The sequence below is a fragment of the Vibrio sinensis genome, from assembly GCF_003605645.1.
Lineage (GTDB): Bacteria > Pseudomonadota > Gammaproteobacteria > Enterobacterales > Vibrionaceae > Vibrio > Vibrio sinensis.
In genome coordinates, this window is record NZ_QVMU01000015.1 from 1 (window position 1) to 57,671 (window position 57,671).

48 protein-coding genes and 1 pseudogene (1 of these 49 running past the window's edge) are annotated in these 57,671 nt (G+C 42.1%); 33 read left to right on the forward strand and 16 right to left on the reverse strand.

The features are described from left to right. Positions 1 to 275: 275 nt before the first annotated feature. The 3 genes from DZ860_RS14880 to DZ860_RS14890 all read right to left on the reverse strand — a co-directional run bounded on the left by DZ860_RS14880 (position 276) and on the right by DZ860_RS14890 (position 3,448). Positions 276 to 821 (reverse strand): hypothetical protein, encoded by a 546-nt coding sequence (locus tag DZ860_RS14880; protein ID WP_120032643.1) that lies wholly within the window; start codon positions 819 to 821, stop codon positions 276 to 278. Between the two features lie 178 nt (positions 822 to 999). Continuing rightward, the gene (locus DZ860_RS14885; RefSeq protein WP_120032645.1) at positions 1,000 to 1,497 is read right to left on the reverse strand and encodes a response regulator; all 498 of its coding nucleotides are present in this window, start codon (positions 1,495 to 1,497) and stop codon (positions 1,000 to 1,002) included. A gap of 4 nt (positions 1,498 to 1,501) precedes the next feature. Continuing rightward, positions 1,502 to 3,448, reverse strand: coding sequence for an ATP-binding protein (locus DZ860_RS14890; RefSeq protein ID WP_120032647.1), 1,947 nt, complete (start codon positions 3,446 to 3,448; stop codon positions 1,502 to 1,504). A 177-nt stretch (positions 3,449 to 3,625) separates the two neighbouring features. Between DZ860_RS14890 and DZ860_RS14895 the strand changes: the two genes are divergently transcribed. Together DZ860_RS14895 and serC are read left to right on the forward strand one after the other, a co-directional pair. Next, a complete protein-coding gene (locus DZ860_RS14895) occupies positions 3,626 to 4,885 on the forward strand; it encodes a DUF945 family protein (RefSeq protein WP_243641867.1) in 1,260 nt (419 codons plus the stop codon). Between the two features lie 174 nt (positions 4,886 to 5,059). Continuing rightward, positions 5,060 to 6,142, forward strand: a complete 1,083-nt coding sequence (serC, locus tag DZ860_RS14900; RefSeq protein WP_120032650.1) for a 3-phosphoserine/phosphohydroxythreonine transaminase — start codon at positions 5,060 to 5,062, stop codon at positions 6,140 to 6,142. Positions 6,143 to 6,314: 172 nt separating this feature from the next. Here serC and DZ860_RS14905 read toward each other — a convergent pair whose 3' ends face one another. Beyond that, entirely contained in the window at positions 6,315 to 8,726 is a 2,412-nt protein-coding gene (locus DZ860_RS14905; RefSeq protein WP_120032652.1) for a YgiQ family radical SAM protein, read from the reverse strand. Between the two features lie 204 nt (positions 8,727 to 8,930). Between DZ860_RS14905 and DZ860_RS14910 the strand changes: the two genes are divergently transcribed. Then, the gene (locus tag DZ860_RS14910; protein WP_120032654.1) at positions 8,931 to 9,611 is read left to right on the forward strand and encodes an HI_1241 family integral membrane domain; all 681 of its coding nucleotides are present in this window, start codon (positions 8,931 to 8,933) and stop codon (positions 9,609 to 9,611) included. A gap of 239 nt (positions 9,612 to 9,850) precedes the next feature. After that, a complete protein-coding gene (locus tag DZ860_RS14915; RefSeq protein ID WP_120032656.1) occupies positions 9,851 to 10,051 on the forward strand; it encodes a DUF4250 domain-containing protein in 201 nt (66 codons plus the stop codon). Positions 10,052 to 10,156: 105 nt separating this feature from the next. Here the strand turns inward: DZ860_RS14915 and metR are convergent, their stop codons facing one another. Then, positions 10,157 to 11,068: an HTH-type transcriptional regulator MetR gene (gene metR, locus DZ860_RS14920; RefSeq protein WP_120032658.1), complete on the reverse strand. Its 912-nt coding sequence runs from the start codon at positions 11,066 to 11,068 to the stop codon at positions 10,157 to 10,159. Positions 11,069 to 11,498: 430 nt separating this feature from the next. Between metR and metE the strand changes: the two genes are divergently transcribed. Next, entirely contained in the window at positions 11,499 to 13,790 is a 2,292-nt protein-coding gene (gene metE / locus DZ860_RS14925; RefSeq protein WP_120032660.1) for a 5-methyltetrahydropteroyltriglutamate--homocysteine S-methyltransferase, read from the forward strand. A 161-nt stretch (positions 13,791 to 13,951) separates the two neighbouring features. Here metE and DZ860_RS14930 read toward each other — a convergent pair whose 3' ends face one another. Beyond that, on the reverse strand, positions 13,952 to 14,638 hold the full coding sequence (locus DZ860_RS14930; protein ID WP_120032662.1) for a DNA-3-methyladenine glycosylase I: 687 nt from the start codon (positions 14,636 to 14,638) through the stop codon (positions 13,952 to 13,954). A gap of 421 nt (positions 14,639 to 15,059) precedes the next feature. On the opposite strand from DZ860_RS14930, the gene DZ860_RS14935 reads away from it, so the two are divergent. Beyond that, positions 15,060 to 15,515, forward strand: coding sequence for a hypothetical protein (locus DZ860_RS14935; RefSeq protein ID WP_120032664.1), 456 nt, complete (start codon positions 15,060 to 15,062; stop codon positions 15,513 to 15,515). Between the two features lie 417 nt (positions 15,516 to 15,932). Here the strand turns inward: DZ860_RS14935 and DZ860_RS14940 are convergent, their stop codons facing one another. The 3 genes from DZ860_RS14940 to DZ860_RS14950 form a co-directional block, all read right to left on the reverse strand. After that, complete coding sequence (locus tag DZ860_RS14940) at positions 15,933 to 17,261, reverse strand: hypothetical protein (RefSeq protein WP_120032666.1); 1,329 nt, start codon at positions 17,259 to 17,261, stop codon at positions 15,933 to 15,935. Beyond that, positions 17,258 to 18,361, reverse strand: coding sequence for a hypothetical protein (locus DZ860_RS14945; RefSeq protein ID WP_120032668.1), 1,104 nt, complete (start codon positions 18,359 to 18,361; stop codon positions 17,258 to 17,260). The genes DZ860_RS14940 and DZ860_RS14945 overlap by 4 nt, the downstream gene beginning before the upstream one ends. Before the next feature lie 532 nt (positions 18,362 to 18,893). Continuing rightward, positions 18,894 to 19,775, reverse strand: coding sequence for a LysR family transcriptional regulator (locus tag DZ860_RS14950; protein ID WP_120032670.1), 882 nt, complete (start codon positions 19,773 to 19,775; stop codon positions 18,894 to 18,896). Positions 19,776 to 19,960: 185 nt separating this feature from the next. On the opposite strand from DZ860_RS14950, the gene DZ860_RS14955 reads away from it, so the two are divergent. The 3 genes from DZ860_RS14955 (at position 19,961) to DZ860_RS14965 (ending at position 24,078) form a co-directional block, all read left to right on the forward strand. Beyond that, a complete protein-coding gene (locus DZ860_RS14955; RefSeq protein WP_120032673.1) occupies positions 19,961 to 21,169 on the forward strand; it encodes an adenosylhomocysteinase in 1,209 nt (402 codons plus the stop codon). A gap of 66 nt (positions 21,170 to 21,235) precedes the next feature. Next, the gene (locus tag DZ860_RS14960) at positions 21,236 to 22,501 is read left to right on the forward strand and encodes a NupC/NupG family nucleoside CNT transporter (RefSeq protein ID WP_120032676.1); all 1,266 of its coding nucleotides are present in this window, start codon (positions 21,236 to 21,238) and stop codon (positions 22,499 to 22,501) included. Positions 22,502 to 22,857: 356 nt separating this feature from the next. Next, entirely contained in the window at positions 22,858 to 24,078 is a 1,221-nt protein-coding gene (locus tag DZ860_RS14965; protein ID WP_120032678.1) for an SGNH/GDSL hydrolase family protein, read from the forward strand. Positions 24,079 to 24,256: 178 nt separating this feature from the next. Here the strand turns inward: DZ860_RS14965 and DZ860_RS14970 are convergent, their stop codons facing one another. Both DZ860_RS14970 and DZ860_RS14975 read right to left on the reverse strand, forming a co-directional pair. After that, positions 24,257 to 24,757 carry a YdbT family protein gene (locus DZ860_RS14970; RefSeq protein WP_120032681.1) on the reverse strand — a complete coding sequence of 167 codons (501 nt, stop codon included), beginning with the start codon at positions 24,755 to 24,757 and terminating at the stop codon, positions 24,257 to 24,259. A gap of 150 nt (positions 24,758 to 24,907) precedes the next feature. Next, on the reverse strand, positions 24,908 to 25,768 hold the full coding sequence (locus tag DZ860_RS14975; protein ID WP_120032684.1) for a LysR family transcriptional regulator: 861 nt from the start codon (positions 25,766 to 25,768) through the stop codon (positions 24,908 to 24,910). 205 nt (positions 25,769 to 25,973) lie between these two features. Between DZ860_RS14975 and DZ860_RS14980 the strand changes: the two genes are divergently transcribed. From DZ860_RS14980 to DZ860_RS14990, 3 genes are all read left to right on the forward strand, one after another. Next, positions 25,974 to 26,483, forward strand: coding sequence for a YgjV family protein (locus DZ860_RS14980; RefSeq protein ID WP_120032687.1), 510 nt, complete (start codon positions 25,974 to 25,976; stop codon positions 26,481 to 26,483). Between the two features lie 79 nt (positions 26,484 to 26,562). Further along, a complete protein-coding gene (locus DZ860_RS14985) occupies positions 26,563 to 27,612 on the forward strand; it encodes a TRAP transporter substrate-binding protein (protein WP_120032690.1) in 1,050 nt (349 codons plus the stop codon). 224 nt (positions 27,613 to 27,836) lie between these two features. Continuing rightward, positions 27,837 to 29,843: an alpha-glucosidase gene (locus DZ860_RS14990; RefSeq protein ID WP_120032693.1), complete on the forward strand. Its 2,007-nt coding sequence runs from the start codon at positions 27,837 to 27,839 to the stop codon at positions 29,841 to 29,843. Between the two features lie 897 nt (positions 29,844 to 30,740). Here the strand turns inward: DZ860_RS14990 and DZ860_RS14995 are convergent. Then, positions 30,741 to 31,481, reverse strand: coding sequence for a sulfite exporter TauE/SafE family protein (locus tag DZ860_RS14995; RefSeq protein WP_120032696.1), 741 nt, complete (start codon positions 31,479 to 31,481; stop codon positions 30,741 to 30,743). A gap of 272 nt (positions 31,482 to 31,753) precedes the next feature. On the opposite strand from DZ860_RS14995, the gene hpfG reads away from it, so the two are divergent. The 3 genes from hpfG (at position 31,754) to DZ860_RS15010 (ending at position 36,532) form a co-directional block, all read left to right on the forward strand. Then, entirely contained in the window at positions 31,754 to 34,285 is a 2,532-nt protein-coding gene (gene hpfG / locus DZ860_RS15000; protein WP_120032699.1) for a (2S)-3-sulfopropanediol dehydratase, read from the forward strand. Positions 34,286 to 34,427: 142 nt separating this feature from the next. Then, on the forward strand, positions 34,428 to 35,414 hold the full coding sequence (hpfH, locus tag DZ860_RS15005) for a (2S)-3-sulfopropanediol dehydratase activating enzyme (protein WP_120032702.1): 987 nt from the start codon (positions 34,428 to 34,430) through the stop codon (positions 35,412 to 35,414). 53 nt (positions 35,415 to 35,467) lie between these two features. Next, positions 35,468 to 36,532, forward strand: a complete 1,065-nt coding sequence (locus tag DZ860_RS15010; RefSeq protein WP_120032705.1) for an aldose epimerase family protein — start codon at positions 35,468 to 35,470, stop codon at positions 36,530 to 36,532. Between the two features lie 169 nt (positions 36,533 to 36,701). Here DZ860_RS15010 and DZ860_RS15015 read toward each other — a convergent pair whose 3' ends face one another. Both DZ860_RS15015 and DZ860_RS15020 read right to left on the reverse strand, forming a co-directional pair. Then, positions 36,702 to 37,460 carry a DeoR/GlpR family DNA-binding transcription regulator gene (locus DZ860_RS15015; RefSeq protein ID WP_120032708.1) on the reverse strand — a complete coding sequence of 253 codons (759 nt, stop codon included), beginning with the start codon at positions 37,458 to 37,460 and terminating at the stop codon, positions 36,702 to 36,704. 18 nt (positions 37,461 to 37,478) lie between these two features. Then, positions 37,479 to 38,366 (reverse strand): PfkB family carbohydrate kinase, encoded by an 888-nt coding sequence (locus DZ860_RS15020; protein ID WP_120032711.1) that lies wholly within the window; start codon positions 38,364 to 38,366, stop codon positions 37,479 to 37,481. Between the two features lie 209 nt (positions 38,367 to 38,575). Between DZ860_RS15020 and yihU the strand changes: the two genes are divergently transcribed. The 7 genes from yihU to DZ860_RS15055 all read left to right on the forward strand — a co-directional run bounded on the left by yihU (position 38,576) and on the right by DZ860_RS15055 (position 45,634). Then, a complete protein-coding gene (gene yihU, locus DZ860_RS15025) occupies positions 38,576 to 39,469 on the forward strand; it encodes a sulfolactaldehyde 3-reductase (protein ID WP_120032714.1) in 894 nt (297 codons plus the stop codon). Between the two features lie 529 nt (positions 39,470 to 39,998). Then, the gene (locus tag DZ860_RS15030; RefSeq protein ID WP_120032717.1) at positions 39,999 to 40,859 is read left to right on the forward strand and encodes a class II fructose-bisphosphate aldolase; all 861 of its coding nucleotides are present in this window, start codon (positions 39,999 to 40,001) and stop codon (positions 40,857 to 40,859) included. Between the two features lie 90 nt (positions 40,860 to 40,949). Beyond that, positions 40,950 to 41,570, forward strand: a complete 621-nt coding sequence (locus DZ860_RS15035) for a TRAP transporter small permease (RefSeq protein WP_120032720.1) — start codon at positions 40,950 to 40,952, stop codon at positions 41,568 to 41,570. A gap of 14 nt (positions 41,571 to 41,584) precedes the next feature. Continuing rightward, the gene (locus tag DZ860_RS15040; protein WP_120032723.1) at positions 41,585 to 42,874 is read left to right on the forward strand and encodes a TRAP transporter large permease; all 1,290 of its coding nucleotides are present in this window, start codon (positions 41,585 to 41,587) and stop codon (positions 42,872 to 42,874) included. Positions 42,875 to 42,938: 64 nt separating this feature from the next. After that, positions 42,939 to 43,985, forward strand: a complete 1,047-nt coding sequence (locus tag DZ860_RS15045; protein ID WP_120032725.1) for a TRAP transporter substrate-binding protein — start codon at positions 42,939 to 42,941, stop codon at positions 43,983 to 43,985. A gap of 56 nt (positions 43,986 to 44,041) precedes the next feature. Then, positions 44,042 to 44,308 (forward strand): PTS sugar transporter subunit IIB, encoded by a 267-nt coding sequence (locus DZ860_RS15050; RefSeq protein ID WP_120032728.1) that lies wholly within the window; start codon positions 44,042 to 44,044, stop codon positions 44,306 to 44,308. 75 nt (positions 44,309 to 44,383) lie between these two features. Continuing rightward, positions 44,384 to 45,634, forward strand: a complete 1,251-nt coding sequence (locus DZ860_RS15055; RefSeq protein ID WP_120032731.1) for an AGE family epimerase/isomerase — start codon at positions 44,384 to 44,386, stop codon at positions 45,632 to 45,634. A gap of 182 nt (positions 45,635 to 45,816) precedes the next feature. On the opposite strand, the gene DZ860_RS15060 is transcribed toward DZ860_RS15055, so the two are convergent. Next, a complete protein-coding gene (locus DZ860_RS15060; RefSeq protein WP_120032734.1) occupies positions 45,817 to 46,215 on the reverse strand; it encodes a YkgJ family cysteine cluster protein in 399 nt (132 codons plus the stop codon). A gap of 289 nt (positions 46,216 to 46,504) precedes the next feature. On the opposite strand from DZ860_RS15060, the pseudogene DZ860_RS24630 reads away from it, so the two are divergent. The 4 genes and pseudogenes from DZ860_RS24630 to DZ860_RS15075 all read left to right on the forward strand — a co-directional run. Then, positions 46,505 to 47,041: pseudogene (locus DZ860_RS24630) on the forward strand (GNAT family N-acetyltransferase); the annotation flags it as partial. A gap of 24 nt (positions 47,042 to 47,065) precedes the next feature. Next, positions 47,066 to 47,434, forward strand: a complete 369-nt coding sequence (locus DZ860_RS24635; protein ID WP_439333145.1) for a VOC family protein — start codon at positions 47,066 to 47,068, stop codon at positions 47,432 to 47,434. A 96-nt stretch (positions 47,435 to 47,530) separates the two neighbouring features. Then, positions 47,531 to 47,956, forward strand: a complete 426-nt coding sequence (locus tag DZ860_RS15070; RefSeq protein WP_120032740.1) for a VOC family protein — start codon at positions 47,531 to 47,533, stop codon at positions 47,954 to 47,956. Between the two features lie 112 nt (positions 47,957 to 48,068). Continuing rightward, positions 48,069 to 48,230 (forward strand): hypothetical protein, encoded by a 162-nt coding sequence (locus DZ860_RS15075; RefSeq protein WP_120032743.1) that lies wholly within the window; start codon positions 48,069 to 48,071, stop codon positions 48,228 to 48,230. Positions 48,231 to 48,348: 118 nt separating this feature from the next. Here DZ860_RS15075 and DZ860_RS15080 read toward each other — a convergent pair whose 3' ends face one another. After that, positions 48,349 to 48,747 (reverse strand): hypothetical protein, encoded by a 399-nt coding sequence (locus DZ860_RS15080; protein WP_120032746.1) that lies wholly within the window; start codon positions 48,745 to 48,747, stop codon positions 48,349 to 48,351. A 212-nt stretch (positions 48,748 to 48,959) separates the two neighbouring features. Between DZ860_RS15080 and DZ860_RS15085 the strand changes: the two genes are divergently transcribed. From DZ860_RS15085 to DZ860_RS15115, 7 genes are all read left to right on the forward strand, one after another. Further along, positions 48,960 to 49,445, forward strand: a complete 486-nt coding sequence (locus DZ860_RS15085; protein WP_120032749.1) for a GNAT family N-acetyltransferase — start codon at positions 48,960 to 48,962, stop codon at positions 49,443 to 49,445. Between the two features lie 233 nt (positions 49,446 to 49,678). Continuing rightward, positions 49,679 to 51,394 carry a sensor histidine kinase gene (locus DZ860_RS15090; RefSeq protein ID WP_120032752.1) on the forward strand — a complete coding sequence of 572 codons (1,716 nt, stop codon included), beginning with the start codon at positions 49,679 to 49,681 and terminating at the stop codon, positions 51,392 to 51,394. Then, complete coding sequence (locus DZ860_RS15095; protein WP_165862907.1) at positions 51,378 to 52,766, forward strand: sigma-54-dependent transcriptional regulator; 1,389 nt, start codon at positions 51,378 to 51,380, stop codon at positions 52,764 to 52,766. The genes DZ860_RS15090 and DZ860_RS15095 overlap by 17 nt, the downstream gene beginning before the upstream one ends. Then, positions 52,763 to 53,992: an ABC transporter substrate-binding protein gene (locus DZ860_RS15100; protein ID WP_120032754.1), complete on the forward strand. Its 1,230-nt coding sequence runs from the start codon at positions 52,763 to 52,765 to the stop codon at positions 53,990 to 53,992. Before DZ860_RS15095 ends, DZ860_RS15100 begins: the two co-directional genes overlap by 4 nt. A 377-nt stretch (positions 53,993 to 54,369) precedes the next feature. Continuing rightward, positions 54,370 to 55,740 carry a solute carrier family 23 protein gene (locus DZ860_RS15105; RefSeq protein ID WP_120032757.1) on the forward strand — a complete coding sequence of 457 codons (1,371 nt, stop codon included), beginning with the start codon at positions 54,370 to 54,372 and terminating at the stop codon, positions 55,738 to 55,740. Positions 55,741 to 55,797: 57 nt separating this feature from the next. Further along, complete coding sequence (locus tag DZ860_RS15110; protein WP_120032760.1) at positions 55,798 to 57,423, forward strand: acyl-CoA synthetase; 1,626 nt, start codon at positions 55,798 to 55,800, stop codon at positions 57,421 to 57,423. 182 nt (positions 57,424 to 57,605) lie between these two features. Beyond that, positions 57,606 to 57,671: the 5' end (the start) of a sugar O-acetyltransferase gene (locus DZ860_RS15115; protein WP_120032763.1), read on the forward strand. 543 nt of this gene lie beyond the right edge of the window; only the first 66 of its 609 coding nucleotides appear in the window; the start codon lies at positions 57,606 to 57,608; its stop codon lies beyond the right edge, outside the window.

The following is a 57,671-nucleotide window of genomic DNA, read 5'->3' on the forward strand; positions in this document are numbered from 1 at the left end:
AGAGTTGAGGGACAATGGCAAACGGCTAATACTTCCTAAAAAGAGAAAAAGAAAGCCTTACCCCAGAGCTGTGCTAAAAAAAGCGCAAAAATACCCCTCACGCTCTAGAGATAAAAATGCCACTCGCTCTTAAGCGAGTGGCATTAAGGTTTGACCTCGGCTTTTTTTATATAGGTGACCCGTTTTTTATACGAGAGTCCCGCTTCAATAAAGTCGAGACTGACCATGTTCCATTCCTCTTTATGCTTGGAGCATGAAGAGGTGAACATAAGTACTTAGAACATAAAACGAGTAGTGAACATAACTTGGTCACCATAGAATTCGTTGATGCGTGCTTCAGCACCTAGAGAGAATAACTCTGTTGAGTGGAAGCGAGCGTACGCTGTGCCAATCCAATCATCATTATCTTCAATTGATACGTAGCCGACTTTGCCGCCCACTTCAAGTTGTGGACCTAACCATTGACGAACACCAACATTTAGCTCAACGCCGGTATCTGCACTACCTGGGCCTGCGTCAGCAACACGGAATAGGATCTCACCGGTTAAATCTGCCCAGTTGTTGATTGGTGCGTGGAAACCTAAACCTGCAGCTGCATCAAAATCACTTTCGAATTCTGAATCGATACGAGCAATGGCGTGCGCGTTTGGATGAATAGATTTGCTAAGGCCTAAACCGTAGGTGTTTGGGCTGACAGCAATGCGAGCTTCAAAATAGTCATAATTGAAGTTACTCATGATATTTGAGCTATTTGGATCCATTTGTGCAAGTGCTTGGCCAGATGTAAGTACCAGCGCAGTAGCTAAAAGAGTTTTACGCATAAGAACGATGAACCTTATCTTGTTAATTTCTTTGGTCTTAAGCGACGAGCGCGCCATGACGTTTAATCTGACATAATAATGCATTAAGGCTTAGTGTCACCAGACCCAATGTCATTGTTTTGTCGTTATTAGTTATAATAAGGCAATACATATGCCACTATTTTGGAGCTTTGCTGGATTATTCGCCAAATGTGTCACGTTTTTTAGATAAAGCTTGTAACATCTGATTGGTATCTAACACGGCAACCCAAGGAAGCAAGTCAGCTTCATTCGCAATCATGTATTGGGTTAACTGATCGGTCACCGCACTGACAAGCTCATCTCTTTGCCAAGGTTTCGCAATATAAAAATCTAGACTAGCGTTATTCAATGCTTCGACCGTATCTTCTAATCCCGCTTGTCCTGTGAGTAACAGTTTGCGGGCGCTAGTCGTGTCAGGATCTTGACTCAATTCAATGAGGAAGCTAGTCCCGGTCTGTTCTGGCATAATATGGTCACAAAGGATAAGCGCCAGTTTTACGTCGTCTTGCTGGCATTGCTGGATTATTTCTTTGGCTTCACGTACCGATTGCGCCGCTTCGACGATGAAATGTTCCTCAAAAGAATCTAAGTCTTGAATGACGCTATCTAGAACTTCTCGCTCATCATCAACACATAAAATTAAATACTTTTCCATGATATTATTCCTCGTTATTGGCGTTAGAATGCGGGGCGATTGGTAACCATACCGACATGTTTGTGTATTGATCTACTATGGATTCAACATCAATATGCCCACCGTGCTGGTGGATAATTTGTTGGCATACAGATAGGCCAATACCCAGACCGAAATTGCCTTCTTTCTTTGTGGTAAAATTAAGGGCGAATATCTGTTTTATGAGTTCAGGTGGAATGCCGCTGCCATTATCTTTAAATGAAATTACAGCCCATTGTCCCTGCTTGTTTGTTTTCAATTGAGAAGTAATGCTCAGACAACCTTTGTCTGGAAATGCATCGATGGCGTTAGAAATGAGGTTGGTCCACACTTGCTGTAATGCGATAGGCAAGCAGCGAACGTCAGGTAAACTTGAATACTCTTTTTTCACTTGATGCCGTTTAAGACGGTTCTCAAAGATAACCAAGGTATCTTCGATACCCTCATGTAAATCCACAAAGTGAAACGTTTCGTCATCAGGACGAGCATAGCCTTTCAGGCTTTTCACCATATCAGCGATACGTTGCGCGCAAACATTAATTGATCGTAAAGTGGCACCAGCGACATGGTAATGTTCTAGTGCGTCCAATTCTTCTAAAGCCTGAGTCGACTTGGTAGTGGCGTGGTGCAACCACTCACGATTGTTTTCAAGACCCAACTTAACCATTTTCTTTGCGATACGACGATGGCCGACCACCTCTTCGACTTGCTTCGCTTTTTGTCGTTCATCTGCTGTAGAGCAGGGGCGTGATGTGAGCGCAAGGTGTAAAATATCATGCCCATTTTTTGCTGTTTTATCATCATGGGGTAGGGTAATTTGGTCTATTTTTTCGATAAGAGTGTCTGTCCCTCTTAAAATGGCTGCAATAGGGTTATTGAGTTCGTGCGCAACTCCCGCAACGAGTTGGCCGAGCATGGCCATCTTTTCTCGTTCAATCAATTGATGGTGTGCAGACTCGAGTGATTCAAGGGTTTTTTGCAGCTCTAGCTTGGTCGTTATGCTGCGTTGTAGACGACGGTTAAAGTGACGCAGCAGTAGATTAGTAAATAGAGGTAACAGAGCTGAATTAGATTGCATCACTTTAGCGAAAATTTCGTGATCGAGTTTTATCACTTCGGTTTTGGTTAATGTGATACCCGTTGAAAACGAGGGTTCACCCGTAACAAACGACATACCGCCGACAATGTTACCTTTACTATGGCGCACTACTTCACGCTGCATGCCCAATTCATCTTTTTTATACAGAGCGATCTCACCCTCGGTGATAAACCATAAAAATTGATTATCTTCACCCTCAACGGTGAGTAGGTGCTCTGGCGAATAGGTACGAAAGGCATGATGCTCAGATTGTTCGGCAAAAAATTGGTTGAGCGCATCAATGACTTTTTCCGTCAATTCAGAATCAGAAAGTCGATGATGTTCGGTAATAAAGGCTGCCTGATAGCGCAGCATTCGCTGATCAATATGTGCACGAAGTAGACGTTTTTGTTCCAGTACTTGGCTGTAATTTAGGAGATTTTCTGGGTCGTTTTCAATGACGAATGTCGTGAGTTCTTTTTGAGCCGTCGTATAGACAAGGTCTTTTTGTAGAGGCTTAGTTAGGCAATGGTCTAAGCGGCCCTCGTTGACGGTGGTTAAAATCGCCTGAATATCTTGAGCGCAACTAATTAGAATCTTCCGAGTGCTTTGCGTGTGGGGGGATTTGTCTAATTGGATCAGAAAGTCAGCACCATTGAAATGCGCATGATGACTTGCAATAACAAGCGCGACAGCTTGATTGGTTTCGGTACATGACATGAGTGTTGCATGAGCATCTTCAATATCATTGAGGCTATAAATATCAAACTTACTCGAGAATCGTGCCAATTCATCACGCAACTGTTGCGCGCTGATCGGATTATTATCTAAACATAGAACGGCATAGGGATTCACGAGAGAGCAACGCCTTTAAGTGTTTGGTTTAACGGTTACTTTAGCAGCCCTGTTACGGGGGTGCTGAGAGCTGGATAATAGAAATCTTCATGATTATTGGAATAAAGCCAATACTCTGATTTATCTCAATGTTTTTTGGTGTAGACTAAACAGACTCTACGGAAAAGAATGAAGATCATGCAACAGCTTAAAAAATATGCTGCCATTGGTGGCGCCATTTCTCTTGTTTTGTGCTGGCCTCTTGCGGTTGGTCAAATTGGTAAAAACGTTATTGAGGATAGTGTTAAGCATCTCAATACAGACTCTGTAACAGCAGAAATCGTTCAATACGATCGTGGTTACTTGTCCTCGACTGCGCAGACTCGTTACACAGTCACTGACGCGACCCTTATTGCACAATTAACCGCAGATGGTTTACCAACTGAAATCATTGTTAATAGTGAGATTAGCCACGGTTTGTTTAGCTTAACGGCAGATTCGACACTGCAAGATTTGCCAGAAATCCCATTGTCGCTGCATACCTACACTCAGCTAAATGGTAATACCGACTACCTCATCAATTTAGACACATGGAATCAAGTGAGTGAAGGTGAAAATGGCGCGATGCTATCAGTAACCCCATCAACGCTGTCTGGCCATGTGACCGTGCTAGGTGAAATGACTTATGAGCTTAATGTGCCATCACTGGAAGTGGACTTTAATAGTGGCGAAAAACTATTGCTGTCCAAACTAACGGGTGAGGGACAAGGTAAAAAAGTTCAAGGTTTTTGGATTGGTGAACAGACGGTCAAACTGGCTGATATGACGGTACTTGATGCTGTTCAAACACCATTATTTGCCGTGAAAGGTTCTCAGTACGAGTTTAATGCTCAGTTAGATGAAGCAAAGCAACGCGTGACGACACAACACGTGGTGAAATCTGAGAATCTGTTGTTTGAACAACAAAAATACTCTCAGTTAGAAGTGGATTTCTCATTCGGTGATTTAGACGTGAATGCCTTTGAGCAACTCATGGATATTTATCAAAATGATCCGATGATTACAGCTGAAGATGCAGATAAAATTATCCCTCATGTTGAAACCCTATTTTCACGTGGCTTTTTCTTATCGATGAATCAATTGGCGCTGAACGTAGGTGACGGTCAATTTGAGTCACAATGGAAATTAGAAGTGCCAGAGGGAACACAAGGAATTGTGCAAGACCCATTCAAATTGATGAAAGTGCTTAAAGGTAACTTTGCAGCGTTTCTATCCAATAGCTTAGTAGAGAGCAATCCTTTTATTAAGCAAAATGTCGATGAGGGCGTCATCATGGAAGCCATTAAGCAAAACGACAAAGGCTACCAGTTTAATGCAGAGTTAGTTGATGGTAATTTGCAGTTTGAAAACGGTCAGAAAATCCCGTTAATGAATATGTTACTACCAATGATGATGTAAGCCTTAGCTTGTTATACCTGTCATACTTGAAGTTACAGCTGTGTTGGGTATATAACAGCCAATATCATCAATGAATAAAGTAAGAGAGATCATTTGATCTCTTTTGCTTCTTTTTACCCAGTGAAAAAAGTGGTATTAATCTCTTTTATTTGAAGTATGAGCAAGGAAGGAAAAATGGATAGCGTTTATAACTTTAGCGCGGGCCCAGCGGCTCTCCCTAAAGCGGTCATGGAACAGGCCCAAGCCGAATTCATCAATTGGAATAATTTAGGCACCTCGGTGATGGAAATTAGCCATCGCAGTAAGGAATTCATTCAAGTTGCTTCTGAAGCTGAGCAAGATCTACGTGATTTGCTGAATATTCCAAATAACTACAAAGTGTTGTTCTGCCAAGGTGGCGCGCGTGCTCAATTTGCTGCTGTCCCACTAAACCTGCTTGGTGGTGCCAAGAAAGCGACGTACATTGATGCGGGTTTCTGGGCTGAAAGCGCAATCGATGAAGCTCAAAAATATTGTGAAGTGGATGTTTTTGAAGCGAAAGTGGAAAAAGATGGAAAGTTGGCAGTAAAACCAGCGGCTGAATGGGAAATTGATGCTGATTCTGCATATGTCCATTTTTGTCCAAATGAAACTATTGATGGCTTAGAAATCAGTGAGCTACCAATCACTGATAAACCTATCGTCGCAGATATGTCATCGAATATTCTTTCTCGTAAAATCGATGTGTCGCAGTACGGCGTGATTTATGCTGGTGCGCAAAAGAACATTGGTCCAGCGGGTATCTGTATTGCTATCGTTCGTGATGATTTGTTGGATCTAGCCCATAATTTACTCCCGAGTTTTTTAAGCTACAAAGTACTGGCTGAAAAAGACTCGATGTTTAATACACCACCAACATTTGCTTGGTACTTGTCAGGTTTAGTCTTTAAGTGGCTAAAAGCGCAGGGTGGTGTAGAAGCAATGGAGCTGCGTAATATTGAAAAAGCCGCGACATTGTATGCATTTATCGATCAGTCTGATTTTTACCGTAATGGTGTTCATGCAGACAACCGTTCACGTATGAATGTGCCATTTCAATTAGCGAAACCAGAATTGGATGCAGAGTTCTTAGCACAAGCTGAAAAGCAGGGCTTAGTTGCACTAAAAGGTCATCGTGCTGCGGGTGGTATGCGAGCATCGATTTACAATGCAATGACTCTTGAGGGAGTGGTTGCCTTGGTTGACTTTATGCGTGATTTTGAAGCCAATAACGCATAAGTATTAACACATCAGCATTAATGCATAAATAATACTTCACGATATCGTGGCAATGGCTTAGCTCAAATGGGTTAAGCCATTGGAATTAAAAAGGCAGAGTAATGATTACTCTGCCTTTTTTATCACTTTATACCACTATCTCGGCACTGTACCCGTCGTGGTTACAGCGTCTTTAACGATGCTTCGGTTTACGTTGGCCAGCAGGCTTGCCATTACCTGTTGCGTTACCACCTCGTTTATTGCCAGTGGCATGGCCGTTACCCGCAGCTTTATCATCAGAACGTTTGTTGCCTTGCGCTTTTGGCGCGCTGGAATTTGGACGATTCCCCGAGTGGTTTGGCTTGTTGTCACCTTGGCGCGTTGAACTGCCCGATGGTTTTGCGCCTGGGCGAGTTGGTTTGCCACGTTGTCCGTTGCGCTCACCACCATTACTACGCTCGTTTGAACGTTCATCATTGCCTTGACCTTGTTTACCAAAGCCTGGCTGATTCTTGGTGTGTTTTGTCGCGAAACGTTGTGAACCATGGCGGCCAGATTTACGGCGTTGAGCAGGTGTTAGAACGTCGTTATCTGATTCAGGTACCAAGCAATTTGGTTTGTCACCAATCAGGTGCTTTTTGCCCATTGAAATCAAAGCTTCGCGGATCATAGGCCAGTTATCTGGATCGTGGTAACGCAATAATGCTTTGTGCAGTCTACGTTGACGCTCACCTTTCGCTACTGGCACTTCTTCGCGTTTTTTGTATTTTACACGTTTTAGTGGGTTGGTTTCTGAGTAGTACATTGATGTCGCATTACACATCGGAGATGGGTAAAAGTTCTGTACTTGGTCTGTCTCAAAATTATTCTTTTTAAGCCACAACGCCAAATTCACCATATCTGCATCTTCAGTGCCCGGGTGAGCCGAAATGAAATAAGGGATCAAGTATTGTTTCTTACCGGCTTCTTGGCTGTATTTCTCAAACATTTCTTTGAAGCGATCATACGTGCCCATACCCGGCTTCATCATGAGATCCAACGGACCTTTTTCAGTGTGCTCTGGGGCAATCTTAAGGTAACCACCAACGTGGTGTGTCACCAACTCTCGCACATATTCTGGCGACTCAATGGCTAAGTCGTAGCGAACACCTGAGGCGATCATGACTTTTTTAATGCCTTTGACTTGGCGCGCTTCACGGTAAAGATCAATCGTGTGCTTATGATCTGTATTCAGTTTGTTACAGATACCAGGGAATACACAGGATGGACGGCGGCAGTTTGCTTCTGCTTTAGGATCGCTACAACCGAGGCGATACATGTTCGCTGTTGGACCACCTAAGTCAGAAATAGTACCGGTAAATCCAGGAACTTTGTCACGAATTTCTTCAAGTTCGTTGATGATCGATTCTTTTGAACGGTTTTGAATGATGCGGCCTTCGTGCTCGGTAATCGAGCAGAAAGAACAACCACCAAAACAGCCACGCATGATGTTGACTGATGTTTTAATCATGTCATACGCAGGAATTTTCGCTTTGCCATACATAGGGTGGGGTACACGAGCGAACGTTAGTCCGAACACGTAGTCCATTTCTTCTGTAGACAGTGGAATCGGAGCTTGGTTTACCCAAAGTTCGCGATCGCCATGGCGTTGGATCAGTGCACGTCCCGAATATGGGTTGGTTTCAAGGTGCATGACGCGGCTAGCGTGAGCATATAGGATTCGGTCGTTATTCAGTTTCTCGAAAGGCGGTAAGCGAACTGCGGTGGTTTCAGCATCATGACGAGACGGACGAATCGTAATTGGCTTCGCTTCTGGTTCTTCTTTATTGGTTTCACATTGTTCTTCTACCGCGTATGGGTTGATTGGAACAAATGCTTCTTTGCGCGGTTTCTCGATACGAGAAGAGTCAATAATCGTGTAGCCCTCAGGCTCCGCTGGCAAATTGATTGCCGTGCCACGAATATTGGTTAGCGTAGAAATATCTTCACCATCAGCAAGACGGTGCGCCACTTCAACAAGTGCACGCTCAGCATTACCGAATAACAAAATATCAGCTTTAGCATCGAAAAGAACCGAGCGGCGAACTTTGTCTGACCAGTAATCGTAGTGAGCCAGACGACGCAAACTCGCTTCAATACCACCTAATACAATAGGGACACCTTTGTACGCTTCACGGCAGCGTTGTGAGTAGACTAGCGTTGCGCGGTCAGGACGTTTACCACCCTCATTATTTGGCGTGTAAGCATCATCATGACGAAGTTTTTTATCCGCTGTATAACGGTTGATCATCGAGTCCATGTTGCCGGCAGTAATACCAAAAAATAAGTTTGGTTTACCTAGCGTCATAAACGCGTCTTTATTATTCCAATCTGGCTGAGCAATAATACCCACGCGAAACCCTTGTGCTTCAAGTAAGCGACCAATAATCGCCATACCAAAACTTGGGTGATCGACGTAAGCATCGCCGGTTACGATGATAATGTCACAGCTATCCCATCCTAGTGCTTTCATTTCTTTACGACTAGTTGGCAGGAAACGTGAGGTGCCGAAGCATTCCGCCCAATATTTTTTGTGCTCGTGAATAGGAGTGATGTTGCTGTACATATTTTGCTCTCAGTGCCAGGGAGCGCGAATTATAGCGATTTGGATCTTATCTCGCTACTTTAGTTTGGCTTTAAGCGCCATAGTGGGTGCAATGATTCGTGATGTTTGCACCTAATTATCGGTGATAATGCAGTTACGCTAGTTCGATGATCGGCCTTTTGTTATGATGTTCGCCTTTATTTTAGCTAAGACGTTATCATCACAATGGTTCAGCAATTGTTAACCGTGTTCGCCCCAATGCTATTGGGCGCGCAACTTATTTTGACTCTAATTTTAGTGAAAGGGGACATCTGTCCTGGGCAGCGTGGACGTATTCATAAACTGCTTCCATCCATTGGAGTACTTTGGCTCGCGGTGGCTTCCCTCAAAATTGAAGCGTTTATGGTCGTGTTTGCCATTTTCTATTTTTATTCTCAAGTTCAGACCGGTAAAACGCGTGATAAAGGCCCAATGTGGATCATGTACCTTGCTGATGGCTTGGCATTATCTTATGTCACGATTTTGATGGGTGAGCAAAACTCGATAGTGGCAGGCGTAAACGTCTTTGTTCAGACTATCTTGTTGGGTGCGATATTTAGCCATCTTCTGCTTAAAATTGCCCGTAGCCGCCTGCAAGCGTTTCATCGCTTATTACCATCGGTTGGTGTTATCTCTGGGATCTTGATGAGCCTGTGTGTATTGTTCAAAGTGTATGGTTTAACGCCAGAGTTAGCAGAACAAGCGCTTCAAGGGATTGTATTGTCTTTCGTATTATTAATTGTGGGTATTATTGTTTGGTGTTGGCACCTGTTTACTCATAAAGAAGTCGCGAAAGGGCAGTTGGTACTGGCCTTGTTAACCCTGCTCGCTTCAACGGCATTAAGTCAAAGTTTGTTTGCGCTTTAGTTTGTTAATTCTTTGGCCTGGTGACACTTTAGCTTGAGTTTCCATCTGCTCCACTTGCAATGAAGTATTGATCTGTAGTTTTGATCTGTAGTTTTGATCTGGAGCGTTGATGTGGAGTACGAATACGATAGTTAACGTGCTAATAAGGAACGAATAAAGATTCTTTAGAACTGCATCACTTCAGCTTTCGGTGATTTTGACTACGCTTGTAGTAAGGGATCACAGAGAAAGGTGTCGTTATGGATTTAAGCAATGTAAGTGGCTTAGATAGCATTATCTTACTGGGTATTGTGAATGAAAAGCTGCGTTTAGAGTGTGACAGTTTTGAAGAATTGGTGAGTACTTATGAGCTGGATGTTGAGGGCGTTGTGGGTAAGCTGGATATGTTGGGCTATCAATACGATCCACTGACTAATCAATTTAAGGCATACCCGCGTTAATACTACGTTCTGATTCTTTACTTGAACAAGAATACTAAGAGAAAAGGAGGCTAAGCCTCCTTTTTTTGATCACGTTTTTGATCAAAGTAGTGTTGACCATGACAGCTAGGCCAGTTTGATCCCCTCTAAATGACTCTTACACTGCTGTTTGGCCGTGGTAAAGAAAGCTTGCAAATAATGTTTGTCTTTGTCGGCGCTCCGAGTCGCAGCAAACAAACGTCGCCATAAACCATCGCCAAGTGGAATACTGGCGATCAACCCCTGTCGAGAAAATTCACTGATTGCCCAATTAGGCAGCGCAGCAACACCTAAACCAGCAGACACCATTTGTACCAGCATTAACGTATTATCAGACTGCTTCCATTGAGCCGGTTCTACTCCCGCAGGTTGGAGAAAATGTTTGACCACATCTAAACGTTGTTTTTGTACCGGATAGGAGAGCATGGTTTGATCGTTAAGATCTTGGGGAGTTACGAATGACTTAGTCGCTAATGGATGATTGATCGCTGTGATCAAACGCATTTCAAAATCAAACAGAGGCTCATAATGTATTTCTGAACGGGGCTGTATGTCGGAGGTGATTACTAAATCTAACTCACCACTCGCCAATGCAGGTAGTGGTTCAAAACCGAATCCTGATGAAAAGTCGAGTGTCACACTTGGCCATGTAATTTGATATTCTTTGAGCGCCGGCATTAACCATTGAAAACATGAATGACATTCAATCGCCATGTGCAAACGACCATTAACATCTTCTTTGAGACTCGCCAGTTCATTCGCGGCTTTAGCAATGCGTGGTAATACCTCATCAGCGAGACGAAGCAAAATCTCTCCCTCTGAGGTGAATTTGACAGGACGAGTTTTACGCAAGAACAACTGACCACCTAAACGAGCCTCCAAATCTTTGATTTGATGAGATAGGGCAGATTGAGTTAAATGTAATGCTGTTGCGGTTGCCGTGAGTGACCCAGTATCACGTAACGACGTCAACGTTTTTAAGTGTTTGAGCTCGACCATGAAATCCTTTCACCTTGCTTCTTCCTTGTATGAATAGTTCTAACCTACCTTGTTATCTTGATTATGTAAACGTCTAGACGTCTAAATCGCTTTGCTGTGACTGTCCGTATTCTGCTCATTCTGCTCATTCTGCTCTCTTTTCGTTTTTCATCACTTTACTCTAATCATTCAGTGCGTTATTCACTTGGTRCCTTATTGGTTCGGTGCTTTGTTTATTTCGTGCCTTGTTTGTTAAAGGTTTCGTTCATTCAAAATAGATGAACATGAATTTATCTAATAAACCAATTGAAGAATTGGAGATTGTTCGCTGGTGGCTTTAACGAGATAGTTTAGCCATCCAGACTGCTTAAGCGTATCGGCTTAGCTTGAACGTATCGATTTAGGTAGCTCTGAACGGAATCAACGAATAATAAACAATAAGGTAAGGCTCATGACAACAACGACTCATATACTTGGCTATCCACGCATCGGTGAAAAACGAGAACTCAAATTCGCGTTAGAGAAATATTGGCGTGGTGAGATTGAACAGGCTGAGCTGAAAACGGTAGGCGCGACACTACGTGAGAAAAACTGGTGCACTCAAGCTGATGCGGGCCTTAGCTTTGTCACTGCGGGTGATTTTGCATGGTATGACCATGTTTTGACTACCACTTTACTACTGGGACATGTGCCAAAGCGTCACGCGAATGGCTTTCCGGATCTTGATACACTATTTCGTGTTGGACGAGGACAGTCACAAGCAAACTGTGGATGCAGCGGCAGTGCAGCATCAGATATGACCAAGTGGTTCAACACCAACTATCACTACATTGTGCCGGAGTTCAGTAAAGACGATAGTTTTGAGGTGAGTTGGCCCCAGTTATTTGAAGAAGTGAACGAAGCTGTTAAAGCAGGTCACAAGGTAAAGCCAGTATTATTGGGGCCTCTTAGTTACCTTTACCTAGGTAAAGAATTAGATGAAGGGTTTGATCGCTTAACCTTACTTCCTCGCTTATTAACGGCTTATCAGGCCATTTTAGCTAAACTCGCAAAGCAAGGCGTTGAGTGGGTTCAAATTGATGAGCCCATTCTTGCCCTGGAGTTAGATAAAAAGTGGTTGGATTCATTTAAGCTTGCTTACCAAATGCTTCGTAGTGATGTCAAAGTATTGCTGACAACCTATTTTGACTCAGTAGAAGATAGCCTAGATCGCATTGTGGATTTGAGTGTTGATGGTTTGCATATCGATCTCTCTGCCGCGCCAGAACAGTTAGATAAAGTCGTCGCTAAATTACCTGAAAACTGGGTACTTTCAGTGGGTGTCGTGAATGGGCGTAACGTTTGGCGAGCTGATCTAAGTAAACAATTGGCCCTGCTTCAACCTTTGAAAGAGAGACTCGGTGATAAATTATGGATTGGAAGCTCATGTTCATTACTGCATAGTCCAGTGGACCTTGAATTGGAACCATCACTGAGCGGGGAGGTCACCAGTTGGTTTGCCTTTGCCAAACAGAAAGTGACAGAAGTTGCGTTGCTAGGGAAAGCGCTCGATGGTGACCAAGCGGCAATTCTAGCTTGTGATACTTATAGCGCCCCAATTCAAGCACGTAGAACCGCCACTCATGTTAATAAACCGCAGGTGCAACAACGCCTTAATGGTGTAACCAAAGCATTAGCAGAGCGCAGTGCACCTTACAAAGAACGTGCCGCTCACCAAGCGGAAGTATTGGGGTTGCCTTTGTTTCCAACGACGACGATCGGTTCGTTTCCACAGACTAGTGAGATCCGTGTTCAACGTGGCGCATTTCGCCGCGGAACCTTATCTGAAAGTGAATACGAGACGGCCTTAAAAGGTCACATTGCGGATGCTGTCAAACGTCAAGAAGCGTTGGATCTTGATGTTCTGGTGCACGGTGAAGCGGAACGTAATGACATGGTGGAATATTTCGCAGAAAACCTAGCTGGGTTCCAAACGACGCAATTTGGTTGGGTGCAAAGCTACGGCTCCCGTTGTGTGAAGCCAGCTATTGTTGTTGCGGATATCGAGCGTGAGAAACCAATGACGGTTGAATGGTCGACCTATGCACAATCGCTAACCAGTAAGCAAATGAAAGGGATGCTGACGGGGCCAGTGACAATCTTATGTTGGACGTTCCCTCGTGAAGATATCACAAAAAAACAGATTGCTGACCAATTAGCGCTGGCGTTGCGTGATGAAGTATCGGATCTGCAGGATGCAGGAATTAACATTATACAAATTGATGAGCCCGCGATTCGAGAGGGGCTACCGTTGAAAAAGCGTGATCACAAAGCGTACCTTGAGTGGGCTGTGGATGCGTTTAAGATTTCAGCAGCAAGCGCAAAACCAGAAACTCAAATCCATACTCATATGTGTTATTCCGAATTCAATGAAATTATTGATTCAGTGGCGGCATTGGATGCAGATGTTATCACTATCGAGACTTCTCGTTCAAACATGGAGCTTCTTAAAGCGTTTGAAGAATTTAATTACCCGAATGAAATTGGCCCTGGCGTTTATGATATCCATTCACCTAACATTCCAACGCAAGAGTGGATTGAGGGGCTATTGAATAAAGCCGCAGAGAAGATCCCGGCAGAGCGTTTGTGGGTAAACCCTGACTGTGGCTTAAAAACCCGTAACTGGGCAGAAACCGAAGTTTCATTAGCCAACATGGTTGCCGCAGCCAAGAGATTACGTAAAGCGCACCAAACTCAAGATTAGAGTTAGCTTAATCACATCTCATGAACTTGTTACAGCCAGCCTAGATTAGGTTGGCTGTTTTATTTATGTAGAGCAGAGCAAGTGTTATTTGTAATTATGACTATCTGTGATTATGGTTATCTGTGATTATAGCTATCTGTAACTAAAGTTATTAGCGATTGTTATAGGCGATTATCTCCGCAACTGAACGCGATGATCTGGCTAATGTGGGTTAGGCTACGGCCACTTTGTTGTTGCCAAGTAGTAAAAGCGGCATTGATAGCAGTGAGTGCTCGCTTAGACGTTTTTCCGCCCTCAAATACATCACAGTTTCTAAGGTATGCTTCAACATCACTGGAAAGAATAAACGTATCTACCCCCATTTGACGTAACGCGTAAGCACCGGTATTACCACCCAGTCGCGAACCGTGTTTTTTCAGATAGAGCCATAAATCAGTGATTTTCCCCTCGGGCCAATCAGCAATCATAGTTGAAAAAGAACCATATTCGAGCGAGGCCTGATGGATCATTCTTGCATTGGCAGGAATCGACATAACTTTGGTTAGATGGCGGATAATGCGTTGATCAGTCGCCTTTTGTTCCCAATGTTCATCGGAGAGCATCAATAAGGGTTCAATTTTAAAGCCGAAAAAGACCTCTTCGAAGTTTGGCCATTTATTTCTAACTACGCTCCATGAAATGCCACATTGAAAGACTTTCTGAGAAAATGCCGACAACCATCGATCGTCGGCGATAGACAATAGTTCACTTCGGGTGAGTGGTGTGGAGAGTAGAGACTCGAGTTGTTCATCACCACCTTTACGCTCCGCAGCTCTCGCGTAAATAGCATCAAATTTTTCAAGGGTCATAATGCACTTAGATCGTTAGGGATAGGGGAAGCATCATCATAACACTTTTGTTATGGCACCTTGAACACTGCTCCTTGAATACAGTCCCTTGAATATAGTTCCTTGAATACAGTCCCTTGAATATAGGGACTTTGCTATTTTGAGCCACCGTTCCTTCAATTTTTGGTCATTTCATCGCGCATCGCTGAAGTCATAAAATCGAGCCAACAAATGCCAACAAAACGCAGATATAAGACAGAGGGCATTTTTCAGATGAAATCCTCCATACCTCGTGAGGCATCACCACCCGCACCTATTAGTTTATGTATGCTATTTGGTGTTTCAGTTGCTGCTTAACTGGGCGTTGAGTGTGATCGCAACTAGACCCACAACAACGATTACAACCGTAACGACTATAACCAAGACATAGAGGAGCCAGTAAATGGATGATTGGCCACAACCACGCAAAATTGTGCGAAAAGGTAACTTTCCTTATAAATTCAAAATAGAAACGGATTATGAATATCAAACTCATTGGCGCTTGGAAAAGGCGTTCGTTTCCCAATGGTTGGACATTTCAACCGATGGATTGATTACCGTGAAAGCGGGCGAGCATGGCTATCGCTGGGATGGCTGTACACCTAAAGTGAGCGTACTTAACTTATGGATTTTAGGCGTGCCTGATGGCCACATAAATTATCGAACAATGAAGCCATATACTTACTATGCATCTTTAGTACACGACGCGCTATACCAATACCTTGATACCGTTCCTGTCTCTAAAGCTGACATCGATTTGTTGTTTTTGGAAATGTTAGGTGATTTTAAATTAAAAAAAATCTATTACTTTTTCGTGTGCAAATGCGGTGGAAGAAACGTGGTGCAAACAGGGACTTGATTCGTGGTGAGTGGATAAAGAGATGAGGTTCATCATCTCTTTATTGGACTGGGTTGAGGATGGCTTTTGGTTAGAATCGCTTGGTGATCACAAAATAGTTTACTTGGCTTTGTAAATCGTTTTTGGACAGAAATGAGTCAATGAGATTGCTAATTTAGTGACTCATGAATTATCTCAGTATAGAAAATCTGACAGGCAAAAAGGCAAGACACGAACCCATAATCTGCGATATTCCTGATTAATATAATGAGTCAAGAAATCTCTATAGAGCTAGTACAATGGGATTTACATCAACTTTGTAAGTGAGGGAAGAAAGAGGAAACTTCAAATACTCGACTTTATCTTAGTAAATCCGAGTATTTCTTCTAAAAATACAGCTTAAACTATATGCAATAAAACTGGTATGTTGGTAAAGGTTTAACTTGTTAAATGGAAATACCACAATATAGCAGAAAGCGCTATCAAAATTAATAGTGACATATAAAGATAACTTTTACTTTCAGAAACTTTCAATGACTCACTAAGGGACTTGGAATTGAAAAAATCTGATATTTCATCTTCACTCAGAAAAACACGATTTCTCTTTTTTATCTCTTCAAGTTGATACTTGTATATCTCTATATTTTTATTCATTTCACCGTTTGCGATCCAAATACTTAAAAATGCGGCCACTAGAAAAACACTGGAAAGTACAGTTAGTTCCAAAGTAAGTATATTTACAACTTTCCCCTTATCAATCGCAGTGAATACTATAATTGAAAAAAAGTAAGAGAGGATAACGAAAATAGATTGCTTGATAGTAGACCTACTCGCTGAAACTGAATCATTTATTCTGTTACATAAATCCAGTGTGGAATCACTTGTTCGATTTCGAACCTCTATATACTGTTCAAAATCTTCTTTTATATAAACTTGATAAATGGAATCCAAGACCCTAATTATATTTGTATCGAAGATCTTAATTACATTTCGACTTTGAGATATCACTTGATTGATAACACCAATACGAGCTGATAGCCTCTCATCATTGTATGCCCATTGAAAAACTTGATAAACAGATTGACCGCACTCTTTTGAAAAATCTATCCCGTAATATTTCAGATCGATTTGATGGCCACCATCGAACTCGAACAGTTTATCTTCTAAATTACATGATCGAGATATGAGGCATAAGCACAGTACAGTTCTCATTTCTAACAAGTGGTAAAAGAAATGTGATGAGTCAACAAACAACTCTAACAAGAACTCCAGATAACAGACATTCATCCGAACACCTGTTAAAATAGTGTCCTTTTTATGTCGCGCCACAAAACTAGCCATTACGTGTTCTTGGTACGAGCTTAAGTCTATATTTACACTACCAATAAGAACCGAATCAAAATCCTCTCTTATTGTTTTTAGCCAAAATTTAAGCTGAGAGTCCAATCCTAGAACAGATATAGATGAAATAAACGTTGCAGGATCAATAACTCTCAGCGTACGGTCACTTTTCTTCTCACATTTGAGCTCTATTGTAACTTTACTCTTATCCTCAATATTCTCGAGCCTTATATCAAGCTCTTCATAATCAGAGAACTCAAAACTCGCTACATATTGATTGTTTTCTTCAATTTTACAATTTAGGCTTTTAGCATGCTCACCTATATCATCAATAAAGGCACATACAAGCGCCTCAACATCGATGTCATTACTTAAATCGATGGTCCTGTAGTAATACTCTTCAGTATCGCGATTTCTGATTCTCATTTTGGAGCGATTTTCCGTTCTTTAAACCCATCAAGACCAATATCGGTTCTGACTAAAAGGTAGCTTTTTCCTTCCAATTCGGTCTTAAATACCTTATCTCTTATGTTTCCATTAGACTGTAATGTCATTCCATCATCTAACTGTACAATATTTTTTATATCTTTCTTTATGATCTTAAGCTCTATGTTAAATTGTCCATCGAATTTATTTTTGCTCTTAAGTTCACAGAGCTTGTCTGCAATTTTATTTACATCTACTATTTCTGCATTAAATGATTTAATACTGTCATTCAGAAACTCATCAAAGTCGAAGTTTGTATTAGTCGTAAAATAGGAGTTCAAGCACTCAATAAGCCCATACATATCTTCTTTTGAATCAGAGCAAGAGGTCGTAATTACCTGCCTAATTGATGTGTAAGCTTTCTTAGTATTTATGTCGTCTTTTTGAAGTGGTTCAGAATCTAAAAATTTTTCGTACCAAAAATTAGCGATATTTCCATTTTTATCGGATAGCCTAATCTCTTCTTCACGTACACCATCTTCGTTGATAAAGACAACACAAGATTTTAGAATACCTTTCTCTTCTGGAAGTCCTTTTTCCTTCTCATAAGTTGTTCTAGAGTAGTACGTTTCTAAATCAAGCTTAGACATAATGATAACATCTCTATCATTAATATTTGCCCGAGCGATAACGAATGTACCTTCTTTGATATCAAAAGATGGTTTTTTTTCCGCTACAGTTAAGGCATCAGCAATCTTTTGTGAAAATACGGGCCAGTTTTCAGGTGATTCAACAACTTTATCCATATATAAAGCTACTTTGCTTCCCTCAATAAATTTGTATCCTCGAGAAGACTTGCTGCCGTAGGTATGACGACATAGCCTCACAAGAAATGTACTTAAATCAGGCTTATCCTTTAAATCAGCATCACTTTCTTTATACGAACCGTCTTCATTTAAATCAAATAAATGAATCTCTTGAATCATTTCTGCAAACTTTTTATTTTCTAAAGCATCTTTTTGCTCTTCACTTAGCTCTTCATCGTCTTGCTTCACTTCTTCGATCAACTTACTTTCAAGTTCCATTGTTGCGTCTGTCATCTAAAAAACCACCATCAACTATATGTTGCTATTGTATTTTAAGATGACTGTCGTACAACAGGTTTATATTAAACTTGCGACTTAATGCCCTCAGTTAGCTCTCACTTTTTGCCTCTCAGTAGCTCTAGTATTGTGAAATTCGAGTATGCAAATCAGGAAAAAGATCAATGCCGACTCATTTTGGGGCAGAAGTTAGCTAGGTATAATTGTTACTACAATGTGATCATCAAGCGATTCTGTCGAACTTTCAGATTAAGCCGAACGACTTCTCCTAACTTCCCCTTCAAGGAGTTGTAAGGTCAATTTGCTACAGCACTAGGGGAGGGGCTCGATATCGAACGCTGAAAGTGCAGCGATAATTTTATGTCTTAGATTAACAACACTGACTGAAGGAAGAGGAGGTGTTGATTGTCGTATTAGTAAGGACAGACACCATAAAGTAAGCAATATTTAAGGTGCCTGTCCATTGAGTTTATGAGTTCGTTACACTATTTTCCCTACTTCATATACATCCCTCATGTGGCTAGCTGAGTTATTGCAATAGATGGTCAATGAATGTTCTTACTTTATGTGATGCAACAACTGCACTAGGGTAAACAACGTATAGTTCGGTAGACCAAGTGTAATCGCATAACAGACTGACTAGTTCTTCTCTCTCAATATAATCATCAACAAGGAAATCAAGAGCACAAGATACTCCAACTCCATTCTTAGCCATCTCGACTAACATTGCCTCAGAATCCGAACGAATGGTTGAATTTAGTTCAACAAATTCATGGGGTTTATCTACGTAATTAAAGCGCCATTTATCTTTCGTTAAGCAGCTGCGGTAATTCATACAACGATGCACTTTTAAATCCGATGGGATTATTGGTATTCCATTTTCCTTAAGATAACGGGGTGATGCGATAACCTTAGTGCCTATGTCTTTAATCTTTCTACAACGAAAGCTGCTATCTGGTATTGCTCCAATATGAAAGGCTAAATCGATACCATTAGACACCAAATCATCAAGCGTATAGCCATAAATAATTTCAAGCTCAACGGTGGGATATGTCTGAGCAAATGAAGCGATCTTTTGCACAAGATTTAAATCATGTTCAAGAACAATTGGGAATCGAATCTTGAGCGATCCACTTAGTGTTTCATTTCGTTGGTCAATGACATCGTGTGCTTCTTTGATGTCATCTAGAATCTTTGAATATCGCTCATAGAGATATTTCCCTTGCTCAGTTAACGAAAGGGTTCTCGTCGTGCGTTGAATAAGCGTGCATTGCAATTCATTCTCTAATTGACGTATTTGCTTACTCACTACTGACTTAGATAACACTAGCTCGTCCGCCGCTTGTGAAAACGAGTTATTCTTAACCACCGTATAGAATGTGGTGACTAAATTTAGATTCAAATTTTTCATCGGTATGCCTCAAGTCATTCGGCCTATTCTAACGAATCCCTACTAAAAAAATTGAGACGTTCCCTTTAAATACATCACGTTATAGTTTCCATACGAGAACAATCTTTCCACATAGCTTTGTTTTTCTACGTCTGAATTTCGCTCATTCTATGTCCACGCCAATCTTTCACTATCGGATATAAAAAATGACTGACATTACCAATGACATAGCAGATTTAAGTCTTGCTCCAGAAGGCACTAAACGAATCGATTGGGCTCGAGCTCACATGCCAATTATGCGCAGCCTTATTAAGCGTCTAGAAAATGAGCAACCATTCAAAGGTTTAACTATCGGCATCTGCCTTCACGTTGAAGCAAAAACAGGTGTTTGGATGGAGGCTCTGACCAAAGGTGGCGCAAAAGTTGTCCTAACAGGCTCGCCTGGTTCTACCCAAGATGAAACCGCAGCGGCTCTAGTGAAAGACTACGGTGTTCACGTATTCTCACACCGTAATGAAACGTTTGAAGATCACCTTCGTTACTGTGAAAACGTTTTAAGCTTTAACCCAGACATCATTGCGGATAACGGTGCAGATCTACACGAACTGGTATTTACCCATCCTGAGTTTGAACACTTACAAGCAAAACTAATCGGTGCGACTGAAGAGACCACAACGGGTGCTAATCGCCTACGTGAAGATTTCAAATCTGACAAATGGGCAACACTGATCATCAACGATACCATGTCTAAGCGCATCATCGAAAACCGTTTCGGTGTGGGTTCCTCTGTTGTCGACGGTATCATGCGCGCTACAAACGTAATGCTCCACGGTAAAAAAGTAGTGGTAATTGGTTACGGTTATTGTGGTTCTGGTACAGCTCAACGTTTACGTGGCATGGGGGCTCACGTAACGGTTGTTGAAAATAACTCATTAACAAAACTAGAAGCTCACATGGAGGGTTTTTACACATCAACACTGGAAGAGGCGCTGCCTGATACAGATATGGTTGTGACTATCACAGGGCGCGATGATGTCCTACGCAAACAGCATTTTGAGCTAATGCGTGATAAAACCATTATCGCCAATGCAGGTCATTTCCAACGTGAGATCAACTTGCCCGATCTTAACGAAATGAGTGAGAGCATAAACCGTATTCGCCCACATGTTACAGCTTACAAGATTGCAGGTGAAGCTAAAGAATTGTTTGTTCTGTCTGATGCAAACTTAGTGAACCTATCCGCAGGTGATGGTAATCCAATCGAGATCATGGATTTAGGTTTAGCGCTTCAAACTCTAAGTCTTGAACGAATTGCTCTTAACGCTAAATCACTCACTAAAATACCTCAGCCTGTGCCATACGAAATTGAAATGATGGTTGCTGAACTCGCTTGTAAGCATTGGATTAACCACTAATTCAACACTTAACGGCAAGCAAACAATGGCTTGCCGTTATATTTGTAAGAGAACAAGGAATTTTCTATGCAAACCCTCTTTAGCCTACTTGGTATGGTTGTGCTACTTGGCATCGCTTATGCCCTTTCGATGAACCGTAAATCTATAAAACTAAGAACGGTTATCGGTGCTTTTGCCCTTCAATTTCTAATCGGTGCATTCGTACTATTTGTGCCTATAGGTAAAGACCTACTTCAATACGTCTCGAACGGTATAAATACGGTTCTAGGTTTCTCTGCTGATGGCATTAATTTTCTATTTGGAGGCCTCGCGAGCGACAAGATGTTTGAAATGTTTGGCGGTGGCGGTTTCGTCTTTGCGATTCGCGTATTACCCGTCATCGTATTCTTCTCAGCTCTAGTGTCTGTCTTATATTATCTTGGCATAATGCAGATCTTCATCCGCATTCTTGGTGGTGGGCTTCAAAAGCTACTAGGTACGAGCAAATACGAGTCGATGTCAGCAACAGCAAACATCTTTGTCGGCCAAACTGAAGCGCCTCTTGTTATAGCTCCTTACATCAACAAGCTTAGCCGTTCCGAATTGTTCGCTGTTATGTGTGGTGGTCTTGCATCTATCGCAGGAACTGTACTCGGTGGCTTTGCGGCGATCGGTGTTAACATGGAATACTTAATTGCTGCATCTTTTATGGCGGCGCCAGGTGGTTTACTGTTCGCGAAAATCCTATTGCCAGAATCAGAGAGTGAAGAAGTCCTAAGGGCTAACCGCGACAGTAATGGAATCAAAGAAGCAGTGCAACTTAACAAGCCTAGTAACATTATTGATGCCGCAGCAGAAGGGGCATCGAATGGGGTTGCTCTAGCAATCAATGTTGGTGGTATGCTTTTGGCATTTATTGCTCTAATCGCGCTTCTAAATGGCCTACTAGGTATGGTGGGGGGCTTTGCTGACATACCTGATCTTTCGTTAGAACTAATTCTTGGCTACCTGTTCTCCCCCCTTGCAATGATCATTGGTATCCCATTTGACGAGGCGTTTAGTGCCGCGACATTTATCGGCCAGAAGTTAGTTCTAAATGAATTCGTCGCTTACGTGAATTTTACTGAATTTCTAGCAGATAACCCATTATCAGAACGCACAACGGCCATCATAACCTTTTCTCTGTGTGGCTTTGCTAACTTCTCTGCTGCGGCAATGCTTTTGGGAGGTTTGGGCAGTATGGCTAAAGAGCGCCGCTCTGAAATTTCAAGTCTGTGCCTATACGCAATCCTTGCAGGCACGTTATCTAATCTAATGAGTGCGACCATTGCTGGCCTATTTTTATCATTTTAAGTAAAAGAGAAAGGCTTCGACAGGCTCAAGAAGCCTTTCTCTCTTTTAAACAAAGAAGAACTAGAGGAAAACTAACTGCAACTGATAAAAGGTTGGTAACTCTTGTCCATAATGTTCAGCAAGGTAAAGCTCAGGTCTGAACCCACTAACCCAGCAAGAGCAAACCGCAATAATCAAGGTGGGTGGTTAATCGCTCCGAATAAGTGAGGGAATAATGACAACCACCTTGTAAAATGAAATTCATTGTTTTTCATAAAAATAACGTCATCTATATCAGAGATATTGAAAATTAGTGCACAAAAATAGTTTGAATTAAAAATCATCCTTCAATTTGTAAAATAATGTAGGCGAGAAATATGAAACTGACTAAATGTACAAACATGTCATCTTTAATTTTATTAATTGTATCATTTGGTGCAATAGCAATCGAAGATGAAACTAATTGGGTGGGAACATGGACAGCAAGTGCTCAACCTGTATGGGAAAAGGATTTTCCTATTGCGACTGGAATTCCTGATACTTTCGAAAATCAAACTGTTCGTCAAATTTCTAAAGTAAGTATTGGTGGTTCATTGGCACAAATTGAATTGTCAAACGAATACGGGGAATTACCTCTTATTATCGGTAAAGCAAGTATTGCATTGACTGATAAAGGAATGAGTATTGATTCTGAAACATTAAAAGCGTTAACGTTCAACGGTCGAGACAAAATAACAATACCTGCTGGCGGTGTAGTTTTGTCGGATCCTGTTTCTATTGAAATCCCAGCCTTATCAGAGGTTTCTGTAAGTGTTTATTTACCAAAAGAAACTAAAGTCTCAACAATGCATTGGGGATTTTGGAAAGACAGCATTTTTGTTGCCAATAATGACCAAACAACAAATGCAAGCTTAATTGAATCAACTGATTTACGCACAAGATTTTTATTAACTGAAATTATGGTCAATGCACCAAAAGAAACTTCAGCAATCGTAGCTTTCGGTGATTCATTGACTGCCGGCGACAATGTTCAACGTTGGACAGATGTTCTTGCTTCTCGGCTTCAAGATGCTGGAATGAACATAGCGGTTCAAAACCAAGGTATTTCTGGTGGTCGACTATTGAACTCAAGAATGGGTGACAATGCCATAGCCCGTTTTAAAAGTGACGTACTAAGTCAAGATGATGTAGAGTCAGTATTAATATTTATGGGTATCAATGATATAGGTTGGAATGGTAGTCCATTAGCCAAAGATGAATCCCCTGTTGATCATAACGATATCATCAATGCTTACAAACAATTGATTTCAAGATCTAAAGCGAATGGTTTGAAAGTTTACGGTATTACGTTAACACCATTCGAGGGGGTAGTAGATGGTTTCTACACAGAAGAAAAAGAACAAATCAGGCAAAAAGTGAATGCGTTCATTCGTTCAGGTGCTTTTGATGCAGTAATTGATTTTGACAAAGTTTTACAGGATCAAAATAACCCTAAAGCTTTGAAATCTGAGTACAATGTTGGTGACAATATACACCTTACTGATTCTGGTCACGCTGCAATAGCAAATTCAATTGATTTGTTTCTATTCAAAAAATGAAAATATCCTTAAATAGAAAATAGGATCGAAATCAGAATATAGATTACTTTTCTGCCCCGATAATTTTGTTAAGCCCTGAAACCATTAATGACCTTAATAAAGACAGATACCATAAAGTAATCAATATTTAAGGTGTCTGTCCTTTGAATTTATTTAAATTTACTAAATTTTAAATTGATTAATTTGACTCTAATTTAGCTGCTGCGTGCTGATCGACAATGAACGTGATCACTTCATCATTTAAGCAAGATTTACTGACATACTGGCGCTGTTTACCCATATGAAAGATCAAACCTAGATCGCTTTGTTCAATTTGGTCGATTTCATTCCAAACGATGTTACGGGTGTTTTTACCGCTTTTGTAACTCACACCATTAGAGTCAACCTGAAATACCACTTTACTACCAGAGTTCATGCTGGTTGTTTGGCGCCATATCCACCAGGTTCTCTTAAAATAAACACTGAATGCCTCAACAACACTCAAAACAATAAAAAACCACCCAACGTAACCGCTAGGCAATAGCTCAAATTCTAATAAAACTACACCAAAAATAAGAAAAATTATGCCTTTAAAATAGGCTTTAGGAAAAGTAGCCGGACGGCTCGTTTGATCATAACACTCTGTAAAAAAGGTCTTATCGAGGGTGTATTCTGTGGTGAAAGCAAAATCTTTAGACATAGGAAGCTACTTTAAGGTTTTGTGTGAATGAGTGTCTCATGCTGCAATCTCGCAACTCGAGTATTGTATCGCTGATCGATGTATTTCTTTAGCTATTTTAGTGATGCTTAAAGCGTCTGTCCTTTCAATTCTGTTCACCATTTTACCTATTCAGCTCTCAACTTTCTGGATAAATGATTGGCGTACAGGGTCGGCAATATCGGCATTCCATAATAAACCTACAGACCATTCAGCATGCTCACCAGTTAAAGGGATGAAGCGGATTTGAGGTTGGCTGATACGTGCCACACTTGCTGGAATAATGGTGTAACCCAAACGAGCTGATACCAATGCTAATGCAGTGACAATGTCATTCGCTTCTTCGATGACAGCAGGGCGCTGCTTTGCTTCCCAAAGGTAATTTGTGATGTGCTTATTCAGAGTTGGGTTTTTACTGCGGCTCAAACCAAGATAGTTGTACTGGCTTAATGAACCCCACAAATTATCAAAGTTAATTTTTTCGTCTTCGTGTATGGCAATAGCTAGTCGATCAGAAAAGAGCGGAATCGCGGTTAATGGTGGATCGACGGGAAGTCGGTCAAAACCTAATTGGAGGCTCCCCAAAAGCAGTTCCTCAACCAATTGATGAGAGGGATAGTCGTTTAATGTAACGTGTACATTAGGGAATTCTTGTTTAAATTTGGCAATGTAATTAGGCGCTTCATGAAACGAAGATATGCCAAAACCAATATTTAAATGACCGGATGTCCCCTCAGCTACAAACTTCGCTAACCTTTGGAATGATTCAAACCCTTTTAACACCCGTTTTGCTTCTGGGAGCAAAACGTTTCCCATTGGTGTTAATTCGGCGCCATGTCGCCCTCGATCAAAAAGGGAAACATTCAGGTGCTCTTCTAGACGTTGTATCTTTTTTGTCAGCGCGGATTGTGTGATGTAAAGGTGCTCTGAGGCAACGCGAAAGTTCTTATCATCGGCGAGCTGGCAAAAAGTGCGAAGTAAATCTATATCCATTCTATTTTGGAATCGAAAACTGAATTTTATTCATTATAACTAATCGAACATGTGTTTTATAGTCAATCGCATGTAAGAAATGTGACATATTATTACATTTTGTGAATTGCTGAGCTTTAAAAATAAACACAGGGACTGAACGTTTTACTAAACAAAATGGGCAGTCAAACGATGGATTTTCGTCTTACAGTGAAGTAATGAATTAATGAATGAGACTCTAGTTCAAGCATTGGGATTTGTAGCACTAGGTTTAAACCTATGCGCTTCTTCGACCACCAATGACAATCGTATGCGAGCGATTATCTGCCTTTCTTGCTTGGTGTTTGCTATTCACTATTCATTATTAGGGGCTCTTGTTGCAGGACTGAATTTATTTGTGAATTCTTTCCGCGCCTTGGTCTCAGTTAAATATAAAGGACGCCACGTCTTTTTCCTGTTCCTTATTGTTCAAATCGGCATGAGTATTTATTTCTATTCAGAGCCGCGAGATTTGCTTCCTGCTATTGCATCAATAATTAGCTGTTATGCCTTATTTATTGCACAGGGAATGCGCATGCGGTTCGCATTTCTAGTTTGTACGCTGACCTGGATGGTGAACGCGGTGCTAGTCGGTTCTTATGGCGGTTTAATCAATGACCTATTTAACGCAACTATGTTGAGCATCACTATATTCAGGTTGAAAAAACAACAAAAATTACAAGTTCAAACAAGTTAACACCCTATTAGTATCCACGGCTCTTTACTTTTATAACGCTAACAAAAGAGTCTGACCCAATAATGTAAAAGGAAACATCATGAAGAAGACACTACTGGGCCTTGCAACAGCCTCTCTTTTCGCGGCTGGCGCTGCAAACGCTGCTGATTACAAGCTAACGATTCCACATGTGACAACAACAGATAGCTACAACCATCAGTCGCTACTAGTATTGAAAAACTACGTTGAGTCCCGTTCTAACGGTCAGATCCAAGTGGATATCTACCCATCAGGCCAATTGTGTGCAAACGCGAAAGAGTGTATTGCCGGGGTACAAGCGGGTATGTTCGACTACTTCCAAACGACTATTCCTGAGTTAGGCAGTTTTTGGCAACCAGTCGGTGCATTCGACCTACCATACCAGTTACCAAATGACCGCGTAGCCGAGTGTGTTTATGATAATGAGCAATTGATTGCCGACGTTCGTAGCGAACTTATCAAGCGCGCACCTAACGTTCGTCTAATGGCGGTATCTAACTCTGGTGGTTGGCGCAACATCGCGACAACGAAAAAAGAAGTGAAAGTACCGGCAGATGTAGAGGGTCTAAAACTTCGTACTGTTCCTGCAAAAACTCAGCAAGATCTTGTTAAAGCACTTGGCGGCGCTCCAACCCCAATCGCATGGCCTGAAGTATATACAGCGCTTTCTACAGGCATGGTTGACGGTACCAAAAACGGTATTGTTGACATCATCATGAACAAATTCCACGAAAGTATCGGCTATATGATTCTTGATGGTCACGGTTACATGGGCGGAGCTTGGGTATTCAATGACGCTAAATTCAAATCTTTCCCGGTTGAATTGAAACAGGTTGTCATCGACGGTATTGCGGCGCAAAACCAATACCTACGTTCATATCCAAAACACCGCGAATACATGGCTTACGAAGAGTTTAAAAAGTCAGGTGGTGTTGTCTACAGTCCAACAGCCGAAGAGAAAGCAGCATTTGTGGCAGCTTCAGTTCCTGTTAAAGCGGCATTCTTAGAATCAACTGGAGCAGAAGGTCAGAAATGGCTTGAGCGTTTTGAAAACGAAATCAAAACCTGTGAAGCGAAAATCCAAGCTGATTACAACATCCAGTTTAACTAATGCAGTAATACCCGTCCCACTTGATATTTTAGTGGCGTCGACCAGAGTCGAGAAATCTCGTGCCGCCGTAGAACGAGGTTAGAGATTTCCCACTGGTTGCTTGCTTAGCCGCACAGTCAGGTAACTTGGGTAGATACACATAGTTTGGAATCTATTTAAAGCAAACTAGGCGCACAGAACCTAATGTGCGCCTTTATTTTATCTTAATTTTGGAAGCTGTCCGAATGAAACTTGCCCAAACCACCACAGGCTTTACGATTAGCCATAAAAACAGAACAGTATTTGAACACTCACAAGTAAGCCCTGCGTTGTACTTAGGTATTGGCCAAGGCACTTTTGATATGTATCGCGGTAACTTCGATATTAACGATTATGTTTCTGAGCGTTTGCCACTTAAAGCATTCACGATCACTGAAAATGCAGATGATATTCTGGTAACGTTTTCGCTTGATGGCGAAGCGGTGCTCGAAGCGCGCATGTTTGAAACGGCTGAGACGCGCTTAAAAGTTGAACTTAAAGCTCTTGATGAAAAATATAACCGTTTCTGGATTCGTGTTGCAGCAACTGAGTCAGAAGCGGTCTACGGTTGTGGTGAGCAACTGAGCTACTTAAATTTACGCGGCAAAAACTTCCCACTTTGGAGTTCTGAGCCTGGTGTCGGTCGTAATAAAAATACTTACACAACTTGGCAGGCAGATCTTCATGACAAAGCTGGTGGTGATTACTACACAACTAACTACCCACAGCCAACATTCGTCTCTGACAAAAAGTACTTCTGCCATCTAGAGACTCGTGCTTACGCAGATTTCGACTTTACTCATGCGCAGTACCACGAACTACAATGTTGGAACATTCCAGAATACCTACTGTTAGATGCAGAAGAGTCTTTCCCTGCACTAATGACAAACATCACCGATGTGTTTGGTCGTCAACCTGCATTGCCTGATTGGGTATATAACGGCGTGATTTTAGGTATTCAAGGTGGTACTGACATTACGATTGAAAAAGTAACCGCCGCAAAAGAAGCAGGTATTGAGGTTGCGGGCGCATGGTGTCAAGACTGGCAAGGCATCAAGATGACTTCTTTTGGTAAGCGTCTGCAATGGGATTGGCAGTGGAATGCTGACCTTTACCCTGGTCTTGATACCAAGATTCATGAGTTAAAAGAGCAAGGTATTCGTTTCCTCGGTTACATCAACCCATACGTTCTTGAAGACTTCCCTCTATATAACGAAGCGTTTGAAAAAGGCTACCTAGCGACAAAAGAAGATGGTTCAAAATACGTTGTTGATTTTGGCGAATTCGATTGTGGTGTCGTTGACTTCACTAACCCTGAAGCGTGCGAATGGTACAAGGGCGTTATTCAGAAAAACATGATAGATTTTGGTCTTGATGGCTGGATGGGTGACTTTGGTGAATATTTACCAACAGACTGTACGCTACACAATGGTGTCAGTGCTGAAATTGAGCACAATAAATGGCCTTACCGTTGGGCAAAAGTTCAACATGAAGCGATTGAAGAAGCGGGTAAAACCGATGATATTCTATTCTTCATGCGCGCTGGTGGTACGGGTATTCAAGGCTACTGTCATGCACTTTGGGCTGGCGACCAATCAGTCATTTGGGAAAAAGATGATGGTTTAGCATCTGTTATTCCTGCTGCGCTATCAGCTGGTCTAATGGGTAACGGCATTAGCCATAGTGATATCGGTGGTTATACCACACTTCATGGTAATACTCGCTCTAAAGAGCTATTCCAACGTTGGGCAGAAATGGCGGCGTTTACGCCAATTATGCGCAGCCATGAGGGTAACCGTCCGGGTGATAACCACCAGTTCGATACTGATGCTGAAACTATGGCTCACCTAGCGTGTATGACTAAGATCTACAAACACCTTAAGCCGTACATCAAGGCTGCAGTAGAAGATAACGCAACGTTAGGTATGCCAGTTCAACGTCCACTGTTCATGCATTATGAGCAGGACACTGAATCATACCAAATTCAATATCAATACTTATTCGGTCGCGATCTATTGGTAGCGCCAGTGTACAACCAAGGTGAAACGGTTAAAGAACTTTACTTGCCAGAAGATGAGTGGGTTCATGTATGGACCGGCGAAACCTTTACTGGCGGTTGGATCAAAGTGGATGCACCAATCGGTCAACCACCTGTATTTTTCCGCAAACAATCTCAAGATGCTGAATTACTAGCAGGGATTAGCCAATTCTAGTTAATGTTGGTTAGGATATTTAACTAATCAAAACTAAGGTTAAAACGATAAAGCGGCTTTCTTTGAAAGTCGCTTTTTTATTCCTGTAGCCACAATGAAAACACCTATCTTCCACCTCTTCTTAGAAATCCAATTCTTAACAATAAAATATTGATGGCTTCAGATATTGAAGCAGGGACAGGCATATCAGAGATTCTATTTTTACCAACAAACTATGGCTCACCTGGCAAATTTTGTAGGGACAGACACTTATAGAGAGACTATTTCAGGACAGTGTTGTAGGGACAGACACTTATCGAGATGGTTTAACCAAGTTGCGTGACCAAGCTTCGCTTATCAAGTTGTCATCCTAAATTAAGGCGGACGAAGCACTAACGGTTATAAATCTGTTCTGTCTAAAATTAAACCACAACACTAATTCTCAAGTGATGATGTGAAAGGGGAGAGGTGTACCGCTAAGTAGCACCTGAGTATGGTTGCGCCTGAGCATGATGCTTTAATCCTCAGTTGTTTATTAAACAATATGGTATGAAACAGTCGGCGAAAATAACGGTGAAGTTGTAAGGATAGGAGTGATTGTTTGTGATGCTGGTTCGTGATCAACTAACCCAATAAATAAGCAGTTTAGCAACTAAGCTTCAAAGTGATTATGTAACTAGGCTGCTTTTAAGTAATTAATTAGCTGAGTAACAGAGTCCAAAGCACAGCGTCGGATTAGAAATAATAGAACATCGGGGTTACAGAGCGCGACTCAATGGCGTGTCATTTGGCGTGGAATATAAATGCTACCACTTTTATATTTGATACTGATATGGATACGTCTAGAGGTATCTTGAGGAATAAAAAACGGCAGCTTGCGCTACCGTTTGTCAATAATTCACCGCGTTGTTGTTTTGTTTAAAAACTTACATTTTTGAACACTAGCATACAGCCCATAACCAACAAGAAAGTGTGGACGATTTTATGGTAATCGATTTTGTATTTCTGTAGGAAATGATAACCGATCATGCCGCCAGCTAGACCAATCGCAAAGGCAGGTAGAGCCGAAATAACATGTGAAACCACTTCTTCCGTAATCAAGCCTTCATTCCAGAAGCTTACGTTGGCACCAATCATTTGTAGCATAAAGAAGAAAGCGAGGGTCGATTTAGTTTGGTCCGCTGTCCAAGGCTGCATAGAAGTGTAAGCAATAACCGGTGGACCAGACTCACCCACGCTGGCACCAAGTACGCCAGATGTAAAGCCAGTGCCAAGTGTTAATGGTATGGATGCCTTTTTAAACAATGGCTTAGTTGATCTGAGTGAATGGAGGCTAGAAAGAATCAGCACCCCACCCATTGTTAGTAATATGTATTGTGATGGCATGCTTGCGAGTAATTTAGCACCAACAAAAGAAGCTGGAACAGAACCTACGAAAAGGATTAAACCTGTTTGGCGCTCGATTGAATGTCGCATTTTCCACACGATCGGTAATGTCACTAACCAGCCAAAAATGCCGGCAATAGGCACTGCAATCTGGGCACCTACAATAAGTGAAAGTAACGGAACTGAAACTAATGCAGACCCAAATCCTGTCAGGCCTTGTGTAAAGCCGGCCAAGGCAATGATCATCGAAATGAGTATTATCGTGGTATCCATATTTCCTGTTTTATTGAGCTGAGTGAATGTAGCATCACTATAGAATTATTATAATTAATTACCACCACGCGTGTCACATTTTGTTGTTTTATGTTTATTTGCTTTCGCTTTGTGACCATCCTCCCAGTAGGTTTTTACCCTTTTCGTATAATAAATTTCACAGTTTTGGCGCTGCCATGTGGTCAAAATGCCAATGTTTGAATTTTTCCGTTAACCGACGTGAATAGGATCGAATATTGGCATTTTGATTATTTATTTTTATGAGGTTAGCTATGGAAAACTTCCAAGCAGACAAAGAAAACTTGTTTGAGTTAAAAACAAGTGCACACACTGATGCGATAGGCACAGAAGCGGTAGATAAGGTTTATGGGCTTGGCTACGAAGTCGGTCATGCAGATTGGTCTCCGTTTCCAAGAGTTAATCGTCTACGCCAAACTTTTTTGGACCGGTCTTATGATATTGATGTGGAAAGATTACGTCTTGTTACTGAGGCTTACCGCAATAACGATGCCATGCCACGCATATTGCAATGTGCGACTGCGTTTGAAAGCATTCTGCTAAACAGTACCCTGCATATCTATGATGAAGATTTAATTGTTGGGGAAATAGCGGCGCCAGCGAAAGCATCACCCATTTACCCTGAGTTTTCAGTTGACTGGATTATTGATGAAATTTTAAATGCACCGTTTGAAGAGCGCTCTAACGACCAGTTTTATATTCGTAATGAGCAAGATCGCGCTGAAATTTTAGAATTGTGTGCGTATTGGAAAGGAAAAAGCGCTAACGAATTCATTACCGCCCATTTAGATGAAGACCAAAAGAAAGGGTCTCACATGGGGGAGAAAGTATTCCAAACCAATAACTATCACTTTGCTGGTATTGGTCATTTCGCAATGGACTTTAACAAGCTAATGACGCTTGGTTATAGCGGCGTGTTGTTACAAGCAAAAGGAGCGTTTTCTAAGTTATCGAAACAAGATCCCGATTACAGTGAAAAGCGTGATTACTATAAAGCGACCATCATCACATTAGAAGCGGCAATAAAATATATCACTCGCTATGCGTTACTTGCAGAAGATATGGCGTTTTCAGAGACAGATGAAAAGCGCAAGCAAGAACTACAAGCGATTTCAGCAAACTGTTACCAAATTGCAGGTGGTGTTCCTCAAACATTTTGGCAAACCGCGCAGTTGTTTAACTTCGCTGTGACCATGACGCAAATCGAGGGTAATGGTCACTCGATTTCTTACGGACGTATGGACCAATGGATGTTGCCATTCTACCAAAAAGACGTGCGTGAAAATGGTGTGCCTAAAGAGTTTGTATTAGAGATTCTTGAAGTGTTGTACGTCAAGATGAATAACCCAACCAAGCTTAAAGATAAAGGTACAGTGAAAGTACGTAATGGTCGTGGATTTGGTGGTGAAAGTCTCACGATTGGTGGTGTTGATACTGATGGTAATGACGCAACTAACGACTTGACTATGTTGATGCTTGAAGCATCAGCACATACGCGCATGATGAACCCTTGGGTGTGTGTCCGTTTACACGAAAATACGCCGATTGAGCTTAAACTTAAAACCATCGAATGTATTCGAGCAGGTTACGGTCACCCTAAATTATTTAACGATGGCCCTGCGATTAAGGCAATGTTGAGCAAAGGTGTCACACAGGAAGAAGCCCGTGATTATGCGGTTGTCGGCTGTGTTGAACCGACCATTCCAGGCAAAGAGCATGGCTGGCTCGATGCGGGTTATGTTAATACCGTAAAAATGATGGAAATGGTGATCAACGGTGGTCGAATTCTATCGGGGCCAAATGCGGGAATGCAGCTTGGGCCAGATACGGGCAGCCTAGAGACCTACCAGTCGTTTGAAGAAGTGTTGGAAAGTGTTGATAAGCAGTTTGCTTATTGGTGTGATCAATTATGCAGTTGTTTAAACGTGACTGACAAAATGCACCGTATGATCAAACCAACGCCGTACATTTCAGCTTTCTTTGAAGGGTGTATCGAATCAGGTAAAGACATGACTTATGGCGGCGCGAAATATAACGGCACAGCACCTCAAGCCGCGGGTATCGCAAGTTGTGCAGATTCACTAGCGAGTATCAAAAAGTTAGTCTTTGATGATAAGAAATACACAGGTAAAGAACTGTTAGATGCCGTTAAAAATAACTGGGAAGAGAACCACAAGTTATACGCGTTAGTGAACAGTTCTAAGATCCCACATTTTGGTAATGATATTGATGAAGCTGATGAGCTGTTCTCATTTATGTTCGAATGTTATTGCCGTCATATCAAAGGACGCGAAAACCCACGTGGTGGCAAATTCAGCCCTGGTGTTTACACCGTTAATGCCAACGTCGGCATGGGCCTATACACCAATGCTTCCCTTGATGGTCGTAAGAATGGTGAGCCAATCTCTGACAATATGGGACCTGTGCATACAGCAGGCGGTTCTCACGATATTAGTGGTCCAACAGCCGTGATTAACTCGGTGACTAAGGTTGACCACAGCTTGGCAACCAACGGTACATTACTTAATTTACGCTTCCCAGAAGATGCGGTATCAGGCGTTGAAGGTCGTGATATTTTGCTGAGCTTTATTGATGAGTACATTAATAAGCAAGGGATGCACGTTCAGTTCAATATCATGAGCTCAGAGAAAATGCGTGCCGCGCAGAAAAATCCAGAACTGTACAAAGATATGTTGGTCCGAGTTGCTGGCTATAGCGCCTATTTTGTTGAGTTGGGTAAACCACTGCAAGATGATTTGATTCAACGTACTGAACTTAGGTTCTAACCAACCCGTTGTGATACCCGAATCCTTATTTTCATAAATATGTGTCAGTAGGTGGTTTGGGTATTTGTATTTTTAGTAACGCGTATTTCTATTGATATGTGTTCTTAGCAGCGTACGTTTTTAGCGACGGTTGAGGCTTATCGTGTCAGACCAAGGAATAGTATTAAATATTCAGCGATTTACCCTCCATGATGGGCCGGGAATTCGCACCGAAATATTTCTGAAAGGTTGCCCGCTGCGCTGTGATTGGTGTGGTAACCCAGAGAGTTTTAAACGCCGGATTGAAGTGGGGGTTTTCCATAATAAATGTATCTCCACGGAGCATTGCGGATCATGTAGGGAAAGTTGCCCTGATAATAACATGCTGATTTATTCAGACATGAAGCTAAAGCAGATCGACCGACACCAGTGTACTGGCTGTTTAATTTGTGTTGAAGAGTGTCCATCAGAAGCAATTAAGCAATGGGGTGAGTATCGGTCAGTTGATGACTGTATGGCGCTGATCCGTAAAGACCAGGGCTTTTACGACCGTTCAGGTGGTGGTGTTACCGTCTCTGGTGGTGAGCCGTTATTACAAAGTGATTTCGTTTTGGAGTTATTTAAAGCTTGTAAGGAAGAGGGGATTCATACCTGTTTAGAGTCGAGCTTTTATGCCAACTGGAATCGCATTGAAAAGCTGCTGCCTTATACCGACTTGTTTATCTCGGATATTAAATTAATGGACAGCGCCGCTCACAAGTTACATACAGGCGTTGATAATAGGAAGATTCTTAAAAATCTTAAGTCATTGACTGAATTGAATAAAAATTTGATTTTGCGAATTCCTGTCATTCCAACAATCAACGATACTGATGACAATATTACGGCAACAGCTGACTTTATTGAAAACGAGTTAAATGGTCGGGTAGAGGTACTGCAACTGTTAAGTTTTATGCGCCTTGGGGAAGAGAAATACACGTCGTTAGGGCTATCTTACAAAATGAAAGATCTCGCTTTTGAACGCCATGCTTTTCAAGACCGGGTGAATGCGATTGCTGATTACTTTAATCACCGTGGAATCCGGTGTTCAGTGGGTACAAAAGAACAAGGACAACTGCAACATAGTGAACGAAGTTTAATTATCGAATAACAACGATCCCCAAATCACTTGGGTGTATAAAAATCGACATAAGAGGCACTAACGTGAAGCTGAAGATAGAAAACTGGGGTGAAATCGATGGACAAGCGATTCCCGTTAAATTGTTTACGATTGAAAACAGTCAAGGTATGACACTGAAAGTCACTAACTATGGCTGTATTGTGACATCGATTGAAATGCCTGACCGTGATGGCGTCAAAGCAGACGTTGTGTTGGGTTATGAAAATCTAGATAAATACCTCTCCGGTCATCCTTTCTTCGGCGCTGTTGCCGGGCGCTATGCGAACCGAATCGATGGTGGGCGTTATCAACTTGATGGTGAAGTTTTTCAATTAGAAACCAATGAAGCTGCAACGATGCAGCATCTTCATGGCGGTATGAAAGGCTTTGATAAATATGTGTGGGACTTTGCCATTGAAGAGCAAGCTGAAGCAATTTACCTGCATCTAAGCCGTATTTCACCAGATGGGGAATCAGGCTATGGCGGTACGCTCAATATTGCCCATACGATAGGTTTGGATGAAATGAACCAAGTTCATTACAATTTCAAAGCCATCACTGACAAGCCAACGGTCGTGAACCTTGTTAACCATAGTTACTACAATTTGGGCGGCCACGATTCTGGAACGGTAGATACTCATGAGTTAAAACTATTTTCTCGGTTCTATACACCAGTCTCTGAAACTCTGATTCCAACCGGGGAAATTCTAACTGTGCAAGGTTCGGGGTTGGATTTCACCAAAACAACGCAAATTGGCCTCAATAAAGCAACCATGCCAGATGGTGGCTTTGACCACAATTATATTTTGGATGGTTCAAAGTGTGAGGGTGAGTATCACTATGCGGCGGAATTATACGATCCGAACAGCGGCCGTATGATGACGGTGTTAACCACCCAACCAGCGGTGCAATTTTACAATGGCTTCAAACTTTCCAATAAGCATTGGGTGGGTCGCCATGGTAAGCGTTATGAGTCATGTCATGGTCTGTGTTTAGAAACGCAACATTTTCCGGATAGCCCGAACAAAGCTCATTTCCCAACGACAAGACTGAACCCGGGTGAAGTCTTTGAAGAGAAGAGTATTCATCGTTTTTCTATCAAGTCTTGATAGACAGGTAAATAACGCTTTAATTGATTAAACGCCTGCCTGTTGTGAAACGGGGGGCGTTTTTTATGGGGAAAGCTGAATTGAAGTGCTGAGTAGATAATCGACTCATAGCGAATAAAAAAGCGACTTCAGAGAAGTCGCTTTTAAGTATGAATTGAAAATGTGTCGCTTATGAGCAGATCACTACTTTGGTTTCACCTTGCTTCGCCGCAGCTTCAATAGCCGGGCTAGGCTGAGTATCAGTAAAGAAGTAAGTGACGTCTTTAATATTTGCTAAAGTAATCGAACCTTTTGGAATGAACTTGCTCGAGTCCATCGCCACGACCACATGACGCGCAGATTTCATAACTGTTTGCGTAATCATGGTTTCGTTAAGGTCGTATTCTAATAAAGTGCCGTCAACATCAATGGATGCTGCGCTAGTGACTAGGTAGTCAAATCGGAAGTTGGAGATGAAATCCATCGCCTCAGTACCGACGATACCGCCATTGAACGCTTTAACTTTACCGCTTGGGATCAATACATCAATAGACTTGTTGGTATGTAAAACACTTGCCACACGAAGACTATTGGTGATGACCTGCAAATTACTTTTATTGGCTAAATGACTCGCGATGACTTCTGCTGTTGTCCCAATAGCAATAAATACCGTTGAGTTATCTGGAATTAAATCAGCAATCGCTTTGGCAATGGCATGCTTTTGCTCTGTATCTGAAACCTTACGCACTTCATAATCGAGGTTATTTTTGGTTGCCGGTGAGCTCGCTCCACCATGGTGACGAATCACTAATCGTGAATCACTGAGCTTTTTAATATCGCGGCGAATCGTCTGCGTAGAAACATCTAGCATCTCTGCCAGATCTTCTACGCTGTAATAACCCTTGTCATTGACTAGCTGAATTAATTTATCTTGTCTGGGATTAGTCACTTTAATCCTTCGTATTGTCTATTTTTGGAGTTTTTGATCCACTTCGATTCTAGTCGGAATACCTTCGCGACCACCTCTTTTGGTACATTTTAACGCTGCTACCCGGTTTGAGAAAACAATAGCATCACGACTTTGTTTCGATTCTGCGACAGCAACCGCTAAAGCACCGTGAAAAACATCACCTGCGCCAGTGGTATCAACGACATTAACTTTGATAACCGGTTCGTGGCAGATTTCATCACCTTCTAACCAGTAACAGCCTTTTGAGCCTACTGTAACATAGACCTTACCATCTGTTTGTTTTTTAGCAATTTTTAAGCCCTCAATCGGGTCACTGCAACCTGTAAACTTTTCAAGACCAGGCTCAGAAAATGCAACATGATCTGCAAGTTTTACTAAGTCATCAATAGCATCTGGGGCGATATCTGCGTCAAGAACTGATGGGATATTGTTCTTCTTAGCTTGTTCAAGAGCGTATTTTGCACCCTCTGGCCAGCGAACGTCAGTCAATATGGTCGTGTATTGAGAGAAGTCGATGCTCTCAAGTTGTTTTGGATCGCGGCTTAATGACTTATCTTGGTAATTAATGATCATTCGCTCACCTTCGTCATCAACCAATACGGCTGAGAAAGCAGAGGATGCGCCAGCAATATGAACAGCTTTATCGACATTAACACCGTAGTTAGCTAATTCTGTCAACATAGTATCAGCGACACCATCTTGACCAACACGACCAATGAAATCGACCTTGTGACCTAATTGAGCTACCGCCACAGCAGCAGTAGCAGCAGGGCCTCCGCCAACTTCGAAGTAATCTTTAGCTACATATTTACCACCTGACGTTGGTAGGTTTTCCACGCGTTGAATTCGATCAAGTACCGTAATACCCACACATGCAATTGTCATAATTCTACTCTTTATAGTTTACGTTATTGGGCTGCTGAGTCGCAAATTTATGTTGTCAGTATATCCACATTTGGACATTTGGCTGGGATCATAATCACAAAACAACCAAAGTGGACATAAAACAACAAAATGTGACATTAATTACAGTTAAAATGTTTATTAATGTTTATATTGGTCTCAACTTAATCGAGAACGTAAAGGAATTAGAAATGTCTACAATTGGATTTATTGGTTTAGGTCAAATGGGTACGCCGATGGCGCTAAATCTAATCAAGGGTGGTCATACATTAAAAGTCTTTGATATCAACCAATCTGCGGTTCAGCAGTTGGTTGAACAAGGCGCAACCGCAGCAGTATCACCAGCAGAAGCGGCGTTAGACTCAGAATTTGTCGTGACTATGTTGCCAAACGGCACATTAGTAAAAAACGTGGTGTTAGGAGACAACGGCATCATTTCTACACTAGATAAGAATGCATTACTTATCGACATGTCGACAATTCACCCACTTGAAACTGACAATCTAATCAAAGAAATGTCAGACAAAGGCTTCTCTATGATGGAAGCGCCTGTGGGCCGTACTTCAGAGCACGCTGTACGCGGTGAGTTATTGATCATGGCGGGTGGTACTAAAGAGCAAGTAGAGCGTGCAAAACCTCTATTTGAATGCATGGGTAACGAGACCGTTGATTGCGGCGGAGCTGGTAAAGGTATCCGAGTTAAAATCATCAATAACTACATGAGTATTGCACTTAACGCACTTTCAGCAGAAGCCGCCACATTATCTGAAGCGATTGGTCTTGATTGGGACGTCGCAATGCAAGTAATGAGCGGTACGCCAGCTGGTAAAGGTCACTTTACAACAACATGGCCAGGCAAAGTTCTTGCGGGTGACTTGTCTCCAGTATTCATGGTAGACCTTGCGCATAAAGACATTGGTATCGCACTTGATCTTGCGAACCAAGTCAACGTTCCAATGCCTTGTGGCGCTGCTGCGCGTGAACTTTACAACTTTACTCGTGCTGCTGGTCGTGGTCGTCAAGACTGGACAGCGGTTCTTGAACAGCTCCGTGTCAGTTCTGGCTTAGAAGCAAAAGTGAAGTAATCGCTGAAGTAGGTTGTATATTTTGTTCTAAATGAAAGTTATTCAACATTTATAGACATTATTAATGACGATTATTACTTAATATGCTCACTAAATAGCAAAATTATAGTCCTATTGTTAATTGCCTTTTTTTATTTTTTGGTAACAAAAGGCTTTTTAACTAACTTAGAACTAGCCCTGCCGGGTAATTAAAATAAACCGTTCAATACAATATTAAATTAGCTTAAATAACCTTTTAACCCTTTAAGTATAAAGGGGCGGCTCACTTCGCCTTGTGAAATTGTAACGCGTATTTTCTTGAGTAAACAAAGGGTTGGGTGATTCTTGTTTTACTTATTGATAGTTAAGTCTATTAGAAAATATTGGCTATTGAGCGTTTTGTGATTGCGTGTACATTTATGGCAATAAGTGTCACTTAACTAACAGGAAATGTTACATAGCTAACAGAAATAGACAAGTTAGCTTGGTAACTTCTACCTCATCAAAATATAAGTCTTCAAGACGAAATTTATAATTAGGGAATAAACAAATGCCTTACGTATCTGGTAACACAATGATTAACGAAGCTTGGAAGAACGGTTATGCAATCGGCGCTTTCACGGCTCACAACCTAGAAACGATTAAAGCGGTTTTGCTTGCAGCTCAAGAAGAGCAATCGCCAATCATGGTTCAGATTGGCCAAAAAGCAATCAATGAAATGGGTATGAAGCCATTGCGTAATGCGATTGATTCTCTAATTGAATACCACCAAATCTCGGTTCCAATTTGTGTTCACCTAGATCACAGTCGTAAATTTGAACAATGTATGGAAGCGGCGACATGTGACTTCCAATCACTGATGTTTGACGGTTCAGCATTAGATTTTGAAGAGAACGTTCGTATTACTAAAGCAGTAGTAGACGTAGCAAATGCTCTAGGTCTAGGTGCTGAAGGTGAAATCGGCAAGATTGGTGGTACTGAAGATGACATCACTGTTGATGAAAAAGATGCGATGATCACGACAGTTGCTGAAGCTCTAGACTTCTCTGAGCGCACTGGTGTTCATTACCTTGCTGTTTCAATCGGCACTGCTCACGGTGTTTACAAAACAACACCACAACTAAAGTTTGACCGTTTGTCTGAAATCAAAGAAGCGGTTCAAAAGCCAATCGTTCTTCACGGTGGTTCAGGTGTTCCTGATGACCAAGTAATCGAAGCTGTTAAACGCGGTGTTGCGAAAATCAACGTTGATACAGAATTGCGTCAAGGCTTCATTGATGGCGTTCAAGGCCACTGGCAAGCAAATGCAAAAGATTACGTGTTAGCGGATGTTATGAACACCGGTATCGCATCAATGAAAGAAGTAGTACGCCACAAAATCCGCCTGTTTGGTTCAAACGGCAAAGCATAAGTATAAATAATAAATAGAAAAATAACTTTGGGTGCTCTTTACCTCGGCACCCAATTTCCCAAAATCCCTATAATAACTAATGGTGATTCTATGCTACGTACAATAGAAAAAGCATTGAATACAGTAACGACCCCACTGGCGAAAGTACTGCGCTCTGTCGCAGGTATTTTACTTCTCGTCATGACGGTGATGGTTGTTGCTCAAGTTCTGTTCCGCTATGTGTTTAACATACCTTTAAGTTGGACCGACGAAGCTGCACGTTTTTTGATGATCTACATGACTTATCTATGTCTACCTTTTGTGTACTTAGCTGATAAAAACATCGCTATGACCTTCGTAACAGAAATTTTAGAGAAGAAAGCACCGCGCGTGTTTGCGACGTTCTGCTTAATTGGTCATATCTCTGCAATTGTTGTTTTTGCGGTTTGGATTAAGTTTGGCTGGAATTTTTACAATACCGGTTCGGTGATGGCAGATAGCCTCCCAATCTCTATGTACGTCATTTACATTATTCCACCAGTCATGATGGCAGTCACATCAGTTTATGCGCTACAAAAAGGCATTCAAGCTATCCGAGGTATGCTAGGAGACTTTACTGACGTTTCTCAAACACAAGCGACGGTTGCGCAATATGAGCCATCGCCTATTCAAGTAGAGAGTTCTGACGCGGCTGAACAAGACGCGAACTTAGAACCAAAAGTTGCATCTTAAGAGGGCGTTAAAAAATGGTATCTCCAATCTTTCTACTCTATTTCTTAGTACTGCTTATTGTCGGTGTGCCGGTACTATTTACATTGGGCTTATCACCAATGATCACGCTGTTCCAAAACGACCAGATGTTGTTTGCGAACATGCTTTACCAGCGTCTTTATTCTGGTCTTGATAGCTTCCTGTTACTTGCTCTACCTTTCTTTATGTTAGCTGGTGAGTGTATGACAGCGGGTGGTATCACTCCACGTATCATCGCTTTTGCTCAAACGATGGTTCAGCACCTACGCGGTGGCTTAGGTCACGTAGTGATTCTTGCGGCGACTATCTTTGGTGCATTAACAGGCTCAGCAGTGGCAGCAACATCAGCGATTGGCGGTATGCTTATCCCTGAAATGCAGAAGTATAAATACGACACAGGCTACTCTGCAGCACTAACCGCCGCAGCAACAGTACTGGGGAACATTATTCCACCGTCAGGCATCATGCTTATCTACGCATTCGTAATGAATACGTCAGTAGCAGCAATGTTCCTAGCAGGTGTAACACCAGGCATTATTCTGTGTGTCGGTCTGATGATCATGAACCACTTCCAGATCAGAAAATACCCAGATGTACAGCCAATGGAACGTGCGCCAGCAATGGAGCGTCGCCAAGCATTTCGCCTTGCAATCGTGCCTTTGATGACACCTGTAATCATTCTAGGTGGTATCTACGGTGGTATCTTTACTCCGACAGAAGCAGCAGCAGTCGCAGTAGCGTACGCAATCGCAGTTTCTATTTACATCATTAAAGCAACTAACGTTAAAGCTACCTATGCTCTGTTTGCAAAAGTAGCGGTGAATGCAGCGTCGATTCTTATCATCGTTGCAGCGGCAAGTGGTTTCGCTTCACTAATCAGTCTATCTGGCGTGTCGACCATGGTTGCTGATTTTATGAGTGGCATTACGGATAACCCATACTTGCTATTCGCTATCATCAACGTATTGCTATTCCTTATCGGTATGTTCCTTGATGCTGGCCCAGCAATTCTAATCTTTGCTCCGATTTTCGCGCCAATTATGACGGCAGCAGGTATCGACCCAGTGCACTTTGGTGTGGTGATGTGTGCAAACCTTTCAATCGGTTTGGCAACGCCTCCAATGGGTCTAGTTCTGTTTGTAGCTTCAGGTGTATCTCGTGTACCGGTATCTGAAATTTCTAAGAAAATCATCCCATTCCTAATTGTTGAAATGGCGATTATCTTCCTGATTTCGTTCTTCCCATCACTAGTAATCGGCCTACCTCAATTGGCTGGCATCATGTAACCAACGTAATTTGAGCGGCATCGTAAGCCGGGCCGCTTAAATTAACCTATTAGGATAAATTGTTATGAAAAAGACATGGTTAGCTCTAGCAACTTCTGCGGGTCTTTTAGCAAGTGGTGCAGTGTCAGCGGCGGTCGAGTTTAACGTTGTACATTTAACTTCTCCAGAGAGTTACAACAACCAATCTCTATTGGTATTTAAAAACCACTTAGAAACTCGTTCTAATGGTGAGTTGAAAGTGAATATTTACGGCTCAGGTCAACTTTGTGGTTCAGGTAAAGAGTGTATCGCTGGGATTCAAGCGGGGATGTTTGACTATTTCCCAACCACAGTTTCTGAAATTGCTTATTACTGGAATCCAGCGGAGTCATTTGACCTGCCTTACCTATTACCAAACGACCGCGTAGCTGAGTGTGTGTATGGCAATGACCAATTTATGGTGGATGTCCGCACTAACGTACTAAAAAAAGCACCGAATGTACGTTTAATGATGGTCGCGAACTCAGGCGGTTGGCGTAACTTTGCTACCAACGAGAAAGAAATTCGTACTCCGGCTGACGTTGCTGGTTTGAAGATCCGTACGGTACCGGCAAAAATTCAGCAAGATCTCGTTAGAGAACTCGATGGCGCGCCAACACCAGTTGCGTTTCCTGAAGTTTACACGGCACTTTCAACAGGTGTTGTTGAGGGAACGAAGAACGGTATCGTAGATATCATTCAAAGTCGTCTACATGAGAGTTTGGATTACCTAACACTTGACGGTCATGGCTACATGGGCGGAGCGTGGGTGATGTCTGATGCGAAATACAACACTTTGTCTCCTGAACTTAAGCGCATTGTTCTTGATGCCATTGAAGCGCAGCAGCAGTACCTAAACTCTTATCCGAAGCATAACGAATACGCATCGTATGAAGTATTCAAGAACTCAAACGGTAAGATCCACAACCCAACAGCACAAGAAAAACAAGCATTCGTCAAAGCAACTCAACCCGTCATTGATAACTGGGCTGCGAATGCGGACGCAGAGGGTAAACAGTGGCTAGAGCGCTTTAAAACACAAATCAAAACTTGTGAAGCTGAAATCGAAGCGTCTTACAAGTTAACCATGTAACACCACGCAGTGAAGTGCCAAGTCTTAATTGGTACTTCATCCAAGGGAGAAAGTCGATGATTAACGACAAAGGCAATTTACAAGCTAAGGCACAAAAAATTCTGAAAGCGATGGGCGGTATCGAGAATATCGTCGCAGGCAAAATTGATAATTGTGCCACCCGTTTGCGTATTCAGGTTAAAGATATCGAAATCGTCAATGAAGGCCTATTACGTCGCCAAGGTGCACTAGGTTTTATCCACTTGCAAGACAATCAAATCCAAGTGGTGTTCTTTGATGTACACAATTTAGCAGAAGAATTACGAACCCAAGCGCTGAAATGATCAATATAGAAATATTCATTGCTGTTTAGGTTTAAATCAAATTTATAAATATAAATAGATATATAGGATAGAAATATGAAGTGGATTAATACCAAATCTCACACCTCTTGGCTCGATACTGAAACAGACCGTATTTTTGAATTTGGTCGCAATGCAGTGGTACCAAACGGCTTCGGTTGGATTGGTAACAATGGTTCGGTTCGTGATGAGATGGGAACTCGCCTTTGGATCACTGCCCGTATGCTTCATTGTTACGCACTTGCAGCGCACATGGGACGTCCTGGTGCCTATGATCTTGTTGAGCACGGTATCGCGGCACTTGAAGGTCCACTTAAAGACAAAACCCACGGTGGTTGGTTCGCTACGATCGATAATACAGGTGAGGGTATTATTGATTCATCTAAGCAAGGTTACCAACACGCATTCGTATTGCTAGGTGCTGCTAGTGCGGTAACGACGGGTCACCCTCGTGCAAAAGCGCTACTAGACGAAGCGATCACAGTATACGAAAGACATTTCTGGGTTGAAGAAAAACAGATGTGTTACGAGTCATGGGATCAAGCTTGGACTGAGACTGAAGACTACCGTGGCGGTAACATGGCAATGCACTCAGTCGAAGCATTCCTAATCGTTTACGATGTCACTAAAGATAAGAAATGGCTAGATCGCGCACTGAATATCACTAAGTTCATGATCAATAAGACCGCGAAAGGCCTAAGCTACCGCGTGAATGAGCACTTTGATTCGAACTGGAATCCGCTACCAGACTACAACAAAGAAACACCGGCGAGCCATTTCCGTGCATACGGCGGTACACCTGGTCACTGGATCGAGTGGGGTCGTCTAATCTGTCACCTACGTGCGACATTATTAGAAATCGGTGCTGACTGCCCAGAATGGCTATTGGAAGATGCGATTGGCCTATTCGACGCAACGGTTCGTGATGCATGGCATGTAGATGGTGCGCCTGGCTTCGTCTACTCAGTAGATTGGGATGGCAAGCCAGTAGTACGAGAGCGTATTCGCTGGGCTCCAGTAGAGGCGATCGGTACAGCTTACGCATTGTTTGCTGTCACAGGTGAGAAGAAATACGAAGATTGGTATCGTACATGGTGGGATTACTGCCGTACTTACCTAATCGATTATGAAGGTTGTTCATGGTGGCAAGAGCTTGACGTAAACAACCAAGCAGGCACAAGCGTTGTTTGGAATGGTAAACAAGACATCTACCACCTAATGCACTGTTTAGTTATCCCACGCCTGCCGCTAACTCCAGGTCTAGCACCAGCACTAGCTAATGGCTTGTTGGATGTTAACTTGAAGTAATGAGTTGCTGAGAGTAAAAATTAAAGGCTGACCCTATTAATGGTCAGCCTTTTTGCGTTTAATTTGTTTGAGAGTGGCATTTGACGCTGAGGGTCTAAAATAGCTTAATGAGTTGATCGTGTTTCGTTTACTCACGATTTTCGCTTATTCATTAGATAGCTTCATCTCTATCGCAATATCAACTAGGTAAAGCTTGGTCGGCTATCCTTCATTAAGAAATCGAGCTTTTTCTGGGCTGCGGTAGGATTTTCCAAATCAATAATTTCAATCATTTCACAATCGTCCAGAAACATTTCATTAATTGAAGTTGGATAGTGGCGACAATCTTCCGGTCGATCGAGGTAAATACTGCAAGTGTATTTATCCTGTGTCTGTGGATCAGATTTGGCAACAATTTGAAGAAATGGACATCGTGTTAGCCTCAATCCAGTTTCTGGATCAAACCAAATCTCAGATCCTTTTACGTATTCGAAGATCTCTGGGTTAAATATTTCCCAAAGGTCAATTTCATCTTTCGTCGCGGCAAGATCACCATCGCCATATTTGATGCAGCATTTCCCGCATTGATTGCAATCTTTCATCGTCTTTCATGTTATTAGTGAATACTTAGCAATTATATCACCGAAAGAGCAATGTGATCTGGTTCAAAGTAATTTGTATAAAATAGAGTGTTTTAAAATGACCTAAAACGTTTGGTAGCTTCAGTGCAAAGTTTTACATATATGGATATGGCACAATAGCTTAAGTCTAGATAGTGCTCGCTATTAACTTAATGTTGTACGTTTTGATGCGGCCCATCAACGAGCTGATAGCTATTTTTCGTGCGCGCTTTTGCGCCTAACGCAGTGTGTTACGTAATTAGGATAATCAATGGAAATAGTAGAAGCCAAAATCTCTGACTTAGAATCATTTTTTACGTATTTAGAAGCGCAGTTATTAGACAATGCAGCCGTCGATTCTCCACTTTTTCAGCCTATCGCTAAAGAAGATTGTCACGTTTCAGCACGGCTAAAAGTTAAGTTTCGCGAGGGCTTTGAACCTTGTGTCGGAGAGTTGGGTTGGAGAAAACTTTGGCTACTTAAAGATGCCATCGGCAATATTCTCGGCCATGTTGATTTACGCCATTATGGTGAAGAGTATCGATATCATCGCGTTTTACTGGGAATGGGAGTTGACTCTAGCGTAAGAAAACAAGGCTTTGGCCAACAGTTAATAGAGTCGGCAATCCAGTTTTGTCATGAGACTTTTGGCATTGATTGGCTCGATCTTAATGTGCTATCGAATAATGTACCGGCTAAAAATTTGTATCTAAAATTGGGTTTTGAAGAAATAGGGCAAATGATTGATTGCTATCGTATTGATGGCCAATCTGTGTCAGAAACTACGATGACGCTCTGCACACAGAGTTGTATATCGCCAATAATAAGTGACTTGATTAGTCACATTGACCATATAGTTCTTACCGTTGCGGATATTGAACGGTCGGTACAATTTTATAAGCGAGTTTTACTGATGGAAGAGGTTTCTTTCGCTAACGGACGAAAAGCGATGAAATTTGGCCATCAAAAAATTAACCTGCAACTTTTGGGGCAAGAACTGCGAAATTTAGCGCAAGTGGGTTCTGGCGATTTGTGTTTGATATCGAACTGGTCACTTGGAGAGGTGATGAGTCATCTGGCCGATGAAAATATTGAGATTATTGAAGGTGTGGTTGAAAAATCAGGAGCGCTAGGAGCAATTCAGTCCGTCTACTTTTTAGACCCAGATTTAAACCTGATTGAAGTGAGTGTTTACCAATAAAATTAGAACTTAACTTGAATTGAATCGGGTGTTGTTGTGGATACAATAATTGGGCATGATGCCATTTAAGTTAGTTCTTCATAGTTTGGTGAGAAAATGCAGCAAAATATTATTCATATTGCTCTTGTCGTAAAAGAGTACGATGAAGCGATCGATTTCTATGTAAACAAGCTAAATTTCGAGCTTATAGAAGATACCTATCAACCAGAGCAAGATAAGCGTTGGGTCGTTGTTGCACCACCAAATTCAAAAGGTGTAACGATACTTCTTGCAAAGGCTTCTAAACCTGAACAAGTTGATTTTATTGGTAATCAATCCGGTGGACGGGTATTTATATTCCTAAGTACTGATGATTTTTGGCGTGATTATGAGCGAATGAAATCGATAGGGATTAACTTCGTTCGCGAGCCACAAGAACACGATTACGGCACAGTCGCCGTCTTTGAGGATTTATATGGCAACCTTTGGGACTTACTTCAGTTAAGCCCTGAACATCCAATGGCGAAAAGATTGCCATCATAAAGGCATAGCGTAGCGCGAATTCAACGTGTTGCGCTATGTTAATATCCGTTCACGATTGTATTTGAATAGCGGTATAATCACGCGATTATCTCGAAATAATGATGATGTGAATATGAGAAAGTACTACACAACAGAGGGCGATACGACCGCCAAAAAAGCAAAAAATGCCTACCCTAAACTGGCGTTGTGCGAGAAATGCGTAGGGAGTTACGTGGTAATTAGTGAAGGCGAACGCACTTATGATGAGTGTGCTAAATGCGGCGAAGATGATTAGGGCTCAATTCTTAGCCGTCATCTTAGTTAAAACATGATATTTAGTGAGCAGCCCAAGCCAGTCTACATAATTTGAATACGGTGTTTGTGGCTGCATACCATTTACTAAATGAAATGCGTTACTTGCAAGCATAGTGTTCAGGTAGTAAAGCATGTCCCTGTTTATCAGCAAGGTAAGTGAGTGCGTCGATAACTCGTATCGGCGTCAATAAATTCTCATCACAGCAGCTATCAAGCTCGAATGCGACATAGAGGTTATTCGACTCTACTTTCAAAAATAGATTCCCTTGAGGTGCAACGTATTGCTCAAGAGTGAATACACCAAGGCCAAGGAAGTGCGAGCTTTTAAGGCTGCCTGTCGCGTAAATATCACATTTTAATTTGTGAGCGAGCGTTAAGAAATCAAGAAGCAAATTAACCTGCTCGTCTGAAACATCATCTAGCGCGTGGATGTGTGCTGTTTTGCAGAAACGCTCTAGGTAGGTCAACATAACGTTGATATCGTTGTTAAATGGCATCTTATTGCTCTCGTCTAGTGAACCGCGCGATTGTATCCCACAGACATAGCAAGACAAAGCGTTTAAAAGTGCAGATGTGGACAAATAAAGAGGAGATCTTATGTGACTTGGTCAATTCGTAATACTAATAGAAATACTCAATTACATATGATTAACCAGATAAGAGCATGTTAACATTGCCGTTTTAATGTGGATATTTTGCAGGTTTTTTAATGGAAATAGTCAAAGTAGATAGTAGTAATGAAAAAGTATATGCAAATTTATACCAAGGCTACGCCGCTGAATTTTCAAAAATTATCGAAGATAAACCAGATGAAAATGGCTTGTTCGAAATATATCCAGCGATAGGGGATCAGGTTTCAGGGTATTTGCTTTATGTTGAGGGTGTCCCTGCTGCGTTGACTGCGATAGAAGAAAAGAGCCCCGGTGTGTTTGAAATATGCGATTTTTATGTGGTGCCGTATTTTCGAAAAAACAAATTAGGTAAGCGATTCATTTCGCGATTATTTGAAAGCCTGAAAGGAACATGGGAAATCAAACAAGTTGCTGGCGCTGATCATGCGGTTAATTTTTGGAGGGATGTTGTTACGGATTATACATCAGGTCATTTTGTTGAAGATAAGTATCTAGACAAAACATGGGGATGGGTGACGAGACAGTGCTTTGACCATAAGAATTTGATTATGTGTGAAGATTAGGGAGCCATGTTTAGTCGTTTGGGTTAAAGCCTATTTATTGGATAGCAATAAACTTCCACTCCATGTTCTGCGTCATTTAGCACTTGTAAGCTGAATGTACTGATCTGCGACTTTTCTTAGACGTAAGTCGCATTACCGCATTATTTTTAATCTGTTACTGTACGCATCACTATGCTCAGATGTGATAGCCACCTTGCACCAGGGATTCATTGACTTACCTTGCTGGATAACGCATGGATTACCACAGTAAACAAACCATTAAATTTTGGAAAAATAGCCTAGTTAGGCGCTTTTTTCTGCTCTCTCTGCTGGTGGCGAGTTTGCCATTAGTCGTCACTGTATTTGTCTATGACAGAATGACAGCAGGGCTTGTCTCTGAAATGGTCATAGAGCGTGAACAACAACATTTTGCACAAATAAAAAACAGTATTTATCACCTTAGTCGCCAGCACATTCACGCGCTCGAGGCGATATCTGAATTGCCGGAAATTTCGTTATTATTTGAAACGTCACACAGCCAGTTTCACTCTTCTCAAACCTTAAGCTTAATTCACTTTGATATCGATAGACCGGAAATATACGGGGCGCTTTTTTTTGATAGCGACTGGAATTTAGTCAATGCACTAGCGGGGCAAAGTGCGAGTGGTTCACCTTATTGGGGGGACGAGAAACTCGATGTTGCTTCGTTACCTAAAGCGCAATTTGGTCAGGCGATATTAGTTGGTCCAAGTGCCGCGACACCGGGCAATTCCGCATGGTATTTGCTTGCACTGCCTGTCACTCAAGTAAGGGACGCGACTCATCCTATTGGTTTCTTAGCGTTCCAGTTGCGCTTAGCGAGTTTGACTCACTACCTTTCCAATGCAGAGGCTAGTGATACCTTATTATGCTTGGGGGTGGCACAAGATAAGCGCTGCTTCGATGCTCTTGCAAGGTCAATCTCAGTGCCAACAAATGGCAGTGAAGCCTATCCTCTATTGGCTAATTGGTATTTGATTAACCCTACGGTTGATACTCCTTTGTTAGCTCGAGAGCAACAGCGTTTTTTGGCGTTGTTAATGGCGCTACTCGTACTCTCTTTCGTTTCGATGTACTTCTACTTTCTTGTCAAACGAGTAAGACGCCGAGTATTCCCATTGATTGATGCGGCAAATGCGATCTCATCTGGAGAACTAACGGCTCGATTACCCGTACACGGTAATGATGAAATTTCATTGTTAGCTCGGGCATTCAACCGCATGACTGAACATTTAGACTCGCTGTTGTTAGCAAGAGGTGAGGCTGAAAGAAAAGCGGTATGGGGCGAGTTTGCTACCGGTATTGCCCATGAAATTCGTAACCCGCTAGCCACGATAAAAGTGTGTGTACAGACTATGTCTGAGGATAAGGTCGAAGACAGAGAGCTACAGCAACTCATGGTTGGGGAAATCGACCGCATTAACCAATTAATTAGCGGATTGCTAGAGTATGCTCGTCCTCCAGATCCAGAGACTAGGCAGGTTTCTTTGGCTAAGGTGATGAAACGCTTGGCGTCCTTGATTGCTCCTTTGGCGAGAGAAAGGGAAATTAAGTTACATGTGAAATGTGACACACGGTTATGTATTGAAGCTGATGAAAACCAAGTTCAGCAGATCTTAATGAATTTGTTGATTAACGCGCTTGATGCCTCGCAATCGGGAAGTGAGATAGAACTTAGTGTGCAATTAACGGAAGAGGCGGCTTCGATAGTGGTCAGCGATCAAGGGTGTGGCATGGATGAAAAACAGATCGCTTCAATCAGTCAGCCGTTTTATACCACAAAAATGACAGGAACTGGTCTTGGGCTCTCTGTATCACAACGTCTTGCAGAAAGTAATCATGCCCAATTAGAGTTTTATAGTAAGCCCGGAAAGGGCACTCAGGTTGTACTGAGGTTTGATAGGGAGTTTGTTTGTGACCCAGATAGCTAATTTTGATCTTGCTGAAATAACGCCAACTTTGTTGATCATTGATGATGAAGTGGCTTTGACTCGTTCGTTACAAATTGCACTACGAGATCCTAGTTACAATGTTGTGGTTGCGCATAATGCTAAGGACGGGTTAGAAAAAGCTCACACCCTTCGGCCTAGAGTTGTTCTGCTTGATCTTCGATTGCCAGATGGAGAGGACCTCAAACCATTACAACGATTGAGTGTGATGTTACCCGACAGTGCTGTAGTGATGATGTCTGCTCATGGTGATATTAAAATTGCTGTTGAAGCGGTGAAGCAAGGCGCAAAAGATTTCATCACCAAACCATTTGATGTCAAAGCTCTCAAACAACAGTTGTGCCGATATCTATTAACTCAGCCATCTAGCAATAAGGGGTTAATTGGAGATACGCCTGCAATGCAAACGTTGAACAACGATCTTACACTGGTGGCGAAAAGTCAGGCAAAAACGGTTTTATTGCTTGGAGAATCAGGGACAGGTAAAACGGTCGTTGCCGCGGAAATTCACCGTCAAAGTGGCTTGGCAAAGCAGGCGTTCATCGAAGTCAATTGCGCAGCATTACCAGAGAACTTGTTGGAATCTGAACTGTTTGGGGTAGAAAAAGGCGCATTTACTGGTGCAAACAAGTCGCGTTCTGGTTTGATTCATGCCGCAGACGGTGGGACGTTATTTTTGGATGAAGTTGGAGAGTTAACGTTAGCTCTGCAAGCTAAACTGCTCTCATTTTTGGAAAGTCAGCGTTATCGACCTGTTGGGTCAACCAAAGAAAATCAAGCGAATGTACGGGTGATAGCCGCGACAAACCGTAACCTTTCATGTGCGGTTGAAGAGGGGCTTTTTCGAGCTGATCTTTATTACCGATTAAATGTGATGCCATTAATCTTGCCCTCTTTAGCACAAAGAGCAGCGGATATTCCGATTTTACTTGCGCACTTTTCGCAGCAACTGAGCCACGATGCTATGCCGATTAGTTTTCAGCCTCAAACTCTAAAGGTTTTGTCTGAGTATTGTTGGCCGGGCAATATTCGTGAGCTGAAAAACTTAGTGGAACGGCTGTCAGTACTTTATGGCGGCGAAAGCATCCGGTTGGAAATGTTGCCGAATGAGTTCTGTGTTAATGAGAAACTAGGAAATTTAAGCCAAGGAACAAGTGAACAAGTAGGTGAACGAATAAGCGTAGAAAGTGAGCCTTTAGAGCAACTGTCGAGTCGATTAGCCGATGAAGAAAAACGTGTCATTGAGAGTGCGTTACACGAGAGTGGTGGTCACAAAGGCAATGCTGCTAAGTTGCTTAATATTTCCCGCCATGCATTGAAGCGACGTCTGCAAAAGTTAGGTATTCAGGTATGAGCCGTTTTGGGATTTGCTTGCTGATGCTCTGCGCTGCTTTACTATCGATTCGTGACGTTATTGCGGAAGTTGTTCTTGGTGCGACCAAACAAGAGGCTGATCTTGAGGTTGGATGCATGTATCCACTGAGTGGGCCATCGGCGTTATGGGGAAATGATGCGCTGGTAGCGATAGAGATGGCGCTTGATGAAATCCATGCCCAACCCAATGCACCTAAAATACGTATTTATGTTGCAGATACGATGGGAAAACAGTTTCGTTCACGTGAAATAGCGCTTAATTTTGTTAATCGGGATATTGATGTTCTGTGTGGGGTTGTGAACTCTAATATCGCCTTGGAGGTCACGCAACTAGCGAAAAAACATCAGCGTTTATTCCTTGGTGCTGGGCATAGTTCAGCAAGGTTGACTAGGGGAGAGTTGCATCCTTGGTATTTCCATCTTAACAACGATGCTTCTCAATCCAGTGATGCGGGGGCGAGGTACCTACGCGATATAAAAGATGATGTGGAATGGGAAAATATTTCATACATTGGGCCCGACTATGAGTATGGTCATCAGATTTGGCAAACGATGATGGCAAGCCTTGAACGTTATCAGGTTGAATACCAGATAAAAGATGAATTCTATAGTCTACTTGGTCAAACTGACTATCGCTTATACATCAATGCATTGTTGGAAGATCCACCGGATGTTTTGGTCAGTGGGCATTGGACCCGCGATTTAGTCAGCTTCCTAGAGCAAGCGTCGGTGGCGGGGTTACTCGAGAAGACCATTTTTGTTAATTTTGATACGGGCGGTGGTTATTTTGTATTGTCGCGACTTGGCGATACTTTACCCGAAGGCGTTGTTTTGTCTGGACGCTCACATGTTAACTGGCCGACGACAGATAGAAATAGCAATTATATAAACGAGTTTTATAACCGAACATTGCGCTTTCCTACCTTTATTGCGCAAGATGCCTATACCGTTGTTAAGGTGCTCAATGCGGCTTGGCAAAAGGCGGACTCTAAAAATTTGATTGGATTACGTGATGCTTTACCCGGCCTTGAGGTGTCATTACCTGAAGACCCACCTGGATTTCGATCTTATATTGACGCGGCCACTCATAAAATTATGCAATACCAAGCGATTGGACAAACTCAACAAGTTGACGGCTTTTGGCCTGCAACTCGCATGTTGGGAGATTGGCAAACTTATCCTCCTATTCACCACTTTACGAAGTAATGAGCGCGATGAGCGCGAACCGCTCAAATGTTTGAGCGTTAGGCGCTCAATGGCTTGCCAATTTTGATTTCCTAATATTATCGGTTTACCAATATTTAACATGTAAATAGTGGTCTGATGAGATTGATTCAAACGCAATTGCAGGCTTAACTATCTAATTTTTAGTTATATATCTATCCGTTTAAAACATGAGGTTTTAGATTTTAAGCTAGTGGTGCTTCTGTGTTGATACAAAAAATTAACATTGGCATCGACATTGCTCTAAGTAAGTAGAACGAACCATGATTTAGCCATTAACGCTCAGCATTAATGCTCAGACATTACTGCTAAGTAATGAAAGTGGACTAAATCAGAACCTACTAATCACAGGAGTACGCATGTCAGTCATCAAACGCTCTCATGGAAAAGAACAACCCTATTGGCCGGCTGGGCCTTTTAAAATTCGCTTGCCATTTATCCATTACCGCTGGGAAATGGCGGAAACCATCCAGGGTATGATCATGTTTGTTGTCGGCATGGCAATGATTCCATTATTGGAAAAATACCTAGGCCTCCCTTATGACGTTGCATTGGCTTATGTTGTAGTGTGTGGTATTGGCTTTATGTTACCCAACTTATTGGGTGTGCCTATGGTGCCAGGCTGGATCACTCCAGCGATTCCCGTCGTCTTGCTCTTTTTAGGCAATTTCGAGCCCGGGCCAGAAGCGATTCGTGCGCTGGTGGGGCTTCAACTTATCGTTACTGCAATCTTTTTCATTCTTGGCGTTACCCGTTTAGGCAGTAAGCTGGTTGATTTGTTTCCTGATTCTATTAAAGCCGGCATATTAATTGGTGCCGGTATTGCTGCTCTCACTGGGGAAATTAGTGAGGGAGGCCGCTTGGCTAATACACCCATCTCACTAATCATTGGCTTTCTAGTCACTGCTTATGTCTTGTTTTCACTTAATTTTAGAGATTACGTTGACAATCATAAGTGGGCCAAAATCATCGCGGGTTACGGAATGGTTCCGGGCACATTAGTTGCGATGGCTGTGGGGTGGGCGGTGAATGAATACCCATTACCGAATATTGAGTTTGGTTTGTCGACCCCTGCTTTTGGCGAGATGATTAACTATTTACCATTCACCCTAGGTTTACCAAGCTTAGAGATGTTATGGATGGCGATTCCAACGGCTTTGATTGCGTATGTGATAGCGTTTGGGGACATCATTGTTGGTAAAAGCTTACTCGATCGCGTTGATCACTTACGCCCTGATGAGGAAATTGAAGTCAACGTCGATCGTGTTCACTTAGTAACCGCTCTTCGTAATCTTATTCACTCATTCTTTGCTCCTTATCCAGGCCTTGCTGGGCCATTATTTACTGGGGCTATGGCGACTATTGCAGAGCGTTACCGTCATGGCCGTGGTGCAATGGACAGTATTTACAGTGGTGCGGGCGTCTTCTGGATTGTTGGCTTCATTGCACTATTCGCTTTTCCGCTGATTACTCTTTTTAAACCGGTATTACCGATAGCACTTTCTATCACCTTATTGATCACTGGGTATCTGTGCATCTCTGTTGGTGTAGAGCAAATTCGTAATGCGACTCAAATGGGTGTCGCTGGCACCATGGGCGTTGTATTGGCGGTGTATGGCGCTGGTTTTGGTTTACTTGCGGGCGTGGTTCTCTATTTCTTGATTGAATATCGCCGTAAAAGCTCACAGCCTAAAGAAGCTGAAGAGCCGATAGAAGTATTTGAGGACTGAGTAAGATAGGAATGCTGGCACTTGTTTTTCCAAGTGTCAGCGATAGGGAGAATGACGATGAATAAACATAACATTTACAACATTGGTCTTGAAAAAACACCGGCAAATTTCGAAAGCCTTAGCCCTTTGAGTTTCTTACAAAGAGCGGCAAGTGTTTATCCAGATTACCCCTCAACCATTCACGGGCATATCCGTAAAACGTGGAAAGAGACGGATATTCGTTGCCGAAAATTAGCATCTGCGTTGCAAAAGCAAGGTGTTGGTGAGGGTGATACGGTTTCAGTCATAGCGCCAAATCTACCAGAATTATTTGAAATGCATTTTGGTGTACCTATGTGTGGCGCGGTGTTAAATGCAATTAATACCCGTCTTGATGCCGATGCTATCGCCTTCATTTTTCAACACGCAGAAAGCAAAGTGGTGATCGTTGATAAAGAATTCACTGAGGTGGTTAAAAAGGCATTAAAGATGATAGCTCATCAACCTTTGGTTATTTCGATTGATGATCCCCTATTTGACGGTGGCAGTCTAATCAACGAAGTGACTTATGAAGAGTTCATTCTCGATGGTGATCCAGAGTTTCAAAATTGGCCGCCGAGAGATGAATGGGAAGCTATTTCTCTCAATTACACGTCAGGCACTACTGGGAACCCTAAAGGAGTGGTTTACCATCATCGTGGAGCGTATCTCAATGCAGTGAGTAATATATTATCGTGGGATATGGGGGCGCACCCTGTTTATTTATGGACGCTACCGATGTTCCACTGTAATGGTTGGTGTTTCCCTTGGTCAATTGCCGCTGCTGCAGGCGTGAGTGTAAGTCTACGTCATGTTCGTGCGGATGCCATTTTTGAGTCGATTGAAGAAAACAAGGTAACGCATTTTTGTGCAGCACCGATTGTGTTGAATATGATGAACAATGCTGACGTGGATTTGAAACAAGGTATTGCTCACCAAGTTAAGGCGATGACGGCAGGTGCGGCGCCTCCAGCCTCTGTTATTGAGGGAATGGAATCACTTGGTATTGATGTCACACACGTTTATGGACTGACAGAGACCTTCGGTCCGTGCGTAGTGTGTGATTGGCAACGCAGTTGGGATGACCTCAATAATACTGAGCGGGCGCGAATGAAAGCACGACAAGGTGTGAGAGCCCCAATGCAGGGTGAGTTAATGGTCGCTGACCCGATAACAATGATTCCAGTCGAAAAGAATGGTCAGCAGATGGGCGAGATTTTTCTGCGCGGTAACATCGTGATGAAAGGTTACTTGAAAAATCCAACCACGACGGATGAAGTGCTTTCTGAGGGATGGTTTCATACCGGTGATTTAGCCGTCTGGCATGAAGATAATTATATTGAAATCAAAGATCGTTCTAAAGATATCATCATTTCTGGTGGCGAGAATATATCCAGCATAGAAATTGAAGATGTCCTTTATCGACACCCAGATGTTGAAGAAGTAGCAGTCATTGCTATGAGTGATGAGAAGTGGGGGGAGGTACCTTGTGCATTCGTTAAAATCAAAGATGATCAAGACGTTACTCAAGAAGCGTTAATCGAGTTTTGTCGCAGTCAAATTGCTCACTTTAAAGTGCCAAAAAAGTTTATCTTCACAGCACTTCCCAAAACATCGACGGGCAAAGTACAAAAATACGTGTTGCGTAAAAGAGTCAATGAGTAAGTACTAAACCGATCACGCTTTGTGATAACAGTTGATGAATTTAATTGAGAGTTACTTTCTAATCAGGAAAGTAACTCTTTATTATTAATCAGTAACGATAGCTTTTTTATCATGGTTGTTTGTTATGACTAGTAGGAAGGGTACATCTTATAGCTTATTCATTGATATTATTGGAGATTAAAGTGAATTCAAAAGATATGCTGCATAGTCAAAAAGTGTATTTTTGCGATGATGAGAACCTTGTTATT

Excerpts from the sequence above, each read along its gene's own strand:
- DZ860_RS14905 (WP_120032652.1), bottom strand. The coding sequence starts at position 8,726 with ATGTACAGCAACATCACTCCTATTCACGAGCACAAAAAATATTGGGCG.
- DZ860_RS15030 (WP_120032717.1), top strand. The coding sequence starts at position 39,999 with ATGCCTTACGTATCTGGTAACACAATGATTAACGAAGCTTGGAAGAAC.
- DZ860_RS15075 (WP_120032743.1), top strand. The coding sequence starts at position 48,069 with ATGAGAAAGTACTACACAACAGAGGGCGATACGACCGCCAAAAAAGCA.
- DZ860_RS14955 (WP_120032673.1), top strand. The coding sequence starts at position 19,961 with ATGACTGACATTACCAATGACATAGCAGATTTAAGTCTTGCTCCAGAA.
- DZ860_RS14985 (WP_120032690.1), top strand. The coding sequence starts at position 26,563 with ATGAAGAAGACACTACTGGGCCTTGCAACAGCCTCTCTTTTCGCGGCT.
- DZ860_RS14995 (WP_120032696.1), bottom strand. The coding sequence starts at position 31,481 with ATGGATACCACGATAATACTCATTTCGATGATCATTGCCTTGGCCGGC.
- DZ860_RS15035 (WP_120032720.1), top strand. The coding sequence starts at position 40,950 with ATGCTACGTACAATAGAAAAAGCATTGAATACAGTAACGACCCCACTG.
- DZ860_RS15020 (WP_120032711.1), bottom strand. The coding sequence starts at position 38,366 with ATGACAATTGCATGTGTGGGTATTACGGTACTTGATCGAATTCAACGC.
- DZ860_RS15105 (WP_120032757.1), top strand. The coding sequence starts at position 54,370 with ATGTCAGTCATCAAACGCTCTCATGGAAAAGAACAACCCTATTGGCCG.
- DZ860_RS14895 (WP_243641867.1), top strand. The coding sequence starts at position 3,626 with ATGCAACAGCTTAAAAAATATGCTGCCATTGGTGGCGCCATTTCTCTT.
- DZ860_RS14990 (WP_120032693.1), top strand. The coding sequence starts at position 27,837 with ATGAAACTTGCCCAAACCACCACAGGCTTTACGATTAGCCATAAAAAC.
- yihU (WP_120032714.1), top strand. The coding sequence starts at position 38,576 with ATGTCTACAATTGGATTTATTGGTTTAGGTCAAATGGGTACGCCGATG.
- serC (WP_120032650.1), top strand. The coding sequence starts at position 5,060 with ATGGATAGCGTTTATAACTTTAGCGCGGGCCCAGCGGCTCTCCCTAAA.
- DZ860_RS15070 (WP_120032740.1), top strand. The coding sequence starts at position 47,531 with ATGCAGCAAAATATTATTCATATTGCTCTTGTCGTAAAAGAGTACGAT.
- DZ860_RS15110 (WP_120032760.1), top strand. The coding sequence starts at position 55,798 with ATGAATAAACATAACATTTACAACATTGGTCTTGAAAAAACACCGGCA.
- DZ860_RS15085 (WP_120032749.1), top strand. The coding sequence starts at position 48,960 with ATGGAAATAGTCAAAGTAGATAGTAGTAATGAAAAAGTATATGCAAAT.
- DZ860_RS14930 (WP_120032662.1), bottom strand. The coding sequence starts at position 14,638 with ATGACCCTTGAAAAATTTGATGCTATTTACGCGAGAGCTGCGGAGCGT.
- DZ860_RS15080 (WP_120032746.1), bottom strand. The coding sequence starts at position 48,747 with ATGCCATTTAACAACGATATCAACGTTATGTTGACCTACCTAGAGCGT.
- DZ860_RS15050 (WP_120032728.1), top strand. The coding sequence starts at position 44,042 with ATGATTAACGACAAAGGCAATTTACAAGCTAAGGCACAAAAAATTCTG.
- hpfG (WP_120032699.1), top strand. The coding sequence starts at position 31,754 with ATGGAAAACTTCCAAGCAGACAAAGAAAACTTGTTTGAGTTAAAAACA.
- DZ860_RS14880 (WP_120032643.1), bottom strand. The coding sequence starts at position 821 with ATGCGTAAAACTCTTTTAGCTACTGCGCTGGTACTTACATCTGGCCAA.
- metR (WP_120032658.1), bottom strand. The coding sequence starts at position 11,068 with ATGGTCGAGCTCAAACACTTAAAAACGTTGACGTCGTTACGTGATACT.
- DZ860_RS15055 (WP_120032731.1), top strand. The coding sequence starts at position 44,384 with ATGAAGTGGATTAATACCAAATCTCACACCTCTTGGCTCGATACTGAA.
- DZ860_RS14940 (WP_120032666.1), bottom strand. The coding sequence starts at position 17,261 with ATGAGAATCAGAAATCGCGATACTGAAGAGTATTACTACAGGACCATC.
- DZ860_RS14965 (WP_120032678.1), top strand. The coding sequence starts at position 22,858 with ATGAAACTGACTAAATGTACAAACATGTCATCTTTAATTTTATTAATT.
- DZ860_RS14960 (WP_120032676.1), top strand. The coding sequence starts at position 21,236 with ATGCAAACCCTCTTTAGCCTACTTGGTATGGTTGTGCTACTTGGCATC.
- DZ860_RS15045 (WP_120032725.1), top strand. The coding sequence starts at position 42,939 with ATGAAAAAGACATGGTTAGCTCTAGCAACTTCTGCGGGTCTTTTAGCA.
- DZ860_RS14970 (WP_120032681.1), bottom strand. The coding sequence starts at position 24,757 with ATGTCTAAAGATTTTGCTTTCACCACAGAATACACCCTCGATAAGACC.
- DZ860_RS14975 (WP_120032684.1), bottom strand. The coding sequence starts at position 25,768 with ATGGATATAGATTTACTTCGCACTTTTTGCCAGCTCGCCGATGATAAG.
- DZ860_RS14935 (WP_120032664.1), top strand. The coding sequence starts at position 15,060 with ATGGATGATTGGCCACAACCACGCAAAATTGTGCGAAAAGGTAACTTT.
- DZ860_RS14950 (WP_120032670.1), bottom strand. The coding sequence starts at position 19,775 with ATGAAAAATTTGAATCTAAATTTAGTCACCACATTCTATACGGTGGTT.
- DZ860_RS15040 (WP_120032723.1), top strand. The coding sequence starts at position 41,585 with ATGGTATCTCCAATCTTTCTACTCTATTTCTTAGTACTGCTTATTGTC.
- DZ860_RS15060 (WP_120032734.1), bottom strand. The coding sequence starts at position 46,215 with ATGAAAGATTGCAATCAATGCGGGAAATGCTGCATCAAATATGGCGAT.
- DZ860_RS14885 (WP_120032645.1), bottom strand. The coding sequence starts at position 1,497 with ATGGAAAAGTATTTAATTTTATGTGTTGATGATGAGCGAGAAGTTCTA.
- DZ860_RS14910 (WP_120032654.1), top strand. The coding sequence starts at position 8,931 with ATGGTTCAGCAATTGTTAACCGTGTTCGCCCCAATGCTATTGGGCGCG.
- DZ860_RS14915 (WP_120032656.1), top strand. The coding sequence starts at position 9,851 with ATGGATTTAAGCAATGTAAGTGGCTTAGATAGCATTATCTTACTGGGT.
- DZ860_RS14980 (WP_120032687.1), top strand. The coding sequence starts at position 25,974 with ATGAATGAGACTCTAGTTCAAGCATTGGGATTTGTAGCACTAGGTTTA.
- DZ860_RS15090 (WP_120032752.1), top strand. The coding sequence starts at position 49,679 with ATGGATTACCACAGTAAACAAACCATTAAATTTTGGAAAAATAGCCTA.
- DZ860_RS15100 (WP_120032754.1), top strand. The coding sequence starts at position 52,763 with ATGAGCCGTTTTGGGATTTGCTTGCTGATGCTCTGCGCTGCTTTACTA.
- metE (WP_120032660.1), top strand. The coding sequence starts at position 11,499 with ATGACAACAACGACTCATATACTTGGCTATCCACGCATCGGTGAAAAA.
- DZ860_RS14945 (WP_120032668.1), bottom strand. The coding sequence starts at position 18,361 with ATGACAGACGCAACAATGGAACTTGAAAGTAAGTTGATCGAAGAAGTG.